This is a genomic window from Anaerobacillus sp. ABR4_321 (assembly GCF_056158505.1).
Genome location: NZ_JBSWTK010000001.1, coordinates 2,821,043 through 2,878,713, shown reverse-complemented (window position 1 = coordinate 2,878,713; position 57,671 = coordinate 2,821,043). Strand labels below are relative to the sequence as shown.

Here is a 57,671-nt window from a genome sequence, read left to right as displayed (position 1 = left end):
AGGTACCCTGCAGAAAATTCGCGGCAAAGGGAAAGTTACTGAAGCAGACGTCAAAGAGATGATGCGTGAAGTAAGGTTAGCTCTACTTGAAGCGGATGTTAACTTTAAAGTCGTGAAGCAGTTCATTAATAAAGTTAAGGAGCGGGCTGTAGGGCAGGAAGTAATGAAGAGCCTGACGCCGGGTCAGCAAGTCATTAAAGTAGTTAATGAAGAGCTGACTGCACTTATGGGCGGAGAGCAAAGCAAGATCGCAGTATCAAACCGTCCGCCAACTGTTATTATGATGGCTGGTCTACAGGGTGCGGGTAAAACGACAACTGTCGGGAAGCTTGCGAACCATTTACGAAAGAAGCACAATCGAAAACCTTTACTCGTTGCGGCAGATATCTATCGTCCAGCAGCGATCAATCAGCTAGAAACCCTAGGTAAACAGCTCAGCATGCCAGTTTTCTCGATGGGAGATCAGGTAAGCCCTGTCGAAATCGCCACGAAAGCGATCGAAAAAGCTAAAGAAGAGCATTTAGATTACGTACTGATCGATACGGCCGGTCGTCTTCATATCGATGAAGACCTTATGCAAGAACTGAAGGACGTAAAAGAAGCAGTAACACCTGATGAAATCTTCTTAGTAGTAGACGCAATGACTGGACAAGACGCTGTGAACGTAGCCGAAAACTTTAACGATGCACTAGATATTACTGGTGTTGTTCTAACAAAGCTTGATGGTGATACTCGCGGAGGGGCTGCACTTTCGATCAAGTCAGTCACTGACAAACCGATCAAGTTTGCTGGTATGGGTGAAAAGCTTGATGCGCTCGAACCATTTCATCCAGAAAGGATGGCGTCCCGTATATTAGGGATGGGAGATGTGCTCTCTCTAATTGAAAAAGCACAAACTTCAGTGGATGAAGACAAAGCAAAAGAGCTCGAGAAGAAAATGAGAACGATGAGCTTTACGTTCGATGATTTTCTTGATCAACTTGGACAGGTTCGCAGCATGGGCCCTCTTGATGAATTGATGGATATGATTCCTGGGATGAACAAGAAGGCGATGAAAAACGTCAGCGTTGATGAAAAACAAATCGGTCGAGTTGAAGCGATCATTCAATCGATGACCACTCTTGAAAAAGAGCAGCCTGATGTGATCAATGCGAGCCGCAAGAAAAGGATTGCTACAGGCAGTGGAACATCTGTACAAGACGTCAATCGTCTCTTAAAACAATTTGATGAGATGAAGAAAATGATGAAACAGATGACCAACATGTCTAAAGGTGGCAAGAAAAAAGGCAAGGGCATGAACTTCCCATTCATGCAATAAAAACGAAATAAATTTCCTCTTTACAAGAGTGACAATTTATGATATTATATTTATTTATGTGAGTATTTTTTGGAGGTGAAACACATGGCAGTTAAAATTCGTCTAAAACGTATGGGTGCTAAAAGAAACCCTTATTACCGCGTAGTTGTTGCAGATTCTCGTGCTCCTCGTGACGGACGTTTCATCGAGGAAATCGGAACTTATAATCCGGTTGCTAATCCTGTTGACGTTAAAATTAACGAGGAAAAAGCTCTTGATTGGATGCTAAAAGGCGCTAAGCCTTCCGATACAGTCCGTAACCTTTTCTCTAAAGAAGGTCTTATGGAAAAGCTACACAACGCAAAAAACCAAAAGTAACATGACACCGTGGGGGAGGCTTTATCGTAAAGCCTCCTTTGGTGTATTTTTTTCCATCATCTAAAAAGGTGGGGTAATAAATGAAGGAACTCGTTGAAACGATCGTAAAAGCCCTTGTCGATTATCCTGATGAGGTAATGGTTGAAGAACTACCTGGAAGCAAGGAAGTCACTTATAAACTCTATGTTCATACGAACGATACTGGCAAAGTGATTGGAAAGAATGGTAAGGTAGCTAAATCCATCCGAACAGTAATGAATGCAGCAGCAGTGCAATCAGGCACGCGTGTACAGTTAGAAATCGTATAAGGGGAGTCGTACTCCTCTTTTTTGTTGTTTTAAGGGACGTGAATGTTTACATAGTTAACTTATATTGAGTTGCTACCAAATCCCTCTATACCATGGAGGTAAACCGAAATGAATATCATAAAGAAGTATGAAGTGAAGCAGCTGTTGACAGAATCTAGTCGAGCTTTTTATATAGATAAGTGGGATCAAGAGATTGCGATCCTCGATCAAGAACGAGAACAACTTCAATTTGAAAAGAAACGGTTGCAGAAGAAACGGCCCTCTGATAAAGAGTGGATCAGTGAGCAATTCGAGAAGGAATTGCATTCTCGAAATGAGCAAATATCGATTCTTGAATATAAGATTGAACAAATCGAGCAGCTTCCACCAGAAAGCGAACTTCATGAAGGGAAAGTGGATGCCATCCAAAGTATTGAAGTGGGGGATGAGTGGAAAGCTGCTGAACAAAAAGGTAAAATCATTATTAAAGATGGGATTGTGCAAAGCATAACCCCATAGTTCAAACGAAAGGAATTACATCATGACACAATGGTTAAACGTTGGGAAAATAGTGAATACACATGGTGTTCGAGGTGAGGTAAGAGTCATTTCTAGGACTGACTTCCCTGAAGAACGCTACGCTGAAGGGAATAAACTCTTTTTGTTTAAAGAAAACAAAGAGCCGATTCAGTTGGTTGTTCGTTCTCATCGAAAACATAAGCAGTTCGATCTGCTTACGTTTGAAGGGTTACATTCCTTAAATGAGGTCGAGCATATGAAAGAGGGAATTCTTAAAATTAAAGAGGAACAGCTTGGTACGTTAGAAGCAGACGAATTTTATTATCGTGACATCATTGGTCTTGAAGTTCACTCAGACGAAGGAGAATACCTTGGTAAGGTGAAAGAGATTCTTTCTCCAGGTGCGAACGATGTCTGGGTTGTACAACAAGCTAGCGGAGGAAAGGATTTGCTGCTTCCTTACATCAGTCAGGTAGTCAAAAGCGTAGACTTATCGAAGGGTGAAGTGATCGTTCATTTAATGGAAGGACTTCGTGATTAGCATGAAGATCGATGTACTATCGTTGTTCCCTGAGATGTTTACAGGTGTGTTAAATCACTCGATCTTAAAGCGTGCGCAGGAAAGTGGTGCGGTTTCTTATCAAGTGACGAATTTCAGAGAGTACAGTACCAATAAGCATAAGAACGTAGACGATTACCCTTATGGTGGTGGTGCTGGTATGGTCTTAACGCCACAGCCCGTGTTCGATGCTGTCTCATCACTCGCGGATCCTTCAAAAAAACCTCGTGTTATATTGATGTGTCCACAGGGAGAAAGGTTTACACAGTCAAAAGCTGAAGAATTGGCAGCTGAAGACCACCTTATCTTCGTGTGTGGTCATTATGAGGGTTATGACGAAAGGATTCGAGAGCACCTCATTACAGATGAAATCTCGATCGGAGATTTTGTTTTGACCGGCGGAGAACTTGCGAGCATGGTCGTCATCGACAGTGTGACGAGGTTGCTGCCTGGGGTGTTAGGTAATAAGAGCTCAGCACCAATGGACTCATTCAGTAGCGGGCTTCTTGAGCATCCTCATTATACACGACCATCATCGTACGAAGGGCATGCTGTGCCTGACGTGCTTCTGTCGGGAAACCACGCTGCGATCGAAAAGTGGCGTTTAAAGGAATCACTCAGACGAACCTGGACAAGAAGACCAGACTTATTAGAGTCTAAGGAGCTTTCGAAAGAAGAGCAGAAAATCCTTAACGAAATAAAAGAAGAATCTGATTGATTCTCCCTTGTAATCTAATACCTGCTATGCTATGATATTTTTTGTGGCATTAGTCATGAATTACGATGTTCCGCTGTAATGCACCATTATTTATAAGAGCATCTGTGTGGAAGGAGGGTTACTTGATGCACAAGTTAATCCAGGAAATCACAAAAGAACAGCTTAAGTCGGATCTTCCGAATTTCCGACCAGGGGATACTGTGAAAGTTCACGTTAAAGTTGTCGAAGGCACTCGTGAGCGTATTCAGGTATTCGAAGGTGTTGTGATTAAACGACGTGGTGGCGGAATTAGCGAAACGTTTACAGTACGTAAGATTTCTTACGGAACTGGAGTTGAGCGTACATTCCCTGTACATTCACCAAAAGTTGCTAAGCTTGAGGTAGTTCGTCGCGGTAAAGTTCGCCGTGCTAAGCTATACTACTTGCGTGCACTTCGTGGTAAAGCCGCTCGTATTAAAGAAATTCGATAATAATGGTATCTATGAAAAAGGAGCTTGCGCTGTCAGGCTCCTTTTTTCTATTCTATTGGATATCGGTGTCCTATTTGCTATGGTAAAATGAACTGTGCATAGGTTTGTGAGAGGGTATTAAAGGGAATTAATGATTCCGGAACTATCCATCATAGGAGGAGAACGAACATGAGCAGTGAAAAAACAGGAGAGAAAAAAGATTCTTGGGATTGGATAAAAGCATTAGTGATCGCTTTTATACTTGCTGGAGCTGTTCGTTATTTCATATTTGCACCTATCGTCGTAGATGGTGAAAGCATGATGCCGACACTTCATGATCGTGATCGAATGATTGTAAATAAGATAAGCTATAATATTGGTGAGCCAGAGCGCTTCGATATCGTTGTTTTCGAGGCTGTAGAAGGAAGAGATTACATTAAGCGCATCATCGGATTACCAGGTGATAAAATTGAATATAAAGATGATAACCTGTATGTGAACGGTCAACTTGTGGAGGAACCGTATCTAGATACAGCAAAGAACGATTTACTCTCGGGTAATTTAACGTATGATTTTGACCTCGAAGGATTAACGGATGAAACGACTGTACCTGAGGGGCACCTGTTCGTTATGGGGGATAATCGACAACATAGTAAAGATAGCCGTTCGATCGGCTTTGTTTCTAAAGATAAAGTGATTGGAGAGGCGAACATCGTGTTTTGGCCTCTAACAGATATTCAAGTAATGGAATAGGTGGAGATTGCATGACGATTCAATGGTTCCCTGGTCACATGGCCAAAGCCCGTCGGGAGATAACTGAAAAACTAAAAATGATCGATGTTGTAATTGAACTTGTGGATGCTAGAATTCCACTTTCTTCTCGAAATCCAATGATCGACGAGATCGTTTCTTCTAAACCGAGGCTAATCCTGTTAAATAAATCTGATATGGCTGACGATCAGAAAACAGCAGAATGGAAGGAGTATTTCCAGCGTCAGGGGCATAAAGCTCTGCCGATCGACTCTCACACGGGTAAGGGCGTGAAATCGATTCCTGCTGCAGCGAGAGAGCTTGTTAGCGAAAAGCTCGATCGTATGGTAGAGAAGGGGATGAAGCCGCGTGCTGTTCGGGCGCTCATTCTTGGTATTCCTAACGTAGGGAAATCTACTCTGATCAATAAGCTCGCGGGAAAGAAGATTGCGAAAACGGGCGATCGTCCAGGCATCACTAAGAAACAGCAATGGATCAAAGTAGGAAAAGAAATGGATCTTCTCGATACGCCAGGTATTCTATGGCCGAAGTTTGAAGATCAAAAAACCGGTTATAAGCTTGCTGCAACCGGTGCAATCAAAGACGAAATTTTGGATTTTCAAGATGTCGCAGTCTTCACTCTAAAATTTCTTGGCGAACATTATCCCAACAGACTGATGGATCGTTATAAGTTAGATGATATTCCAGAAGATATCGTTGAATTATTTGATGAAATCGGTAAAAAACGTGGGTTCTTATTAGGCGGTGGTTGGATCGATTACGATAAAACTGCTGAAACAGTACTTAGAGAACTTAGAAGTGGTAAGCTTGGCGATCTGACTCTTGAGACGCCAGAGGAGGAAAGGTAAGGCATTGCCTTGCCTTTTTTATTATTTTTCAAATAAAGAAAGAGGGAAATGTGTGGGCAATTCCAAAAAAACAATCAGCGAAATCAAAAAGATGATTTTAGAAAAGAAGTACTCAGAGGAAGACTGGGCTGAATTTCAATCTGATGACAGAAAAGGTGTGAAAGAACTTTTTGCGAAAGAACAGAGAAAAAAGGAGCAAATCGAAAAAGTTAAAGAATTACATAAAGAGATGAGCGTGTTTGAAGAGCGATACAGCGCATCTGGGTTTACGACCATAGCAGGAGTCGATGAAGTAGGAAGAGGGCCATTAGCGGGGCCTGTAGTGGCTTCTGCGGTCATATTAGATGGTGAGAAGCCAATCTATGGCCTTCAGGACTCGAAGAAGCTTTCTACAGCAAAGCTTGAAGAACTATACGAAGCGATACTTGAAAACTCTGTCTCTGTTGGGATAGGAGTCATGACCCCTGAGGAAATAGACGAACTCAACATCTACCACGCAACAAAAAAAGCAATGCAGAAAGCAGTCCATGCGCTATCGGTTTCCCCTGACTTCTTACTAGTGGACGCGATGGAGCTTCCGCTATCAATCCAACAAGAATCGTTAATCAAAGGAGATGCTAGAAGTATAAGCATCGCTGCTGCTTCGATCGTTGCAAAAGTTACGCGAGACCGCATGATGGAGAAGCTGGCGGTACGGTATCCTCAGTATGGCTTCGAAAGACACGTTGGTTATGGAACGAAAGAGCATCTGACTGCATTAGACCGTTATGGCGTCACAAATGAACATCGTAAGACGTTTGCTCCTGTGAGAGAACGTTTAGGTATGCTTTGATGCATGAATCACTGTAAATTGATGATACTATGGTTATTCTACTTAGAAGGAGAAGAGCCAAGTGAACGATCGATTGCATCCAGAAAAAAATGACCCTTATTATGAAGAAGCTGGTGAGGAGTTTGGTGTCTATACTCCTGCTGCAGCAAGGGATCTATCTGTAACGGATCATCAAAAGCGGGAGCAGGAGAAAAAATCTCCAGGTGAAAAAGAACAAGAAGATCGAAGATAAAAATAGTTACTGCTGAGGACGCCTCGGCAGTTTTTGTTTGGTTTTTTCTAAAAGACGGTTGCCTTTGTAAGATTTTGCAATAGATACCCACACTTAGTTGATTGGAGGGGTGCTCGACTCCTACAGGACTTGCGGAACAGGTGAGACCCCGCTAGAGCGCAAGTTAACCACTCCTCTTATAGCAACAAAGTTTAAGAAAGGAGCCTTTTGTTTTGAACGCACTAAACTGCTAAAGAAAGGCTATGAGAAAGGCTTAAGGAAGACCACCCATCCAACTTAAGTAATGTAAAGAAAAGGTACTTTTAGTAAAAGGGTAGACAAGCGGTGGGAATTTTCTATACAATGAAAACGTCGTCAATGACTTGATTGAGTAGGATAGGAGGACAAGAGAATGAATATCCATGAGTATCAGGGAAAAGAAGTCCTAAGAAGTTATGGGGTCTCAGTCCCAAATGGACAAGTTGCTTACTCCGCAAAAGAAGCGGTGGACGTTGCTAAACAACTAGAGAGCGACGTTTATGTAGTGAAAGCTCAAATCCATGCTGGTGGTCGAGGCAAAGCCGGTGGGGTTAAGATTGCAAAGAACCTCGACGAAGTACGTACATATGCTGAGGAGATCCTCGGTAAAACACTCGTTACTCATCAAACGGGTCCTGAAGGTAAGGAAGTAAAGCGCTTACTTATCGAAGAAGGTTGCGACATTAAAAACGAATACTATGTAGGTCTAGTAGTCGATCGTGCGACATCTCGCGTCGTAATGATGGCTTCTGAAGAAGGCGGTACTGAAATTGAAGAAGTGGCTGAAAAAACGCCAGAGAAAATCTTCAAAGAAGTAATCGATCCTGCAGTTGGTCTTCAAGGCTATCAAGCTAGAAGACTAGCGTTTAACATTAATATCCCTAAAGAAATGGTAAATAAGACAGTGAAGTTTATGCTTGGTCTTTACAAAGCCTTTATTGAAAAAGATGCTTCCATCGCTGAGATCAATCCACTAGTAACTACTGGTGATGGTAACGTGATGGCGCTAGATGCGAAGCTTAACTTTGATCCAAATGCGCTTTATCGTCATAAGGATATCCTTGAGCTACGTGATCTTGATGAAGAAGATACGAAGGAAATTGAGGCTTCAAAATACGAGCTCAGCTATATTGCATTAGAAGGAAATATCGGTTGTATGGTCAATGGCGCAGGTCTTGCTATGTCTACGATGGATATTATCAAGCACTATGGCGGCGACCCTGCTAACTTCCTTGACGTTGGGGGCGGTGCTACAGCTGAGAAAGTTACTGAGGCGTTCAAGATCATCCTTTCAGATCAAAATGTTAAAGGTATCTATGTAAACATCTTTGGTGGAATCATGAAGTGTGACGTAATCGCTGAAGGTGTAGTCGAAGCAACAAAACAAGTAGGTCTTGAAATTCCACTTGTGGTTCGACTTGAAGGTACAAACGTAGATCTAGGAAAGCAAATCCTTAAAGACTCAGGATTAAATATTACAGCTGCAGAATCAATGGCTGACGGCGCAGAAAAAATTGTTTCATTAGTTAAGTAGAAAGGCGGGACTAGGAATGAGCGTTTACATTAATAAAGATACAAAAGTTATCGTTCAAGGTATCACCGGTTCAGTTGGATTATTTCATACACAGCAAATGCTAGAGTATGGTACTAAGATTGTCGGCGGAGTGACACCTGGAAAAGGCGGAACAGAAATCGAAGGCGTTCCGGTTTTCAACACGGTTGAGCAAGCTGTTAAATCAACAGGTGCTACAGCGTCAGTAATCTATGTTCCACCTGCATTTGCAGCTGATGCGATCATGGAAGCTGTCGACGCTGAACTCGATATTGCGATCTGTATTACTGAAGGTATTCCTGTAATCGATATGGTAAAAGTTAGCCGTTATATGGAAGGGAAGAAAACCCGTCTTGTAGGACCAAACTGTCCAGGGGTCATCACTCCTGACGAGTGCAAGATCGGTATCATGCCTGGATACATCCACAAAAAAGGTCACGTCGGTGTTGTCTCCCGCTCTGGTACGTTGACGTATGAAGCTGTACATCAACTATCTGAACAAGGTATCGGACAATCTACTGCAGTAGGTATCGGTGGTGACCCGGTTAACGGTACGAACTTTATCGATGTATTGAAAGCATTCAATGAAGATGAAGATACGTATGCAGTTATCATGATCGGTGAAATCGGTGGTACAGCTGAAGAAGAAGCAGCAGAGTGGGTCAAAGCAAACATGACGAAGCCTGTTGTTGGCTTTATCGGTGGTCAAACGGCACCTCCAGGGAAGCGCATGGGCCATGCTGGTGCGATCATTTCTGGCGGTAAGGGTACTGCTGAAGAGAAGATCAAAACGATGGAATCAGCGGGCATTAAAGTTGCTCCTACCCCTGCCGTAATGGGTGATACACTGATTTCCGTTTTGAAGGAAAAAGACTTACTAGAGAAATGCACAACACATAAAGCGTAAAGGCAATAGCTCCCGGTCGGGAGCTATTTCTCTTATACATAAAAAAATGAAAGATTCCTTGATTGGAGAGAATTGTAGTGAGGACATTGAGAAGCCGATTGATCCAACTACATCACTGTGAAGGCGCAAATTGGAACGTTATTCGATCACTGTTAACATTTGACCCCACGCTTCAAAGCATATATGATATGTCTGCTGTTGACTTAATGAACTTTAACCTTGATTTTCAGTCCGCATCACGGTTTCACCAGGACCTGCATGTAACGAAACCCTGGAAAACGAATGGGATTAGAGAAATGAAAGTGATCACACGGTTCGATGAAGCATACCCAGAAAGTCTAAAGCATATTTATGATGCACCATGGGTTGTTTACTGTATGGGGAAGGTTCAACTTTTGAATACTCCTAGCTTAAGTGTAGTGGGGACGAGACACCCTTCACCACATGCTAAAGATACGATGAAGATCGTCTTAAAACCGATCATTCAACATAATGTGACAGTGGTGAGTGGACTAGCACGGGGGATCGATACACTCGCCCATCGTCTTGCACTCCAGTCAGGAACGATAGCAGTACTAGGTTCTGGTTTCAAACATATTTATCCTAAAGAAAACATAGAGCTTGCTGCAACGATTGCGAAGGAAGGATTGCTTTTATCCGAGTATTCTCCTCACCGTTTTCCAGAACGAAAACAGTTCCCGGAGAGAAACCGCATCATCAGCGGCTTATCAAAAGGTACTCTCGTTGTCGAAGCGAAAAAGAAAAGTGGCTCTCTTATAACAGCAGACCAGGCCATCGACCAGGGACGCGACGTCTTCTGTTTGCCTGGAAGATTGACAGACGTGCATTCTGAAGGTACGAATCGATTGATTCAGCAGGGAGCAAAACTTATATTAAAAGGTGAAGATATACTGGCTGAATACAGTGAATTTCAAGAAAAAGTAGCTAGCACTATTTGACAAAAGAGTTTTGAATATTTAATAATGGTGAAGATTTTAAAATTACCTCAATGGGGGGAGGAAACTTACTGTGGCAGATTATCTAGTTATTGTTGAATCTCCCGCTAAAGCAAAAACAATTGAAAAATATTTAGGAAAGAAGTATAAGGTGAAAGCATCGATGGGTCACGTGATCGACTTACCCAGAAGTCAGATGGGCGTTGATGTAGAAAACAACTATGCTCCTAAATATATAACAATACGCGGGAAAGGGCCTGTGCTTAAAGAAATTAAAGATGCTGCGAAAAAGGCGAAGAAAGTTTATCTAGCGGCCGACCCCGATCGCGAAGGGGAAGCGATTGCATGGCATTTAGCACATAGCTTGAAAATTCATGAAGACAAAGAATGTAGAGTAGTATTTAATGAAATTACGAAAGATGCAGTAAAAGATGCGTTTAAACGACCTCGAGCAATCAACATGGACTTAGTAGATGCTCAACAAGCGCGAAGAGTATTGGACAGACTCGTTGGTTACAATATCAGTCCTTTACTTTGGAAGAAAGTGAAAAAAGGATTGAGCGCAGGAAGAGTTCAAACGGTAGCGGTTCGGTTGATCGTGGAAAGAGAAAAAGAAATACAAAACTTCCAGGCTGAAGAATATTGGAAGATTAAAGCTGCTTTTGAGAAAGACGGCGAACAGTTTGAAGCTGGATTCTACGGTATAGAAGGAAAGAAAACAGACCTTTCATCCCGTGAAGATGTTGATAACATATTGAATCGAATCGAAGGGGATCAGTTCCGTATACAGTCCGTTCAAAAGAAGGAACGGAAGCGAAACCCTGCACAACCGTTCACGACGTCATCCCTTCAACAGGAAGCTGCGAGAAAGCTTAACTTTAGAGCAAAGAAGACGATGATGCTCGCTCAGCAGTTATACGAAGGAATCGAGTTAGGGAAACAGGGTACCGTTGGTTTAATCACGTATATGAGAACGGATTCTACGAGAATTTCTGAAACTGCTAAAGCAGAAGCGAGTGAATACATCGAAGGTAAGTATGGTCAAGAGTACTTATCGACTAAAAAACCTTCCAAGAAACAATCTGGTAAATCTCAAGATGCACACGAAGCTGTAAGACCTACTTCTGTGATGAGAAATCCAACTGAAATGAAAGCCTATTTAAAGCGCGACCAACTTCGTTTATACCGATTGATTTGGGAGCGTTTCGTCGCGAGCCAAATGGCTCCTGCGATCATGGACACGATGAGCGTCGATCTCGATAATAATGGCGCTACGTTCCGAGCTACAGGATCGAAAGTAAAGTTCAAAGGCTTTATGAAGGTGTATGTAGAAGGGAACGACGATAACAAAAAAGAAGAAGATAAGATGCTTCCTGATTTAGAAGAGGGAATGGATGTAGCTTCGACGGAAATCGATCCTACTCAGCACTTCACTCAACCACCTCCACGTTATTCCGAGGCACGACTCGTAAAAACGATGGAAGAGCTAGGTATAGGAAGACCTTCAACGTACGCACCAACTCTTGATACGATTCAACGAAGAGGCTACGTTGCGTTAGAGGATCGTAAATTCGTTCCAACTGAGCTAGGTGAAATTGTGCTAGAGCTCATTCTGGAGTTCTTCGAAGACATTATTAACATCGAATTTACAGCTGCTCTTGAAAATGACCTTGACAAAGTTGAGGATGGAGGGGCAGAATGGATTTCTGTAATCGATGAATTTTATCAGAACTTCGATAAGCGATTGAAAGTCGCAGAAGAGGAAATGAAGGAAGTTGAGATAAAAGATGAGCCAGCCGGTGAGGACTGCGAAAAATGCGGATCGCCGATGGTTATCAAAATGGGGCGCTACGGAAAATTCATGGCGTGCTCTAATTTCCCAGATTGCCGAAACACGAAACCAATCTTGAAAGAGATCGGTGTCGACTGTCCGAAATGTAAGGAAGGAAACATCGTAGAACGAAAAAGCAAAAAGAATCGTCTATTCTATGGGTGCGACCGTTTTCCTGAATGCGACTTCCTGTCTTGGGATAAGCCGATCAAGCGTCCATGCCCGAAATGTGGAGACATGCTTGTCGAAAAGAAAACGAAGAAGAAAAAAGAAATCAAGTGTGTGAACTGTGATTTCGTTGAAGAAGAAAACTAGTAAGGGGTTTTTGAAATGAGTAATCACGTTACGGTGATTGGTGCTGGGCTCGCTGGAAGTGAAGCGGCCTGGCAGCTAGCCAAGCGAGGAATCAACGTACATCTTTATGAGATGAGACCAAAGAAGCAAACGCCTGCTCACCATACGGATAAGTTCGCTGAGCTCGTTTGCAGTAACTCACTTCGTGCAAATACATTAACGAATGCCGTTGGTGTCTTGAAAGAAGAAATGCGTGAGATGGATTCTGTCATCATCAAAGCAGCGGATGAGTGTGCAGTACCTGCTGGTGGTGCATTAGCTGTCGACCGACATGAATTTGCAGCGAAAGTAACGGAATATGTGAAAGGACATCCAAACGTAACGGTTTTTTCTGATGAATTCACAACGATTCCAGAAGGTCCTGCAATTATTGCAACTGGACCACTCACTTCAAAAGATCTATCAGATCAGCTTAAAGCACTAACGGGTGAAGAGTACTTGTATTTCTATGATGCAGCAGCTCCGATAATCGAAACGGAGAGCATCGACATGGATAAAGTGTACAAGAAGTCTCGTTATGATAAAGGTGAGGCTGCTTATTTAAACTGTCCGATGACTGAAGAAGAGTTCAACCGTTTCTATGAAGCTCTCATTTCAGCAGAAACGGTACCTTTGAAAGAATTTGAAAAAGAAATCTTTTTCGAAGGGTGTATGCCGATCGAAGTCATGGCACAAAGAGGGAAGAAAACGATGACGTTCGGTCCACTCAAGCCAGTTGGACTTGAAGATCCTAAAACAGGAAAGCGTCCTTACGCGGTAGTGCAGCTGCGACAGGATAATTCCTCAGGGACACTTTATAACATCGTTGGTTTTCAAACTCATCTGAAGTGGGGACCTCAAAAAGAAGTGATCCGAATGATTCCTGGTCTAGAAAATGCTGATATCGTACGCTATGGTGTTATGCACCGAAACACGTTTATCAACTCACCGAATCTACTGAAGCCAACTTATCAGTATAGAGATCGAGATGATTTATTCTTCGCTGGTCAGATGACTGGAGTAGAAGGTTATGTAGAATCTGCAGCTGCAGGACTCATTGCAGGGTTTAACGCTGCGAGGTTGATGGACGGAGAAGAAACAGTGGTGTTCCCTGAGCAAACGGCTCTAGGAAGCTTAGCTAACTATATCACTACTGCGAACCCGGACAACTTCCAACCGATGAACGCTAATTTTGGTCTTTTTCCACCGTTAGAGAACAGGATTAAGAACAAAAAAGAACGCAATGAAGCGATCGCTAATCGCGCATTGGAAACAATTCAGAATTTTAAAAAAATATTGTAAATTTCTATTGCTTAGGCTTCTAAATTGTGATACGATTTAGAAGCCTTTTGAGGTGATAAAGGATGGATAATAATCAAAAGAGGCTTGTTCAGTCTTTCTCAGAGTATTTGCAGATTGAAAAGAACTGTTCACCTCATACGATCTCTAGTTATTTGCAGGATATCGAACATTTTCAGAACTTCATGAAGCAGCAGACTCTCGATGTCTTTGCTGCTGTTTCTTATGCAGATGTTAGGATTTACCTAACTCAATTGCATGAGCAAGGATTTGCAAGAAAAACGGCTGCTAGGAAAATATCAACGTTACGTAGCCTTTATCGTTTTCTTTTAAGAGAGGAAGTTTTAGAGGTTAATCCGTTTACGATGAGTTCACTTCCTAAACAAGAGAAGCGACTTCCGCAGTTTTTGTACACACAGGAGTTAGATAAGCTCTTCGATGCTCCGGATGTAACGACTGCACTTGGTCAGCGAGATAAAGCGTTACTCGAAGTTCTTTATGGCTGTGGCATTCGTGTGAGTGAATGTGTAGCACTTGATATAGAAGATATCGATTTTTCTATCGGAACGATCTTTGTAATTGGAAAAGGTCGTAAAGAGCGGTATGTCCCGATCGGGAGTTTTGCAATCGATGCAATTAAAAATTACATGGACGATGGAAGAAGGCAGCTTATTCCGAAAGACAAAGACTCTACGAGAGCTCTTTTCTTAAACTTTCGAGGTGCAAGGTTAACGGCTCGTGGCGTCAGAACGATTTTAAATCGTATTGTTGAAGAAGCTTCGATGCATGTACATATCAGTCCACATGTCATGAGGCATACCTTTGCAACTCACCTGTTGAATGAAGGGGCTGATCTTCGGTCTGTTCAAGAGCTGTTAGGCCATGCGAACCTTTCAACGACGCAAATCTACACCCATGTGACAGGCGATCGATTGCGAAATATATATATGAACCATCATCCAAGAGCTTGAATGCTCGGGAGGAGGAACTTATGGGAGACTTTCACGCAACCACTATATTTGCAATTCAACATAATGGAGGATGTGCAATGGCTGGCGACGGCCAAGTAACGTTCGGAAATGCAGTTGTTATGAAGCATACTGCAAAAAAAGTAAGAAGACTTTTCCATGGGAAAGTTGTGGCAGGCTTTGCTGGTTCTGTGGCCGATGCGTTTACTCTTTTTGAAAAGTTTGAAGGAAAGCTCGAAGAATTTGGAGGTAACCTCCAGAGAGCAGCGGTCGAACTTGCGAAAGAATGGAGAAGCGACCGTGTGTTACGAAAACTTGAAGCAATGCTAATCGTAATGAACAAGGAACAGTTGCTGCTCATCTCAGGAACGGGTGAAGTGATCGAGCCTGACGATGGCATTCTCTCAATCGGTTCTGGGTCCAATTATGCTCTCTCAGCAGGAAGGGCGCTGAAGCGATATAGTGAAGGGAAAAGCGCTGAAGAAATTGCAAAAGCTTCGATGCAGATTGCTGCAGAAATTTGTGTTTATACAAATGATCAGATAATCGTAGAATCCTTATAAGATAAATTTTGTAACCTTGGAGGCGATCATATGTCTAATCCGTTAACACCTCGCCAAATCGTAGAAAAACTCGACCAATATATTGTAGGTCAAAACGATGCTAAGAAAGCCGTAGCCGTAGCGCTAAGAAATCGATACCGCAGAGGCCTTTTGAGCGATAAGTTAAGAGATGAAGTGAATCCGAAAAACATCTTGATGATCGGACCTACTGGTGTTGGTAAGACCGAGATAGCTAGACGCCTTGCGAAGCTTGTTAATGCGCCATTTATTAAAGTTGAAGCAACGAAGTTTACTGAAGTAGGGTATGTAGGTAGAGATGTAGAATCGATGGTAAGAGATCTCGTTGAAACCTCGATCCGTATCGTGAAGGAAGAGCGGATGGATCAGGTAAAAGATAAAGCAGAGGAAAATGCAAACAAACGAATCGTTGAGCTGCTCGTACCTTCTGCAAAAAAACAATCTCAGTACAAAAACCCACTCGAAATGTTCTTTGGTAATCAAGGGCAAGATGACACGAGTGATCAACAGACTTCTGAAGACCAAACAATTGCTACGAAGAGAAGACAGATCGCGCATCAGCTAGCGCTTGGTGAATTAGAGGACAGAATGATTACGGTTGAAGTAGAAGAGCAGAATCAATCGATGATGGATATGTTCCAAGGTTCCGGCATGGAGCAAATGGGAATGAACATGCAAGATATGCTAGGAAACATCATGCCAAAGAAGAAAAAGAAGCGAAAGCTTTCCGTAGCTGAAGCAAGGAAGGTCTTGACTCAGGATGAAGCTGCTAAGTTAATCGATATGGATGAAGTATCCCAGGATGCTGTTTCGAAGACAGAACAAACGGGTATCATTTTTATTGATGAAATTGATAAGGTAGCTGGTAAGAGTCAACAATCCGCCGATGTTTCACGCGAAGGGGTCCAGCGTGACATCCTACCAATCGTTGAGGGTTCAACGGTAACAACGAAATATGGTCCAGTAAAAACCGATCATATCTTATTCGTTGCGGCTGGTGCTTTCCATATGGCTAAACCATCAGACCTTATACCAGAATTACAGGGAAGGTTCCCAATTCGTGTTGAGTTATCGAGCTTGACAGTCGATGACTTTAAACGAATTTTAACAGAACCTGATAATGCACTTGTGAAGCAATACACAGCATTATTGGAAACTGAAGGTATTAAAGTTGAATTTTCTGACGATGCTATTTATAAAATTGCAACAATTGCAGCAGACGTAAATCAGGACACAGATAATATCGGAGCTAGAAGACTTCACACGATTCTCGAGAAACTATTAGAAGATCTATCTTTCGAAGCGCCCGATATCAATTTGGAAAGTATTACGATCACACCAGAATACGTTGATGAAAAATTAGCGACTATAGCTAAGAATCGTGACTTAAGTCAATATATCTTATAACACATGCAGGAGGACAAAAAGATGAACTTACTTGAGAAAACAAGAAAGATTAATGGTATGCTACAGAAATCAGAAGGACCGGTAAATTTCACAGACATGGCAGAAACGCTTCGTGACGTGATTCTTGCTAACGTATATGTGGTTAGCCGTAGAGGAAAGCTGTTAGGAATCGCGATTAACCAGGAGATCGAAAATGAGCGCATGAAGAAAATGTTCTCTGAAAGACAATTCCCTGAGGAGTACACTCAGAATCTATTTAACATTAATGAAACATCTTCTAACCTTGATATTACGAGTGAGTACACTGCTTTTCCAGTTGAAAACCGTGACCTATTTGAAAAAGGCTTAACTACGATCGTACCAATCGTCGGCGGTGGCGAGCGTCTTGGTACACTGATCCTTTCTCGTCTGAGCGATTCGTTCTCTAACGATGATCTTCTACTTGCAGAATACGGAGCTACTGTAGTAGGTATGGAGATTCTACATGAGAAAGCGGAAGAAATCGAAGAAGAAGCTAGAAACAAAGCGGTCGTTCAAATGGCGATTTCGTCGCTCTCATATAGTGAACTTGAAGCGATCGAGCATATCTTCGAAGAACTAGAAGGTAACGAAGGATTGCTAGTTGCTAGTAAAATTGCTGATAGAGTAGGCATTACACGTTCAGTTATCGTTAACGCACTTAGAAAGCTTGAAAGTGCTGGTGTAATCGAATCTCGTTCTCTAGGTATGAAAGGAACGTATATTAAAGTTCTTAATGATAAATTCCTCGTTGAGTTATCAAAACTTAAGACGCAATAGTATTACGTGAACGTACCGACTGCCGAGATTTCTCGGCAGTCTTTTTTCTTTGTGAAACCCTCGCCATTCGTTTTTCTAGAGCTTATTAGTAAGAACTTACTAGGTCATAAGCGGAATTTTAGATTTCTAACTTGCGGCAGAGAAAACAATATGGTATATTAATCAACGGTGTTAAACACACACGCTTGTTGATTTGGGAAATGGTGCTGCGTTCGCAGTTTTTCCCGAAAGCGATGCAAGCGGAGGCTAAAAAACCATTAGGAGGATTTATCATGGCAGTTATCTCTATGAAACAGCTTCTAGAAGCTGGGGTACACTTCGGACACCAAACTCGTCGTTGGAACCCAAAAATGAAACCTTACATCTTCACTGAAAGAAACGGTATCTACATTATCGATCTTCAAAAAACAGTGAAGAAAGTTGAAGAAGCATTCAACTTTGTACGTGAAATCGCACAAGATGGCGGTAAAGTTCTTTTTGTAGGAACGAAAAAGCAGGCGCAAGAATCTGTTAAAGATGAAGCGATCCGTGCTGGTCAATACTACATCAACCAACGTTGGTTGGGTGGAACGCTTACGAACTTTGAAACAATTCAAAAGCGTATCAACCGTCTTAAGAGTCTTGAAAAGATGCAAGAAGATGGCACGTTCGATGTACTTCCTAAGAAAGAAGTTATTCTTCTTAAGAAGGAAATGGACCGTCTAGAAAGATTCCTTGGTGGTATCAAGGATATGAACGGTATTCCGGACGCATTGTTTGTTATCGACCCTCGTAAAGAGCGTATTGCAATTGCGGAAGCACGTAAGCTTAACATTCCGATCGTTGCAATCGTTGATACTAACTGTGATCCTGATGAAGTAGATTATGTGATCCCTGGTAACGACGACGCGATCCGCGCTGTTAAACTTCTTACTGCTAAAATGGCTGACGCTGTTATCGAAGTTAGCAAAGTAGAAGAAGAAGAGGCAGAAGCTGAAGCAGTTGAAACTGAAGAAACATCTGTATAAGAACACAAAGGGGTGATAAAGGGGAACTCTACCCCTTTATCACCTTTTTTTAACCAACAGAGTATGTTTACATATCATAATCCAAGGAGGAATTTCTAATGGCAGTAACAGCTAAAATGGTAAAAGAATTGCGCGACCAAACTGGCGCAGGTATGATGGATTGCAAAAAGGCACTAACTGAAAACGACGGTGACATGGACAAGGCAATCGACTGGCTACGTGAGAAAGGTATCTCTAAAGCAGCTAAGAAAGCTGATCGCGTGGCAGCAGAAGGTCTTGCAGCTATCGCAGTTGAAGGTAACAAAGCAGTAATCGCTGAAATCAACTCTGAAACTGACTTCGTTGCGAAGAACGATAACTTCAAAGTGTTGATCAACGACATCGCTACTCACCTTCTTAAGACGAACCCTGAGTCTGTAGAAGCAGCTCTTGAAAGCAAGATGGAAAACGGACAAACTGTTACAGAATTCTTGAACAATGCAATCGCTAAGATTGGTGAAAAGATTTCTCTACGTCGCTTCCAAATCGTTGAGAAAACAGATGCTGACGCATTCGGTTCTTACCTACACATGGGTGGACGCATCGGCGTATTGACTCTTCTAGAAGGAACAACTGACGAAGAAGTTGCAAAAGACGTTGCTATGCACGCTGCAGCTGTTAACCCTCGTTTCGTTTCTCGTGATGAGATCCCAGCTGAAGAAGTTGAGCGTGAGCGTGAAGTACTAAAACAACAAGCTCTTAACGAAGGAAAGCCTGAAAAGATCGTTGAGAAGATGGTAGAAGGCCGTCTTGGCAAGTTCTTCGAAGAAATTTCTCTAGTTGACCAAGCATTCGTTAAAGATACTGACCAAAAGGTTGGCAAGTATGTTGAATCTAAAGGTGGTTCTGTAAAAGGATTCATCCGCTATGAAGTTGGAGAAGGCATGGAAAAACGCGAAGATAACTTCGCTGAAGAAGTTATGTCTCAAGTGAAGAAGTAATACAGGTAGGGAACACGATGTGTTCCCTATTTTTCAAGAAAAAGGATAGAATAAACATGCTGGAGGGTTAATATGAGCGGAGCCAAGTATGAACGCGTTGTGTTAAAATTAAGCGGTGAAGCATTATCAGGTGGAGAAGGACTTGGTATATCACCTTCCATCGTTCAGTCGATTGCATCCCAAATCAAAGAGATCCATGAGATGGGTGTAGAAGTTGCAGTCGTCGTTGGCGGTGGCAATATCTGGCGTGGTAAAGTTGGTAGCGAGATGGGCATGGACCGCGCTACTGCAGATTATATGGGAATGCTTGCAACAGTGATGAATTCTCTAGCGATGCAAGATAGCCTTGAGACGTTGGGCGTTGAAACGAGAGTCCAAACGTCGATCGAGATGAAAGAGGTAGCAGAACCTTATATTCGTCGTAAAGCAATTCGCCATCTTGAGAAAAAACGCGTTGTGATCTTTGCAGCAGGTACAGGGAACCCTTACTTCTCTACAGATACAACTGCGGCACTACGAGCAGCTGAAATTGAGGCTGACGTGATTTTAATGGCGAAAAACAATGTAGATGGTGTGTACTCAGCAGATCCAACTGTTGACGCAACAGCGAAAAAGTATGAAACTCTATCATATCTCGATGTACTTAAAGAAGGTCTTGCAGTAATGGATTCTACTGCTTCTTCACTTTGTATGGATAATGATATTCCACTTGTCGTCTTCTCCATTATGGAAGAAGGTAACATCAAGCGCGCCGTTTGTGGCGAAGAAATCGGAACAGTCGTAAAGGGGAGAAATTAAGATGCCAGAAGAAATCTTGAAAAACGCTGAAGAACGTATGAAGAACGGAATTTCTAGCTTAAGAAAAGAGCTAGCTACTCTAAGAGCAGGAAGAGCTAACGCTTCTTTACTCGACAAGATCCAAGTTGACTACTATGGCGCTCCGACTCCAGTAAACCAACTTGCAGGGATCTCTGTTCCTGAAGCTCGTATGCTTCTTATCCAGCCTTATGATAAGTCAGCGATCGGTGATATCGAGAAAGCGATCTTGAAATCCGATCTTGGTCTTACTCCTTCTAACGATGGAAACGTCATTCGTATTACGATCCCAGCTCTTACTGAAGAGCGTCGTAAAGAGCTAGTAAAATTCGTTAAGAAGTATGCTGAAGATGGTAAGGTCGTTATCCGAAACATCCGTCGTGATGCGAACGATGAGTTAAAGAAGAAGGAAAAAGATGGCGACATCACAGAAGATGAGCTTCGCCGCAAAACCGACGAAGTACAAAAGCTTACTGATAAGTTCGTTGCTGAAGCAGATAGCATTGCATCAGACAAAGAAAAAGAAATCATGGAAGTCTAATTCAATAACAGGTAAAATAAGATAATAAAAGGACCCTCTTTTCCCACAGGGGGTTTTTTTGTTAAGTAAGTGACACAATGGAGGATTTGCAATGCTTGGGAAGTTCTCAAACTGGATGAGAAAGAATGAAGATGAAGAACATTTAGACATTAACACATCTGCTAATATTCCAAGGCATATTGCGATCATAATGGATGGCAATGGACGCTGGGCGAAGAAGCGTGGCCTGCCACGAGTGGCTGGGCATCGTGAAGGAGTTAAAGTAGTTAAGAAAATCGTCAGGAAAGCAAATGACATCGGTGTTAACTATTTAACGCTATACGCCTTCTCAACCGAGAATTGGAAGCGGCCAAAAGAAGAAGTAGACTTCTTGATGAAGCTCCCTGAACAGTTTTTACTAAGTCATCTGCCAGAATTAATCGAGCAGAATGTACAAGTTCGAATAATGGGGGATCGTGAACAACTGCCTTCTCATACATTTAAAGCAATTTCGAAGGCAGTCGAAGATACGAAAGACAATACCGGACTTATTTTGAATTTCGCATTGAACTATGGAAGTCGTCATGAAATGAAGACTGCGATGCAACGGTTATTAAGCGACGTACAAAAGGGGATACTGTCTGAAGATGAGATATCTGAGGAAAAGATTTCCTCCTATCTTCTAAGTAGCCAATACCCAGATCCTGACCTGTTGATTCGGACAAGCGGGGAAATTCGTCTCAGCAATTTTATGCTATGGCAACTGGCTTATACTGAACTCTGGTTTACAGAGGTGCTATGGCCCGACTTTACAGAGCATCATTTTGTTGAGGCTGTACAAGAGTATCAGCGACGTGGTCGCCGCTATGGCGGGGTTTAATTGTAGGAGGACATTAGCGTTATGAAGCAACGTATTATTACTGGTGTGATTTTTGGCGTATTACTATTAGGTATGATCATTGTAGGAGACTGGCCTTTTATTATTTTAATGACGCTGGTAGCTACTGTTGGAATGGTCGAGCTATTGTTGATGAAAAAGATCTCGCTCGTTTCATTACCTGGTTTGCTGGCTCTTATCGGGACTTGGATTCTAGTCATGCCTGAAGATTGGATCGCTGCGCTCACATCCTCTGTTTTTACAAAGATAGATTTATTATTTTTTGGCTTGCTCATTCTTTTAGCAATGACGGTCCTTACAAAGAATAAATATAGTTTTGATGAAAGTTCTTTTATTTTGATGGCATCACTATATGTCGGATTAGGCTTTTATTATTTTACAGCAACGCGTTATTTAGGAGACACAAGCTTAGAAGGCATGATCCAGCTCTTCTTTATCATCTTTTTGATATGGGCTTCGGACTCTGGAGCGTACTTTGTTGGTCGAGCAATAGGAAAGAAAAAGCTATGGCCGCATATATCTCCTAATAAAACGGTAGAAGGTGCGCTCGGAGGAGTAGGGATGGCTCTGATTGTAGGAATTGTTTTTCAAATGATCTATCCGGTCTATGAATCAATTTCTATCGTGATTATCGTCTCAGTATTAACCTCAGTTTTTGGACAGATTGGTGATCTGGTAGAGTCAGCGTTTAAACGTCATTATGGCGTAAAAGACTCTGGAAGCATTTTACCAGGACACGGAGGGATATTAGACCGGTTTGATAGCCTGATCTTTGTACTCCCAATTCTACATTTGCTACACCTGGTATAAATGTGCAACTGGATCAACAGAATGGATTGGAGGAACAGATCGTTTGAAAAAAATCAGCTTACTGGGAGCTTCTGGGTCCATTGGTACCCAGACTCTTGATATCATAAGAATGCACCCTGAGTTGTTTTCCCTCGTTGCGGTTTCAGTAGGTAGAAACATTGAAAAAGCTGCTGAGATCGTAGATGAATTCCAACCTAAGTTGCTATCGGTTCAATTAAGGGAAGACGCAGAAAGCTTGAGAAGAAGTATTTCGAGACAAACGAAGATCGTTTATGGGGAAGAAGGATTGCTTGAAGTAGCGTGTCATCCGGAATCAACCGTCCTCGTAAATGCGGTTCTTGGAAGCATTGGTCTTACTCCAACGTTGTCTGCAATCGAACAGGGTAAGACGATTGCGATTGCAAACAAAGAAACACTCGTCACTGCAGGACATCTCGTGACGGAAGCAGCCAAAAAGTACGGATCAGCTCTGTTGCCTGTAGACAGCGAACATTCTGCGCTATTTCAGTGTTTGAATGGAGAGAAGATCGATCAGATGGACCGATTGATCCTTACTGCTTCAGGAGGAAGCTTTCGAGATAAAACAAGAAAAGAGTTACAAGGTGTCAGCGTAGAAGATGCGCTAAATCATCCAAACTGGTCAATGGGAGCAAAAATTACGATCGATTCTGCGACTATGATGAACAAAGGTCTAGAAGTAATCGAAGCTCATTGGTTATTTGGAACTCCTTATGATCAGATCGACGTTCTGCTTCATAAAGAGAGTATCATCCACTCGATGGTCGAGTACATAGACGGAAGCGTAATGGCTCATCTAGGTACTCCGGATATGAGAATTCCTATTCAATATGCACTTAGCTATCCTGATCGGCTTGAAATGAGAAATGCAAAAAAGTTAAACTTATGGGAAGTTGGTAAGCTTCACTTTGAAAAGGTAGATTTCGAGCGTTTCCGTAGTTTGAAACTCGCTTATGATGCTGGTCGAATTGGCGGCTCAATGACAGCGGTGTTGAATGCTGCGAACGAAACGGCAGTTGCTGCATTTCTACAGAGCAAGATCGATTTCTTGACGATTGAAGAGCTCGTTGAAAAAGCGCTAGAACAACACGATTCGATTCAGAACGCATCGCTAGAAGAAATTCTTGAGATCGATTCTGAAACGCGATCGAGAGTTCAGTCATTAATTAAATAAAGGTGGTTAAGTGGATATGAATACTGTGATTTCGATCATTATCATATTCGGAGCACTGGTCTTTTTCCATGAACTGGGTCACTTGCTCCTTGCAAAACGTGCAGGAATCCTCTGCCGTGAATTCGCGATCGGATTTGGGCCGAAGCTTTTCACGATTAAAAAAGGTGAAACGGTATATACGATAAGACTATTGCCACTTGGTGGGTTTGTTCGAATGGCCGGAGAAGATCCGGAAATGATCGAATTAAAACCCGGTCAACGCGTAGGCTTGCTATTCAATAACAAAAACAAGATAGAAAAAATCGTTATTAATCAGAAATCTGCTTACACGAACTTAAAAGAAATCACTGTTGAAGAAGCCGATTTAGAACACAAACTTTTTATAAAAGGGTACGAGGGTGAAGATGAACCAGCGGTCGTTTATCCGCTTGATGAGCAGTCACACTACGTGATGGACGGATCTGAATTTCAGATTGCTCCTTATGACCGTCAATTCGGATCAAAGTCTCTCTGGGATCGCTTCCTAGCTATTTTCGCAGGTCCCGTCATGAACTTTTTGCTTGCGATCGTGATTTTCTTCCTACTTGGTTTGCTTCAAGGAACACCTACGAATCAAGTCAATGAAGTTGTTGAAGGAAGCCCCGCTGAGCAAGCAGGTATGATGAATGGAGATGTGATCACTGAGATCAATGGAACTGAAATAACGAGCTGGGACAAAATGACCTCGATCATTCAAGATAATGCAGAAAACCAGCTAAGTTTCACCGTGGATCGTGAAGGAGAAGCAGTATCACTCTCGATAACTCCAGAAAAACAAGAGTTGACTGAGAATCAGTCGGTGGGTCGAATCGGAGTTGCACCGGCATATCAGGTGAACTTCCTCGATTCAGTTGCTTTTGGTTTTACATCTACGTATGAATTCTCTAAAGCGATCTTTGTAGGTCTAGGTCAGCTTGTAACAGGCCAGCTTTCGATCGATGCTTTTTCTGGACCAGTAGGGATCTATAGCTATACAGAAGAAGCGGCATCAAAAGGTGTGTACGTATTGATGAGATGGGCTGCTTTTCTAAGCATCAACCTAGGAATCTTTAATCTCCTGCCATTACCTGCTCTAGATGGAGGAAGATTATTGTTTATTGGGGTAGAAGCATTAAGAGGCAAGCCGATCGACCCTCAAAAAGAAAGTCTTGTACACTTTATTGGATTCTCTTTCCTCATGTTACTTATGCTCGTTGTAACATGGAATGATATTCAACGTTTCTTTTTGTAAGAAAGTAGGGGCAGATGTCCTTTTAAATGAAATGAGGTGCAGGTCATGAAACAATCGAGTTATTTTAATCCTACCCTCAGAGACAATCCAGCTGATGCCGAGATAAAAAGTCATCAGCTGCTTGTCCGAGCGGGTTTTATACGACAGAACGCAGCAGGCATTTATTCTTACCTTCCTTTAGGAAAAAAAGTATTGATGAAGATTGAAGAAGTCGTTCGAGAGGAATTGAACGAGGCTGGTGCACAGGAGCTTCTTATGCCTGCTATTCAACCAGCTGAACTATGGCAAGAAACAGGTCGATGGGATGTTTATGGACCAGAGCTTATGAGGCTTAAAGATCGTCATGACAGACCGTTCGCTCTAGGTGCAACGCATGAAGAATTGATTACGAGCCTTGTCAGAGATGAGCTAAGCTCTTATAAGCAAATGCCGGTTATTCTTTATCAAGTTCAGACGAAGTACCGAGATGAGCGTCGTCCTCGCTTTGGACTTTTAAGAGGTAGAGAGTTCATCATGAAAGATGCTTATTCTTTCCATTCATCTGAAGAGCAATTAGATGAAGCATATGATCTTATGCACAAAACCTATAGCAAAATCTTTACTAGACTCGGACTTAATTTCCGTCCTGTAGTGGCAGATTCAGGCGCAATGGGTGGAAAAGATACAGAAGAATTTATGGCTCTCTCAAGCGTTGGAGAAGACACGATCGCGTATAGCGATGAATCCGATTATGCAGCGAACATCGAGATGGCAGAAGTGAAAGTCGAATACGTTAAGCCTAGTGAAGCGGAAGAGGCTTTAGCTAAAGGTGAAAAAGAAACATCTACTGATCGTGAACTGAAAGCAACACTTTTGAATGTAAACGATGAAGAGCTACTCGTTCTTGTCAGAGGCGACCATGACCTCAATGAAATAAAAGTGAAGAACTTATTCGGTACAGACCTTGTAGAAAAAATAAATAAAGAGATCGATGTAAGAGAATTCGAAGGCACGGTCATTGCTGACAATGCGGTCAAATCGATCGTTAACGGAAGCGTTAATGGTAGTAACCCTTATCATAATGTGAACCCTGAACGTGACCTTAACATCGAACGCTATGAAGATTTAAGATTTATCCAAGAAGGCGACCCTTCTCCAGACGGAAAAGGCAGAGTGGTCTTTGCTGAAGGAATCGAAATTGGACAAGTCTTTAAATTAGGTACAAAATATAGCGAAGCGATGGGAGCGAATTATCTTAACGAGGGCGGAAAAGCTGAGCCGATCATCATGGGTTGTTATGGAATCGGGATCTCTCGTACGTTAGCAGCGATCGCAGAGCAAAGTGCGGACGAAAACGGACTCAACTGGCCGATGGGTGTCACTCCGTTCCATGTTCATCTTATTGCAGTCAATGTAAAAAATGATGATCAAAAAGAATTGTCGGACAGACTTTATGAATCGCTGCGTAAAGAGCGCTACGATGTTCTTTACGACGACCGTAAAGAGCGAGCAGGAGTGAAGTTCAAGGATGCCGATTTAATCGGAATACCACTTCGCGTTGTTGTTGGTAAAAAGGCAGCAGACGGCATCGTTGAAGTAAAACGAAGAGATACAGGTGAATCATTCGAAGTGGCTGTAGATGAATTGAATTCAGAACTACAAAAGCTCTTTGAACAATTGGGTTAAATAGTGGACAGGTGCCCTTTATTGGGTCCTGCCACCTTTTTTTTCGTTTACCCAAAGGATGTTAATAAAGGGGGTTATGACATGGATCAGGAGTTAACGGTAAGGAAGGAACGACTTCAGCTACTCCTTCAGCAAATATCGTTTCCGGATAAGTTTGAAGAATTCTTTAAAGAAGGATATATCTCGAAACTAACAGTATACAAGGAAACGAGGAAGTGGCATTTCCACTTTCATTTACCTACAATCCTACCATTTCATATATATGAACTATTTCGAAGTCGATTGGTCGATGGGTTAAAGCATATCGCTACAGTTGACTTTTCGATTACGACAGATGGTGAAGCAACTGAAGAGCTAGCTTCTAGCTACTGGGAAAACGTAGTGGAACTCATGCAGGACCACTCCGCTTCCTTAACGGCACTATTGAAGAGTCAAACACCGAGAATCAATGGAAACAAGCTGCTCGTTCACGTTCGAAACGAGACGGAAGCAGCCATCGCAAAGAAGAAGCTAACAGGCCCATTAGCAGAGTGCTATGAAGCAGCTGGCTTTCCTAAATACATGCTAGAAATCGAAGTAAAAGAATCAAAGCAAGATTACGATAAGTTTATGGAGCAGAAGCAGCAAGAAGACCACTCCAAGATGATGGAAGCATTGATTGAAAAGCAAAAAGCTGATACAGCTGAAAGCAAAGGTCAGACGCCTGATACGCTCGTTATCGGCTATAAGATCAAGGAAGATCCTGTGCCGATCGAAACCATTCAAGATGAAGAGCGGAGAATCGCTGTTCAAGGTTATGTGTTCGATGCAGAAACGAAGGAGCTTCGAAGTGGTCGTACACTCTTAACATTCAAAATTACAGATTACACGGATTCAATCTTAGTGAAGATGTTCTCTCGCGACAAAGAAGATGTGCCGATTCTTGAAGCGGTTCGAAAAGGAATTTGGGTAAAAGTGAGAGGCGGTATTCAAAACGATACGTTCGTTCGAGATCTCGTCATGATTGGAAACGACCTCACTCAAGTGACGCCGGAGCTTCGTAAAGATGAAGCACCTGAAGATGAGAAGCGTGTAGAACTGCATGCACATACACAGATGAGTCAAATGGATGCAGTGAGTTCTGTCGGTGATCTGATCAGTCAGGCTGCTAACTGGGGTCACCCTGCTATTGCGATTACGGACCATAACAACGTACAGTCGTTTCCTGATGCATACGCAGCGGGGAAGAAAAATGGCATCAAAATCCTTTACGGATTAGAAGCTGATCTTGTTGATGACGGTGTTCCTATCGCATATAACGAAGCAGATCGAGATCTTGAGTCAAGTACGTATATCGTATTTGACGTCGAGACGACAGGGTTATCTGCAGTTTATAATAAGATTATCGAGCTTGCAGCCGTTAAAGTGAAGGACGGAGAGATCGTCGATAAGTTTGAGCGATTCGCAAATCCTCATCATCCGCTATCGTCGACTACGATCGAACTTACTGGCATAACAGATGACATGGTGGAGAATGCACCTGAAATAGAGGACGTTTTAAAAGATTTTCATGAGTTTATCGGCGACGATATCCTGGTTGCTCATAACGCTAGTTTCGATATGGGATTCCTGAACGTTGGGTTCCGTAACATCGGATTAGGTGAAGCGAAAAATCCAGTTATCGATACGCTAGAGCTTGCGCGATTCCTGTTTCCAGAAATGAGAAACCACCGACTCAATACGCTTTGTAAGAAGTTTGATATCAACCTTACGCAGCACCATAGGGCGATCTATGACGCGGAAGCGACAGGCTATCTGATGTGGAAGCTTTTGAAAGATGCGCTGGAAAGAGAAATAACAAACCATAACCAGCTTAATGAGAATATGGGACAGACAGGATTCCAGCGAACAAGACCATCTCATACGATCATTCTAGCTAAAAACGATGTAGGACTAAAAAATCTTTTTAAACTTGTATCGCTTTCCCATCTCGACTACTTTTATCGGACAGCACGTATTCCAAGGTCAAAGCTTGAGAAGTATCGAGAAGGTCTATTGATCGGATCAGGGTGCGATAAAGGTGAAGTATTTGAAGGCATGATGCAAAAATCTCCTGAGGAGGTTGAGGAGATTGCAAAGTTTTACGATTATCTAGAAGTTCAGCCTCCTCAGAACTACATGCATCTTATAGAAAAAGAGCTTGTACAAGATGAAATGGCGTTAAGAGACATTATCGGAAATATCGTAAAGCTAGGAGAGAAATTAGATAAACCTGTCGTTGCGACAGGGAATGTGCATTATTTAGACCCTCAAGATCACATCTATCGTAAGGTTCTGATTAAAGCACAAGCTGGTAATCCATTGAACAGACAGACGTTGCCTCAAGTTCATTTTAGAACCACGAACGAAATGCTCGACTGCTTCCATTTCCTTGGTTCAGAGAAAGCAAAAGAAATCGTGGTTGAAAAACCGCAGCATGTCGCGAGTCTTATCGATGACATCAAGCCGATCAAGGATGATCTTTTCACGCCTAAGATCGAAGGTGCAGATGAAGAGATGAGAAAGATGAGCTATGATCGCGCTAGAAGTATTTATGGTGATGAACTACCGACGATCGTTGAGGAAAGACTAGAAAAAGAGCTAAAAAGTATTATAGGTCACGGATTTGCGGTAATCTATTTGATCTCTCAAAAGCTAGTTAAAAAATCACTGGATGACGGATATCTCGTAGGCTCACGTGGGTCAGTCGGGTCATCATTCGTAGCAACGATGACGGAAATTACAGAAGTTAACCCATTGCCGCCTCATTACGTATGTCCGACGTGTAAAGAGTCCAAATTCTTCGATGACGGTTCCGTAGGCTCAGGGTTTGACCTTCCTGATAAAGAGTGTGATACGTGCGGCGTTCCGCTCATTAAGGATGGACATGATATTCCGTTTGAAACGTTCCTAGGATTTAAAGGGGATAAAGTACCCGATATCGACTTGAACTTCTCAGGTGAATATCAGCCGAGAGCACACAATTATACGAAAGAACTCTTTGGGGAAGACAACGTCTATCGAGCGGGAACCATCGGCACTGTCGCAGAAAAAACGGCATATGGATATGTGAAAGGGTACATGGGTGATAACGACCTCCATTTCAGAGGTGCTGAAATCGACCGACTCGTAGCAGGCTGTACAGGCGTCAAACGTACATCAGGTCAGCACCCTGGCGGAATCATCGTAGTACCAGATTACATGGACATCTACGACTTTTCACCGATACAATTTCCAGCTGACGATAAAACTTCCGCTTGGAAAACAACTCATTTTGACTTCCACTCGATCCACGACAATCTCTTGAAGCTCGATATTCTAGGACACGATGATCCTACCGTGATCAGAATGCTTCAAGATTTAAGTGGAATCGACCCGAAGACGATTCCGACCGATGACGCTGAAGTGATGAAGCTATTCAGTGGCACAGAATCGCTCGGTGTTACGCAAGATCAAATCATGTGTAAAACTGGAACGTACGGCATTCCTGAATTCGGTACGCGCTTCGTTCGACAAATGCTTGAAGACACGAAACCTAGTACGTTCTCAGAACTCGTACAGATCTCTGGTCTATCACACGGCACGGATGTATGGCTTGGGAATGCACAGGAGCTCATTCAGGCCGGTACATGTTCACTTAGTGAAGTGATCGGGTGTCGTGACGATATCATGGTGTACTTGATCTATAAAGGGCTCGAACCATCCCTTGCATTTAAGATCATGGAGTTCGTTCGTAAAGGGAAAGGTCTGCAAGAGGAATGGGTCAACGAAATGAAGAAGCACGATGTGCCTGATTGGTATATCGATTCTTGCTTGAAGATCAAATACATGTTCCCAAAAGCCCATGCGGCAGCATATGTCCTTATGGCGGTGAGGATCGCTTACTTCAAAGTGCATCATCCTATTCTTTTCTATGCTGCTTACTTCACAGTAAGAGCAGATGACTTTGATATCGATACGATGGTAAAGGGATCGAACGCAATCCGAGCTAGAATTGAAGAGATCAACGAAAAGGGTCTCGATGCTTCTCCGAAAGAGAAGAACCTACTCACTGTCCTTGAGATCGCGCTTGAAATGTCAGAGAGAGGTCTTCGTATGCAGAAAGTTGACCTCTACAGATCGAAGGCAACAGAGTTTATCGTAGATGGCGATTCTCTTATTCCTCCGTTCAACTCACTACCTGGAGTGGGAACAAACGCTGCACTGAATATCGAAGCTTCAAAAGAGGATGGAGAATTCCTCTCGAAAGAAGATCTTCAACAGCGAAGTAAGATTTCAAAAACGGTCCTTGAGTATCTAGATGACCATGGCTGTCTTGAAGGGCTGCCAGATGCTAATCAGCTCAGTCTTTTCTAAAGGAAGCCGCGTTCTCTTCTTTGTTGAATTGGCTAAATGAGTATGGTATAGTAATTGTGGAAATACTAGTGAATACACACGCAGCGAAAGAGTGGGGCTAACCCACTCTTTCGTTTTCGATTGGGACCCTGCTTGACAGGATCAGAAAGGAGGACAACCAATGACTGAACATGTGATCACGGTTACAGAAGAACTAGTAAAACCAATAGCAGATGAAATGAACCTGGAACTTGTAGATGTAGAATTCACACAGGAGGGAAAGAACTGGTTTCTCCGTGTCTATATCGATTCTCCGCGGGGCGTTGATATCGAGGAATGCGGTGTTGTGAGCGAGAAATTAAGTGAGCAACTTGATAAGCAAGATCCGATCGAGCAACCATACTTCCTAGAAGTATCTTCGCCAGGTGCCGAGCGTCCACTTAAGAAACCATCCGATTTCGAGAAAGTGGTAGGTAAGCAAGTATACATTACAACCTATGAACCCATCGACGGCGAAAAGAGCTTTGAAGGTAAGCTTGTAAACTTTGATGGTGAGACGGTTGTCGTCGAGCAGAAGGTTAAAACAAGAACAATAACGGTAGAAGTACCTTATGACAAAGTGGCAAGCGCTAGGCTTGCAGTTGTTTTTTAATTAAAGGGGAGAATGAAAATGAATAGTAGTGATCTATTGGATGCACTGACCGTTCTTGAAAAGGAGAAGGGCATCAGTAAGGATATTATCGTGGAGGCAATCGAAGCAGCGTTGATCTCCGCTTATAAGCGTAATTTCCACCAGGCGCAAAATGTTAGAGTAGACTTCAATCAAGATACAGGGTCGATTCGTGTATTCGCACGTAAAGATGTTGTGGAAGAAGTTGAAGACTCCCGCTTAGAGATCTCTCTTGCAGATGCGAAGGATATGGATCCACAGTATGAAGTTGAAGATGTTGTTGAGATTGAAGTAACGCCTCGTAACTTCGGTAGAATTGCCGCTCAGACAGCGAAGCAGGTTGTCACTCAGCGAGTTCGTGAAGCTGAACGCGGCATTATTTTTAGTGAGTTTATCGAGCGTGAAGACGATATCATGACAGGTATCGTACAGCGTCAAGATCACCGCTTCATCTATGTTGACCTCGGTAGGATCGAAGCCCTTCTTCCAACTGGCGAACAGATGCCGAACGAAACATACAAATCGCATGATAGAATAAAAGTGTATGTTACAAAAGTTGAAAAAACGACAAAAGGACCACAGGTGATGGTTTCACGTACACACCCTGGTCTTTTGAAGCGTCTCTTCGAGCTTGAAGTACCAGAAATCTACGATGGTACTGTAGAAGTGAAGTCGATCTCCCGCGAAGCAGGCGATCGTTCAAAGATCTCTGTTCATGCAGAAGATCCTGAAATCGATCCGGTTGGCTCTTGTGTAGGCCAGCGTGGACAGCGAGTACAGGCGATCGTGAACGAATTGAAAGGCGAGAAAATCGATATCGTCCGCTGGTCAGAAGATATCGTTGAATACGTAGCAAACGCTCTAAGTCCTTCAAAAGTACTTAAAGTGAATGTTGATGAAGAGAATAAGATGACTCAGGTGATCGTACCTGATTATCAACTATCTCTAGCGATTGGAAAACGTGGTCAGAATGCACGTCTTGCTGCGAAACTAACAGGCTGGAAAATTGATATTAAGAGTCAGTCAGAAGCGGAAGAAGAAGGCATTTATACTGAAGATGACACTCCGCTCTTCGAAGAGGAAGAAACTGACTACGATAACGAATAGTAGGATCAGGAGAGGTGTCCATCGTGAAAAACCGTAAGATTCCGATGCGTAAGTGTGTAGCCTGTCAGGAAATGAAGCCAAAGAAAGAACTAGTACGCGTTGTCAGGTCTAAAGAAGGAGAAATAGCGATTGACCCGACTGGAAAGATGAACGGCCGTGGGGCATACCTCTGCAATAGTGAAGAGTGTTTTAAACTAGCTAGAAAAAAGAACGCACTCTCTGCACATCTTAAAGCAGAAGTTACAGATGACGTTTATCTCCATCTTGAAGAGTTACGTTCATGAGAGGAAATTGGGAATCACTTCTGGGACTTGCTCAACGTGCAGGCAAACTCGTATCGGGTGAAGAATTAGTAGTTAAGGAAATCCGACGAAAACATGCGAGACTCGTACTGTTAGCGGATGACGCATCCGACAATACAAAGAAGAAAATTACAGATAAAGCAACTACTTATGGAATCCCAGTATGTATTGTAGCAGGACGCTATGAACTCGGGCATGCGATCGGTAAAGCACAGCGAGTGACGATAGCCGTCACTGATGAAGGATTTGCAAAGAAACTTTTTGCTATTCTTGATCAATAACTCGGGGGTGAACGTATGAGTAAGATGCGAATTTATGAATATGCAAAGGAACACAATACAACAAGTAAGGATGTTATCGAAAAGTTAAAAAGCATGAATATAAAAGTCACGAATCACATGTCTGTGATCGACGATTCAACAGTGGAGAAGCTTAATAGCAATTCGAAACAATCCAAAAAGGGAAGCGACAAAAACAGTATGGAAAATAAAAACAACAGAAATAACCCAAAAGCAAACTCAAACCAAAAGAGCAACACAAATAAACCAAACAATGCACGTCGTGGTGGCAGACGCCCAAATCGTCGTGGCAAAGGACAACCACCTAAGAACACTGCAGCTCCAAGAAGATTGCCTGAAAAGGTAACGTTCATCGGTTCATTGACGGTTGGACAGCTTGCAGAGAAGCTTGGTAAAGATGCTTCTGAGATCATCAAGAAGCTTATGGGTCTTGGTGTAATGGCAACGATCAACCAGGAGCTCGATAAAGATACAATGGAACTTATTTGTGACGATTATGGCGTAAAAGTAGAAGAAGAAGAAATCTTTGAAATTACAGACCTTGATAATTATACAAAAGAAGATGATAGCGAGAAGCTTGTGGAGCGTCCTGCTGTCGTAACAATCATGGGTCACGTTGACCACGGTAAAACAACTCTACTAGATAGCATCCGTAACACGAAGGTAACGCAAGGTGAAGCTGGCGGAATCACACAGCACATCGGTGCTTACCAAATCGATAACAAAGACAAAAAGATCACTTTCTTAGATACACCTGGTCACGCAGCATTTACAACAATGCGTGCACGTGGTGCGAAAGTTACAGATATCGCAATCATCGTAGTAGCGGCAGATGACGGTATTATGCCTCAGACTGTCGAAGCGATTAACCATGCGAAAGCTGCAGAGGTGCCAATTATCGTTGCAGTTAATAAGATGGATAAAGAAGGTGCAAATCCTGACCGTGTCCTTCAGGAACTTACTGAGTATGAGCTAGTTCCAGAAGCATGGGGTGGAGACACGATCACTGTTAATCTTTCTGCGATCAAAGGGGAAGGAATCGATGAGCTCCTTGAAATGATCGTTCTAGTTTCTGAAGTAGAAGAATTCAAAGCGAACCCTGATAAGTTAGCTTCTGGATCTGTTATTGAAGCTCAGCTAGACAAAGGTCGTGGTGCAGTTGCAACACTTCTCGTACAAGAAGGTACGTTAAAAGTTGGAGATCCTGTCGTTGTCGGTAATACGTTCGGACGTGTGCGTGCAATGGTCAACGACCTTGGTAAGCGCGTGAAAACAGCTGAACCATCTACACCGGTTGAAATAACTGGACTTAGTGATGTTCCTCAAGCTGGAGACCGCTTCGTGGCATTTGAAGATGAAAAGCAGGCTCGCCAAGTAGGTGAAGCGCGTGCACAGCAACAAATTGAAGCACAGCGTAAAGAGTCTTCTAAGATGAATCTTGACGATCTATTTGAGAAGATCCAACAAGGTGATGTGAAAGACATCAACATCATCATTAAAGCAGATGTGCAAGGTTCCGTCGAAGCACTTGCAGGTTCTCTCAAGAAGATCGAAGTTGAAGGTGTTAAGATCAACATCATTCATACAGGTGTAGGTGCGATCACTGAATCTGACATCATCCTTGCTTCTGCTTCGAATGCGATCATTATCGGCTTCAGTGTACGTCCTGATAACAATGCGAAGAAAGTTGCAGATGCAGAGCAAGTTGATATTCGTCTTCACCGCGTAATTTATACAGCGATCGAAGAAATTGAATCAGCGATGAAAGGGATGCTTGATCCTGTCTATGAAGAAAAGGTCATCGGTCAAGCTGAAGTTCGTGAAACGTTCAAAGTTTCTAAAGTTGGTACGATCGCAGGTTCTTACGTGATTGAAGGTAAGATCACTAGAAACTCTGGCGTACGAGTAATCCGTGACGGCATCGTCGTTTTCGAAGGTGAAGTCGATACCTTGAAGCGTTTCAAAGATGATGCAAAAGAAGTTGCGAAAGGCTATGAGTGTGGTATTACACTTGCGAAGTTCAACGATGTGAAGGAAGGCGACATCATTGAAGCATTCGTAATGGAGGAAGTAAAACCTAAGTGATCGGCTACATTGAGTGCGAATGCATAATCTATGATGCGCAGTCACTTAAACAGAAAAGATCAGTGCTACAGTCGGTGATAAGCCGGCTGAAGCACTATAATTTAGCAGTTTCTGAGCTTGATAATCAGGATTTGTGGCAACGAACTGTGATAGGAATCGTAACGACTGCTTCTAGCAAGACAGCCTGTGAGCGGGAATTACAGAGAGCTATCGCATTGATCGATTCAAATCCTGACATTGAGCTTACCCGAACAACTTATGAATGGCTTTAGGAAGAAATGAGGTGTAACGATGAGCAATGTTCGCGCGCACCGCGTAGGTGAACAGATGAAGAAAGAACTTGGGGATATCATCAGCAGAAAGATAAAAGATCCTCGTGTAGGTTTCGTTACAGTAACAGCTGTTGAGGTTACAAACGACCTTCAACAAGCAACAGTATTCATTACTGTTTTAGGTGATGAAGAGAAGAAAGATGCTACTCTTAACGGTCTTGCAAAAGCGACAGGTTTTATTCGCTCAGAAATCGGAAAGAGAATTCGTCTTCGCAAAACACCTGAAATTTATTTCGAATTCGATGAATCCATCGATTACGGTAATAAAATAGAGAGACTTCTTGCGGATTTAAATCAATCTGATGAATAGAGAACGTTAGGATAGGCAGGAATGTCTATCCTTTCTCTATGTTTAGAAAGGAGGAAAAGTGATGGAAGGGATCTTACCATTAAAAAAACCTGCTGGGATGACGTCACATGACTGCGTTGCGAAAGTACGCAAAATTCTTATGACTAAGAAGGTAGGGCATACAGGAACGCTCGATCCTGCAGTTACGGGAGTGTTGCCGCTCTGTATTGGAAGAGCAACAAAGGTTGCACAGTATATGACGGATTTCTCTAAAACTTATGAAGCTGTTATTACTCTTGGCTATTCGACTTCTACTGAAGACGCAACTGGAGAGAAGATTGAAGAAAAAAGCATAACGACGAATTTCGAACCTAAGGAAATCACGTCTACTCTAGAAGCCTTCAAAGGAGAAATTGAACAAGTTCCACCGATGTATTCAGCGGTTAAAGTGAACGGAAAGCGACTGTACGAATATGCATTTGAAGGAAAAGTAGTCGAACGACCTTCACGTCATGTCACGATTCATGAAATCGAACGAACCGGAGAAATCGTCTATAAGGACGGTACAGTGGATATCCCTGTTCGAGTCGTATGTAGTAAAGGAACGTATATCAGAACGCTTGCTGTCGATATCGGAGCTTCCTTAGGATATCCGGCTCATATGTCATCATTAGTCAGGACTGCTTCTGGCCCATTTAAGCTCGAAGAATGTTTGACATTTGATGAGATTACACAGATGATAGAAGAAGAAACGTTAAGACTTTTTCCCCTGGAATATGCCCTTTCTTCTATGCCTTCTCTTACGGTAGACAAAGAGATGGAAGCGAAGCTACAAAATGGTTCGGTACTGCCTGAAGTTGAAGAGATGACAGATGAGCGACTCGTTATGTATAGTGAAGAAGGTAAAGCCATCGCCATTTATCAGAAACACCCAGAAAAGCCAGGGCTTATGAAACCTGAAAAAGTGTTCTCGAGATGAAGTTAGAAGGTGAAAGCTATGAAAACAATTTATTTATCTCATCCGCATTTTATTGAATCGAATAAACCATCTGTCATGGCGCTCGGGTATTTTGATGGGATTCACCGAGGTCATCAAAAGGTGATATCTACAGCGAAGAAAATCGCAGAGGAAAAAGGCGTTGCTTCCTCAGTCATGACGTTTTACCCTCATCCATCAGTCGTTCTTGGCAAGTCATCACCTCAAGTTGAAGCGATCACGCCGCTTGATGAGAAGATCGACCTGATCGACGAGATGGGAATCGACGTACTATATATTGTAAAGTTCGATACAACCATCGCAGGATTGACGCCACAGCAATTCGTTGATGACTATATCATCAATCTATCAGTGGTTCATGTCGTAGCTGGATTCGATTTTACATATGGCAGTAAAGGCAGAGGAACGATGGAGTCGATGCCATTCCATGCGCGTAATAAATTCGACCAGACGGTTATTGAAAAAGTGTCAAAGGATGATGAAAAAGTGAGCTCTACTCTAATCCGCTCTTATATTCGAGAAGGCGCAGTAGAAAACATCGAAGAAGTCTTAGGTCGTAGGTACGTGATTTCTGGGAATGTAATCAAAGGTGATCAGCGAGGCAGGACGATCGGATTTCCTACAGCAAACATTCAGCTTGATAACGAATACCTTGTTCCTGCAACTGGTGTATATGCTGTAAGGCTGAAACACGATGGCCAGTGGAGAAATGGCGTTTGCAACATAGGCTATAAACCTACTTTTTATGATGATGCACCAGACAAACCTTCTATAGAAGTTCATGTTTTTGATTTCGAAGAAGATTTGTATGGAAAAGAAGTTTCAGTCGAGTTTTACAAGAAGATACGTGGTGAAGTGAAATTTCCATCCGTTGACGCATTGATCGAACAGATTGGGAAAGATGCAGATCTCGCAAGAAAAATCCTAGAATAGATTCCTCTTGCATTTTACTACAAAAACATGTAGTCTAATATCTGTACGATATGTACACAACCTTTACTGGGCAATCGACTCTCCGACGTTTGCGCGGTAACAGGGGATTAAGAATTGAAGGAGGTGAAAAGGATGGCAATCACACAAGAGCGTAAGCAAGAGCTTATCACTAAGTTCAAAACTCACGAGAATGATACTGGTTCTCCAGAAGTTCAAATCGCTGTCCTAACTGAGGAAATTAACAATTTGAACGGTCATCTTCGTTTCCACAAGAAAGACCACCACTCTCGTCGCGGTCTTCTAAAGATGGTTGGTAAACGTCGTAACCTACTAACGTACCTTCGTAACAAGGACGTTACTCGTTACCGTGAACTAATCAAAGAACTTGGTCTACGTAGATAATGAGTTAAAAAGCGGGATTCTTTCCCGCTTTTTTATTAGGTTTAAAATACATAGATTTCGTCCTTTCTTTTTAGAAGATAAAAGGTTAGGGTATAATGTATACTAAAAGAAATGATTTTATAGGATGAGAGGAGTTCTCACAGTAATGGCACAAGATAAGCAAGTGTTTTCGATCGAGTGGGCTGGCCGCCAGCTGACTGTAGAAATCGGTCAATTGGCTAAACAGGCGAGCGGTGCAGCCATGATTCGTTATGGCGATACAGCTGTACTATCAACAGTAACAGGTTCGAAGGAACCAAAGGACCTTCCATTCTTCCCACTTACAGTTAACTATGAAGAAAGACTATATGCAGTCGGTAAGATTCCAGGAGGTTTCATTAAACGTGAAGGCCGTCCTAGTGAAAAGGCAATCTTAGCAAGCAGATTGATCGACCGCCCAATTCGTCCATTGTTCCCAGATGGTTTCCGTAATGAGGTACAGGTCGTAAGTACTGTAATGAGCGTTGATCAAGACTGCTCTTCTGAAATGGCAGCGATGTTCGGCTCATCTCTTTCTTTAGGTATCAGTGATCTACCATTCGATGGACCAATCGCTGGAGTTGTAATCGGACGCATCAACGGAGAGTTTGTCGTAAACCCTGGAGTTGAGCAGCTTGAAGAAAGTGATATCAACTTAACGGTTGCAGGAACAAAAGAAGCGATCAACATGGTAGAAGCAGGTGCAGATGAAGTTCCTGAAGAAACGATGCTTGAAGCGATCTTATTCGGACATCAGGAAATCAAACGCCTGATTACGTTCCAAGAAGAAATTATTGAAGCTTGCGGAAAAGAAAAGCGTGAAGTCGTTCTGAAAAAAGCTGATGAAACGCTTGAAGCTGAACTTAGCGAAAAGTTTCTAGCTGACGTTAAAGAGGCAGTAAAAGTAGTTGAAAAGCATGCACGTCAAGAAGCGATCGATGAAGTAATGAATCGTGCTGTCGAAGCTTACGAAGACAATGAAGAAGTTCCTGAAGGTGAAGTAAGTTCGATCATGAATAGCTTCGTAAAACAGGAAGTTCGTCGCTTGATTCTTAAGGATAAAGTGAGACCTGATGGACGTGGTGTGGATGAAATTCGTCCACTAAACTCAGAAGTTGGCATTCTTCCAAGAACACACGGATCTGGATTGTTCACTAGAGGACAAACGCAAGCACTAAGTATTTGTACGCTAGGAGCACTCGGTGATGTTCAAATCTTAGATGGTCTAGGAACAGAAGAATCCAAACGTTTCATGCATCATTATAACTTCCCTAAGTTCAGTGTTGGTGAAACTGGACCTATGAGAGGACCTGGTCGTCGTGAAATTGGACACGGTGCGCTAGGTGAGCGTGCGCTTGAACCTGCTATCCCAACTGAAAAAGACTTCCCATACACAATCCGTCTTGTTTCAGAAGTTCTTGAATCAAACGGATCTACATCTCAAGCAAGTATCTGCGCAAGTACACTTGCTATGATGGATGCGGGTGTACCGATTAAAGCACCTGTCGCTGGAATTGCAATGGGATTAGTAAGTGACGGAGAAGACGTAACCGTTCTGACTGATATTCAAGGCATGGAAGACGCACTAGGCGATATGGACTTTAAAGTTGCCGGAACGAAGCAAGGTGTAACGGCACTTCAAATGGATATCAAGATTTCAGGTATCAACGAAGATATCCTTCGTCAAGCACTTGAACAAGCTAGAAAAGGGCGTTTAGATATCCTTGAGAACATGATGAGTGCGATCAGCGAGCCACGTACTGAGCTATCTGCATATGCTCCGAAGATCTTAACGATGTCCATCAAGCCAGATAAGATTCGTGACGTGATCGGGCCAAGCGGGAAGATCATCAACAAGATTATCGAGGAAACAAACGTCAAGATCGATATCGAACAAGATGGTTCGATCTTCATCTCATCAACTGATCAAGAAATGAACGCAAAAGCGAAGAAGATCATCGAAGATCTTGTAAGAGAAGTAGAAGTAGGCGCAACTTACCTTGGTAAAGTTAAGCGTGTTGAGAAATTCGGCGCGTTTGTTGAACTTTTCCAAGGAAAAGAAGGTCTCGTTCATATTTCTGAGCTCGCTGAAGAGCGTACGAACAAGGTTGAAGACGTTGTATCGATCGGCGATGAAGTAATGGTTAAAGTAAAAGAGATCGACAAGCAGGGACGCGTTAACCTTTCTCGCAAAGCATTATTGAAAGAAGCGCGTGAAAGAGAAGAACAAAGTCAACAAAGCTAAGAATTCGGCTCAGCCGAATTCTTTTTTTATTTCAATTTAGTTTCTTTTCACACTAGTTCTAGGGCTTGCCTTTTTCACATAACCTTTGTACAAAAGGGGGTCATGTTGATGAAGAAAACCTGGATACACATTGTTGTATTTGTGATCATTCTGGCAATGACAGCAGAAACCATTCAAAACCCCTACACAACGATGTACTTAACTTCTCTAAAAGAGGAAGCAATCATGGTGAGTGGCAGTAACTCACTACATAATGAGATTTTAGAAGCGAAAGAAAAATACGATATAAAGCCGGTAAATGCCGTCGTCGATCGGGTATGGAAAGGCATTCCTGGGTACAATGGAGTAGAGGTAGAAGTAAAAGCATCTCTTGAAAAAATGCAAGGGAAGAAGTTTGACGAAGCGATGTTAGTTAAAAAAGAAATCGAGCCTGAAATCCAGCTAGAAGACCTAAAACCAGCACCTGTCTATAAAGGGAACCCAAACAAACCGATGGTGGCCTTGATGATCAACGTCGCATGGGGAGAAGAATTTTTACCAGACATGTTGAAGCATCTAAAGAAACATAATGTGCATGCTACATTTTTTCTGGATGGTTCCTGGGCTAAGAAAAATTCGGATCTTGTTCGAATGATTCATGAAGAAGGGCATGAAATAGGGAATCACGCTTATTCACATCCAGATTTGAAGCAAATGAATGATGCTGCTATTCGTAAGGAGCTCGAAGATACTAATAAAGTGATCGAAGCAGCAATCGATCAAAAGCCTGTCGTGTTCGCACCACCTAGTGGAAGCTACGCTTACAATAGCGTAGAAATCGCACATAAGCTCGGTATGCAAACGGTACTGTGGAGTGTTGACACGGTGGACTGGAAAAAACCATCACCTCATGTGATTACACAGAGAGTTCTTCAAAAGGTTCATGCAGGTGCTTTAGTTCTAATGCACCCTACAGAGCCAACAGAAAAAAGCTTGGAAGCAATGGTTAGGGGAATTAAAGATCGAGGCTATCACTTAGGTACGGTATCTCAAGTTTTGGATTCAAAACGAGTTTCGAAGATTCCATAAAATTGTTTCCAATCTGTTTTAATGATATAGTGTTTTTGGAACAGAATGACTAGGTTACATTACAGGAGGAACAAGCTTGATTAACAAAGTAACTTGTAAAAATGGAGTAAGAGTAGTATTAGAAAATATTCCGACCGTTCGATCAGTAGCTATAGGAATCTGGATCGGTACTGGATCTCGTTTTGAACCTAAAGAACTTAATGGAGTTTCTCACTTTCTTGAGCATATGTTTTTTAAAGGCACTGACAAGCGAAACGCAAAGGAAATTGCTGAATCATTCGATAGCATCGGTGGACAGGTGAACGCGTTCACTTCAAAAGAATACACGTGCTATTATGCGAAGGTTCTCGATGATCATTCTGAATATGCGTTAGATGTGCTAAGCGATATGTTTTTCAATTCACAGTTTGAAGCATCTGAGCTCGCGAAAGAGAAAAACGTTGTTTATGAGGAAATTAAGATGTATGAAGACACTCCTGATGACATCGTACACGATATTCTTAGTCAGGCGAGTTATGGGGACCACGAACTTGCGATGCCTATTCTAGGAACAGAAGAAACGTTAAAAGGATTCTCAGGCGACACGCTTCGAGAGTATATGCAAACTCATTACACACCTGACAACATCGTGATCTCGATCGCTGGTAATGTGGACAAATCGTTCATGGAAAAAGTGGAGAGAGCGTTCGAGAACTGGGAGACACCTGCAGGAAAACCAGAAGTTCAAGCACCGACGTTTGAACCTGGTCATATCGCTAGAAAGAAAGAAACAGAGCAGGCACATCTTTGTCTAGGGTATAAAGGGCTTCCGTTCGGAACAGACGACATCTATAGCTTGATCGTCATGAACAATGTGTTAGGCGGTAGCATGAGTAGTCGACTTTTCCAAGAAGTACGTGAAGAACAGGGTCTAGCTTACTCTGTGTTCTCCTATCACTCTGCATACCAAGATAGCGGGTTGCTAACGATTTATGCAGGTACAGCTCAAAATCAGCTAGATCGTCTTTACGAAACGATTCAGAACACGCTTTCTCAGTTCAAACAAGAAGGCATCACGACGAAAGAGCTTCAGAACTGTAAAGAACAGTTAAAAGGTAACTTGATGCTCAGCTTAGAAAGTACAAATAGTAGAATGAGCCGTAACGGTAAGAATGAACTTCTGCTAAATCAACATCGCACGCTTGATGATATCATTAAAAACATTGAAAACGTTGACCACGAAAAAGTGAACAACATGGTTCAGGCAACGTTTACAGATGATTTCTCTTCTTCTTTAATCAGTCCGAACGGATTGTTTCCAAAAGGCATGGAGAAGTGATTAGAAGCTGTCGAGTTTAACTCGGCAGCTTTTTTTCTGTCATCTGAAATCGACTCGTTTATCACGTCTTCTACATTCGCCTCAAACATAGACTATGGTAAGGATATCGTTCAGGGAGGGCTTCGAATGAGACTTAGTCAGTTGAGTGGAAAAGAGCTTGTGGACGTTGAAAAGGGGAAAAGGCTCGGCGTACTCGGGCAAACAGATTTACTATTCGATGAAACAAACGGATCTTTGAAGGCGCTGATCATCCCAAAAACATCATGGGGAGGACTAAAACGGACGGAAAACGCGATATCGATCCCTTGGGAAAATATTCAAACAATCGGTCGAGATATGATCATTGTTCAAAATAAAAATGAAGGTAAAATTGAGCAAGATCGATAATTCACCAAGCGGGCATCAACCACATAGAATGTTGAGAAATTACAATAAATCCCCGTAGGTAGACGTGGAAAAAGAAAGGGGAGGAACGATGCTAACGAATCAACATATCGCAGTAATCGGCGGTGATGCCCGCCAGCTTGAAATCATTCGAAAGTTAACAGAGATGAACGCTGATTTATTTTTGATCGGCTTTGACCAGTTAGATCATGGATTCACTGGAGCAACAAAGTGCTCGGTCGATGAAGTAGACCTTACGAAGCTCGATGCCATTGTCCTTCCAGTTGCCGGAACCAATATGGAAGGTGAAGTCGATAGTATTTTTTCTAATGAAAAAGTCGTATTGACTGCAGAGCACTTCAGTAAAACTCCTTCACACTGCGTTGTTTATAGTGGTATTAGTAATAGCCACCTCGAAGGGATGGCTATGAAAGCGTCAAGAAAACTCGTAAAATTATTCGAACGAGATGATATTGCAATATACAATTCGATTCCTACTGTAGAAGGAACGATCATGATGGTCATTCAGCATACTGATATTACGATCCACCAATCGAACATCGCTGTACTTGGACTTGGAAGGGTCGGGATGTCAGTAGCGCGATCATTCGATGCTCTCGGTGCAAACGTAAGCGTTGGAGCAAGAAAACCCGAACACCTTGCGAGAATAACGGAAATGGGGTTAAAACCGTTTCATTTATCATCGCTCGCTACTGAAGTTGCGAACATCGATGTGTGCATCAATACCGTTCCAGCTCAAATCGTTACGTCAGAGGTCATTTCCAAAATGCCGTCTCATACTCTGATTATCGATCTAGCATCCAAACCAGGCGGAACAGATTTTCGATTCGCAGAAAAACGGGGGATCAAAGCGCTATTAGCTCCAGGACTACCGGGAATTGTCGCTCCAAAAACAGCTGGGAAAATCATAGCCGGAGTATTGACGCAGCTGCTTATTGAACAGCTTAAAGAAGGGGAGGAAAAGAATCCATGAGTTTGAAAGGAAAACACATTGGATTTGGTTTGACAGGATCTCATTGTACGTACGACGCTGTTGTTCCACAGATAGAAGAACTCGTGCAGTTAGGGGCGAAGGTAACGCCCTTTGTTTCTCATACCGTCACATCGACAAATACACGTTTTGGAGATGGAGAAGACTGGGTTTCTAAAATTGTAGAAATTACCGGTAATGAAGCGGTGGATTCGATTGTGAAAGCTGAGCCATTCGGTCCTAGGACTCCGTTAGATTGTATGGTAATTGCTCCGATTACGGGCAATTCCATCAGTAAATTTGCGAATGCTATGACAGACTCTCCTGTATTGATGGGAGCAAAAGCAACGTTAAGGAATGAGAAGCCAGTTGTTCTTGGAATTTCAACCAATGATGGACTCGGCTTGAATGGAACAAACATCCTTAGATTGATGTCGACTAAAAATATTTATTTCATTCCTTTTGGTCAAGATGATCCTGTTAAGAAACCAAATTCCCTTGTCGCAAGAATGACCTCACTGACTGAGACGATTGAGAATGCCATGAATGGAAAACAGTATCAGCCTGTCTTAGTCGAACGTTATTTAGATTAAAGAACAGTTTTTCTTTCTTTAAAACAGGTTTATGATAGAATAGAGAATAAAATCACCAGATCTTGAGGAGAAACGTAGGTTTCTCCTTCTGTTGTGCTGGGTATTGAATGATTGGAATATGGAAGGAGAATTATTAACATGAGCGTTAAACAATTTCACGTAGCAGTAGTTGGAGCAACAGGTGCAGTCGGACAACAAATGATTAAAACACTAGAAGAACGAGATTTTCCGATCTCGACCTTAACGCTCCTTTCATCATCACGTTCAGCTGGAACGAAAGTGTCATTTAAGGGCCAAGAAGTGACAGTTCAAGAAGCAAAACCTGAATCATTCATTGGCGTCGATCTGGCTTTATTTAGTGCAGGAGGCGGAATTTCAAAACAATTAGCACCTGCTGCAGTGAGGCATGGTGCGATTGTTGTTGATAACACGAGTGCATTCAGAATGAACGAAGATGTACCTCTCGTCGTACCAGAAGTGAATGAAAGAGATTTAAACGATCATAAAGGAATCATTGCCAACCCTAATTGCTCGACGATCCAGATGGTCGCAGCACTCGAGCCCTTGAAGCAAGCATACGGCCTAAACAAGATTATCGTATCCACGTACCAAGCTGTAAGCGGTGCAGGAGCGAATGCGGTTACGGAAATGAAAGAACAGTCGAAAGCCGTATTAGAAGGTCAGGATCATACTCCTGAGTACCTACCAGTAAAAGGTGATAAGAAACATTATCCAATTGCGTTTAACGCAATTCCTCAAATAGATATGTTTGAAGAAAATGGATTTACTTTCGAAGAAATGAAAATGATAAACGAGACGAAGAAGATTATGCATGATGCTGAGCTTGAAGTAGCAGCGACATGTGTACGCCTACCGATTGAAACAGGTCACGCTGAATCCGTATACGTCGAGATTGAGAGCGATGATGTTTCAGTAGAGCAGATCAGAGAGCTATTGAGCAATGCGCCTGGTGTTACGCTTCAAGATGATCCAACGAATCAAGTATATCCGATGCCTGTCGATGCGGTTGGTAAACCAGATGTGTTCGTTGGACGCATAAGACAAGATCTTGACCGAAAAAATGGCTTTCATATGTGGATTGTCTCTGATAATCTACTGAAGGGGGCAGCGTGGAACTCGGTGCAAATCGCTGAAAGTCTTGCAGCCCTAAATATATTGAAATAGACTGAAGAAGGTGTGCGAAATGAAAGTCATCGTCCAGAAGTTTGGTGGCACTTCATTAAAAAGTGAAGACGGAAGAAATCGAGCAGTAAATCATATAAAAGATGCAGTTAGAGATGGATACAAAGTCGTCGTCGTTGTATCAGCTATGGGCCGATTCGGCGACCCGTATGCGACGGACACGCTACTTGGACTGATAGGTGATCGTAATCGAAAAGTAACGTCAAGAGAATATGATCTACTCGTATCGTGCGGTGAAAGTATTTCATCTGTCGTGTTCTCTAACATGCTTCTTGAAGAAGGACTGAAAGCTACTGCTTATACAGGAGGGCAGGCTGGATTCATCACGACGGGTGAACATAGTAAAGCCCGGATTCTAGAGATGAGAACAGAGCGTTTATCTGAAGAGTTAAATACGATGGACGTTGTTGTCGTTACAGGCTTCCAAGGAATAACAGAAAAAGGAGATGTGACGACCCTTGGTAGAGGAGGAAGCGATACGTCAGCTGCAGCTTTAGGAGCGGCTCTTTCAGCTGAATGGGTAGATATCTTTACAGACGTAGAAGGAATCATGACAGCTGACCCTCGCCTAGTAGAGAAGGCACGTCCTCTTTCGATCGTCACATACAACGAAGTGTGCAACATGGCATATCAAGGGGCAAAGGTCATCCATCCTCGAGCAGTTGAAATTGCGATGCAATCCAAGGTTCCGATGAGGATTCGTTCAACTTACTCGTCTTCCACAGGAACGCTTGTAACTTCTATGAAGGGTAATCCTGCAGGAGAACAAGTTGTTGATCGGCTCATTACAGGAATCGCCCATGTGAATGGAGTTTCACAAATAAAAGTATTTGCCAAAGAAGGGCAATACGATTTACAGTCGAAAGTGTTTAAAGCAATGGCGATTGAAGGGATCAGTGTTGATTTCATCAACATAAGTCCAACAGGAGTCGTCTACACTGTCATGGAAGAAATGACGGAAAAAGCAGTGAAAACGTTAAACGATATGGGTTACGATCCTGTCGTCATCGAAAACTGTGCTAAAGTATCTGCAGTAGGAGCAGGAATGAGCGGAGTCCCAGGGGTTACCTCAAAAATCGTCGAGGCGTTAGCGGGGCAGAACATCGACATTCTACAATCTGCAGATTCACATACCACCATATGGGTTCTAGTAAAACAAAACGACCTTTCTGCAGCTGTGAACGCACTGCATGAAACGTTTTATCTACACTTAGAGCCAGGTACAGAAGAAGTAGAACAGATGATGGATCAGCGGTAACCCAGAAGCAAGGAGTGGGTAGAAAATGAATTTTGGAAAAGTACTTACAGCAATGGTGACGCCATTCGATCGTAAAGGATACGTGGATTTCACCAAAACAGAGCAGTTGATCAATTACCTGATTAAGAACGGCTCAGACGGTCTCGTGATAGCAGGTACTACTGGAGAATCACCAACGCTTTCTTCAGAAGAAAAGGTCGCGTTGTTCAAGCATTCAGTGAAAGCTTCTAACGGAAGAATTCCAATTATCGCAGGAACAGGAAGCAACAATACACATGCCACCATCGAACTTACGAAAAAGGCTGAAGATACGGGTGTCGATGCTGTTATGATCGTTTCTCCTTACTACAGCAAACCAGGTCAAAGAGGCCTATATGAGCATTTTAAAGCTGTAGCAGAGTCAACGAAGCTTCCAGTTATGATCTACAATATCCCAGGAAGATCAGTGGTCAACATGACGGCTGATACGATTGTAGAGCTATCAAAAATTGAGAACATCGTTTCAGTGAAAGAGGCTAGCGGTGATCTCGACCAAATCACAGATATCATTAGCCGTACAGATGATTCATTTTCTGTATATAGTGGTGACGACGGTCTTACACTTCCGATCGTATCAGTAGGCGGTGATGGTGTTGTTTCTGTCGCATCCCACATATTAGGTAATGAGATGCAAGAAATGATTAAAGCGTACCATGCAGGAGAAGTAAAGGAAGCAGCCGCAATTCATAGAAAGATCCTTCCAACTATGAATGAACTGTTCAAAGCTCCAAGCCCTTCTCCAGTTAAAACTGCACTACAGCTAAAAGGTTTAGATGTAGGAAGCGTTCGTCTACCGATGCTGCCTCTAACAGCAGAAGAACGTTCTTCACTAGCAGCAGTATTAAACAAATAAAGTTTGAAAGCAGACGCCCACGCGTCTGCTTTTCTTTTTGAATTGAAAAACAAGTCGACGTTCATACTACTAATACCAGAGTGAGGAAGGAGAACCCAGTATGAACTTCGAACAGAATGAAACACCGAATCCATCAACTCAGCCTGATCCGAAGAAAGATGATCAGTCGAAATCTACGCTTGTCGATAAAATCCAGCAATTAGGACAAACGAATGTCCCAAGCATGGAACATTCAAACATCCATTGTTTAACGATCGTGGGCCAGATTGAGGGACATGTTCAGCTCCCACCCCAAAACAAAACAACGAAATACGAACACCTTATTCCACAAATCGTAGCGATCGAGCAAAATCCTAAAATTGAAGGTGTCTTAATCTTATTGAATACGGTAGGTGGAGATGTAGAAGCAGGTCTTGCAATATCAGAAATGATCGCTTCTTTATCTAAACCATGTGTATCGATCGTTTTAGGAGGAGGGCATTCGATCGGCGTTCCAATTGCAGTCGCTGCAAACTATTCGTTTATTGCTGAAACGGCAACGATGACCATTCACCCAGTCCGATTAACAGGTCTCGTGATCGGTGTACCTCAAACGTTTGAATACTTAGATAAAATGCAAGAGCGTGTCGTGAGTTTTGTCACAAGACACTCCAACATTTCAGAAGATAAATTCAAAGAGCTTATGTTTTCTAGGGGTAATCTGACGAGGGATATTGGCACAAATGTAGTCGGTCAAGATGCGGTGAATTATGGATTGATCGATGAAGTTGGAGCAGTAGGACAGGCGATGAAAAAGCTGAACGGATTGATTGAGGATTATAAAGGAACACAGGAAGGAGAAGTTGTACAGTGATCCTTTATACGATTTTACCGAATGAAGCCGTATTTCCAACTGAACAAAGTGCTTATGAGCAGCAACAGGTGATCGACTGGAATGGCGTACAGCTCGTTGTTGAACGTACTTCACACAGTGAATGTCGAGTCGTTCAAGTACTGAGTACAGATCCTCAAGATTTTTTAAATGAATCGACACAGCCTGGGCAGATGTTGACGTTAACGCCGCCTCAAAAATAGAGCCTATAGCACCACGGTAACATGTGGTATACTAGGAATAGATTGGTGAGAAAAAAAGCAGCCGGAAACGGCTGCTTTTTCGCACCAGCTACGGCTTGTAATGAGGTGAGAATATGGCAAAAAGACGAAAAAGAAAAAAGACGACAACAAAGAAAAAACAGGCCTGGCAATCACAAGTAAAAATGGAATTTATCGGTCTGACTATTCTTGCATTCACGATTCTAGGTGTATTGAAGATGGGGATCGTTGGTCGAGCGTTCTATCATATGTTCCGATTTTTCGCAGGGGAATGGTACGGCTTAATCGTAGCTGGATTTGTTCTATTCGCTTGTTACTTAATCGTTAAGAGAAAAATGCCGAGCTTTTGGACAAGAAGACTCTCGGGATTTTATTTATTGAGCGTATCATTATTATTGTTAAGCCATGTGGGTCTATTTGAAACATTGTCCCGAAATGGAGAGTGGGAAAATGCATCTGTGATTCTCAATACATACGAACTCTTCCAAATGGGGGTAACAGACCCAGCTAACCCAGGTCCACTTGGTGGAGGCATGATCGGTGCTCTGCTATTCGCATTCTGTTATAGGCTTTTCGATGCTGCAGGTACACAAGTGATTGCATTTCTGCTCATCCTACTTTCTTTCGTTCTAATTACAGGAAAGTCTTTCAGCGACGTATTTGGAAAAGCGATCGAATGGGTGAAAGCCTTTGTCCTTAATACGTATGATGAAGCAAAAACACTGATGGCAGATAGTAAAAAGTCTCGAAAAGATAAGAAAGAACGTCAGCAAGCACTTAAGAAAGAAGAAGAAGCAATACCTGAAGAACAAAAAACGTACGATCTCTCATCTGATGAAGAAGGGGATTTTGAGCCTGAGATACGTACATTTACTGAAAGTGCATATGCAAATCAAGAGCCACAACAAGAGGCTACCGAATCAAAGCCTGAACAAGTAAAAACAGAACCGAAAGAACCTCAAGAAGATAAGCCTCTTCAAACACTCACAGTTGGAGAACTTGAGAACAAAGATTATAAATTACCATCCCTTTCACTACTTCAACCGCCGAAGAAAATCACGCAAGAGAATGAGCGTCAACAAATCTCAGCAAACGCTAGAAAACTAGAGAAGACGTTTGAAAGCTTCGGTGTAAAAGCGAAGGTAATGAAAGTACACCTTGGACCAGCTGTTACGAAGTATGAAGTGTACCCAGACACTGGTGTAAAGGTTAGTAAAATTGTAAACCTTACTGACGATCTTGCATTAGCTTTAGCTGCAAGAGATCTACGTATAGAGGCTCCTATTCCAGGGAAGTCTGCCATTGGAATTGAAGTACCAAACTCAGAAGTGGCGATGGTAACGCTCCGTGAAGTGTTAGAGTCAAAAGAGTATCAGTCTCACGATTCCAAAGTTGCGATTGGGTTTGGAAGAGATATTTCTGGCGAAGCGGTCATCTCAGACCTTTCCCGTATGCCGCACCTTCTCGTCGCAGGTGCGACAGGGAGTGGAAAAAGTGTTTGTATTAACGGAATCATTGCAAGCATCATGCTAAAGGCGAAACCTCATGAAGTGAAGATGATGATGATCGACCCAAAAATGGTCGAACTAAATGTTTACAATGGGATTCCGCACTTGCTCGCTCCTGTTGTTACTGATCCTAAGAAAGCTTCACAAGCGTTGAAAAAAGTAGTGAGTGAAATGGAGCGGCGTTATGAGCTCTTTTCACATAGTGGAACGAGAAACATCGAAGGGTACAACAATTACATCAAGCGCCATAACGAAACTGCTGAATCAAAGCAACCAACGTTGCCTTATATCGTCGTTATCGTGGATGAGTTAGCTGATTTGATGATGGTTGCTTCGAGTGATGTGGAAGATGCGATTACAAGGCTCGCACAAATGGCCCGTGCTGCTGGTATCCACTTAATCATCGCTACACAACGACCATCTGTTGATGTGATCACTGGCGTAATCAAAGCAAACATCCCATCTCGTATTGCGTTTAGCGTGTCATCCCAAACAGATTCTAGAACGATCCTAGATATGGGTGGCGCCGAAAAGCTACTCGGAAAAGGGGATATGCTTTTCCTACCAGTAGGCGCGAACAAACCTAAACGAGTTCAAGGTGCATTCTTATCAGATGAAGAAGTTGAGGAGCTTGTCGATTTTGTCATTGCGCAGCAAAAAGCTCAGTATCAAGAAGAAATGATTCCAACTGATAAGCCTGAACAAGACCAACCTGAAGTGGAAGATGACTTGTACGATGATGCCGTTCAGCTCATCACAGAGATGCAAACAGCATCTGTATCGATGCTGCAACGTCGATTTAGAATCGGATATACAAGAGCAGCGAGGTTGATCGATGCGATGGAAGCAAGAGGAGTCGTTGGACCTTATGAAGGCAGTAAACCAAGAGAAGTTCTTGTAAGTAAAGAAGAAGAAGCACAGTCAAGTTAAGTACTTTGCATTACAGGCTGTTGAAAAGTCTTAAGACGATTGACGAGCTGAAAAGTGGTTAGCATAATTGCTCGGAAAGTTTTACTCGATTTGAATGTTTTCCAGTAGGAGTGAATACCTCTTGACTCCCGTGGTCCAACGGGCGTTCGAGACTCAGGTTGGACGGTTTTTGTCCAATTTGAGGCTCGGGCGTTCGTCCACAGGAAAGCAAGAGGTATTCAAACTCCTACGTCATAGGGACCACAATATTCTAAGTTTACCAACAAGCTAAGAAGCACTGTCCAGTTAAGGACTATGCTTCTTTTTTTTGCTAAAAGCCGGCAAAGAGAGAGAATTCACCTCCGATTTTAAATATTAGTAATCGAGCTTTTTTTCAAAAAACTATTTATTTATCTTATTAATAATGGTATAGTTATGTCGAAAAATGACTTATTTTTCAAATCGTTTTCATAGAAGGATATTTTATCCAAAAATATTTTGATCACTATGAAAACGGATACAAACTTGTTCCTAGATTGCTAGGCTTAAGTTAATTACCATTGGGGGGATTAGGAAGATGAGAAAGAAGTATGGTTTTATGATGTCAGCTGTTTTAGCTGCAGGTACGCTGTTATCAGCGTGTGGTTCGAACGACACGAGTGGTGAGAACGCTGGCGGCGGTAGCGGAGAAGGAGACAAAAATAACTTCAAAGTTGCTATGGTTACAGATACTGGCGGTGTAGATGATAAGTCCTTTAACCAATCAGCTTGGGAAGGACTACAAGAGTTTGGTGGAGAGAATGGACTAGAAGAAGATAAAGGGTACAAGTACGTACAATCCACTGCAGCAAGTGATTATCAACCAAACCTATCAGGTCTTGTGCGTGATAACTATGACTTGATCTTCGGAATTGGATTTTTAATGCAGCAAGATATTCAAGCGATTGCTCAGCAAAAGCCTGAAGCTCAGCTTGCTTTAGTAGATAGTGTAGCAGTAAACGAGAGTGGCGAGCCTCTAGAGAACGTAGCAAGTATTACATTTAAAGAACATCAAGGTTCATTCCTAGTTGGAGTTATCGCTGGAATGCAAACAAAAACAAATAAAGTAGGCTTTATCGGTGGAGTAGATTCCGAGCTTATCAAGAAATTTGAGAGCGGATTTAAAGCAGGTGTTAAATCTGTAAATCCTGACGCTGAGATCTTCGAACAGTATGCTGGTGACTTTAACGCAGCTGAGAAGGGACAAGCAATTGCTGGAACACTTTACGATAAAGGTGCAGATATCATTTACCATGCTGCAGGTGGAACAGGAAACGGCGTGTTCACTGAAGCGAAGAACCGTGCGAAAAACGGAGAAGAAGTTTGGGTTATCGGTGTAGACCGTGACCAGCATGAAGAAGGTATGCCTGAGAACGTAACGCTTACTTCTATGGTTAAGCGTGTTGATACTGCAGTTATGGAAGTGTCAAAACAAACGATGGAAGATAACTTCCCAGGTGGAAAAGTTACAGAGTTTGGTCTTGAAGAAGACGGTGTAGGTATCGCTGAAACACAAGAAAACGTTTCTGAAGAAGCACTGAAAAAAGTAGAAGAGTATAAAGAGAAAATCCAGAATGGCGAATTAGAAGTTCCTAAAACTGACGAAGAATACGAAGCGTTCGAAAGCTCTCTATAAGGAGTATCGAAGCAGGGGCTTCGTCGGTCCTGGAGAAAGTCTCATCTTGAAAATAGCATGTCGAAGGCTAGTACTTTCATAGGCTAGCCTTTGTTTTATGTTAGCGCATAAGGGAGTGAAATCTGTATGGAGTATGTTATTGAAATGAGAAACATTCGTAAGGAGTTCCCTGGAATTGTTGCGAATGATAATATCACCCTTCAGCTACAAAAAGGCGAAATACACGCTCTTCTTGGTGAAAACGGTGCTGGAAAATCAACTTTGATGAACGTTTTATTTGGACTTTATCAGCCCGAAAAAGGTGATATCTATGTTCGGGGAAATAAAGTTCAGATCACAGATCCGAACATTGCAAATGAGCTTGGGATCGGAATGGTACACCAACACTTTATGCTTGTAGAAAAGTTTACGGTTACTGAAAATATTATTCTAGGAAACGAACCAACAAAGCAAGGGCAGGTTAACTTGAAAGAAGCTGAAAAAGAAGTAGAAGCTATTTCAAAACAATATGGTCTTGCAGTCGATCCTACAGCAAAAATAGAAGACATATCAGTTGGTATGCAGCAGCGAGTTGAAATCCTCAAAACACTTTATCGAGGTGCGGATATCCTGATTTTTGATGAGCCCACTGCAGTTCTAACACCACAGGAAATCAAAGAATTGATCGAGATCATGAAGAAATTGATTTCAGAAGGAAAATCGATCATCTTGATTACTCATAAGTTAAAAGAAATTATGGAAGTATGCGATCGGTGTACTGTAATAAGACGTGGTGTAGGAATTGGAACGGTCGACGTTTCTGAAACGAATCCGGACGATTTAGCTTCGATGATGGTAGGTAGAGAAGTAAATTTCTCAGTTGAAAAACAACCTTCACAACCAAAAGAAAGCGTTTTAGAAGTACAAAACCTCGTCGTAGAAGATGCCAGGAACGTGCCAGCTGTGAACGGACTAAACATTTCGATTAAAGCTGGAGAAATCGTCGGTATCGCTGGGGTAGATGGAAATGGACAATCAGAACTGATCGAGGCGATCACAGGCCTCAGAAAAACAAAATCCGGCAACGTTATGCTAAAGGGAAAAGACATCACGAACTGGAAACCACGTCGTGTAACTGAAAGTGGTCTTGGTCATATCCCTCAAGATAGACATAAGCATGGCCTTGTATTGGATTTTTCAATTGGCGAAAACATGGTCCTTCAGACCTACTATAAAAGACCTTTTTCGAAAAATGGAATCCTTAACTTTTCTACGATTGTAAATAAAGCGAAGTCGTTGATCAGTGAGTTTGATGTTCGTACTCCTAGTGAATCAACACCAGCGAGAGCGTTGTCAGGGGGTAATCAGCAAAAAGCGATTATCGCAAGGGAGATCGATCGTAGTCCAAATCTCCTAATTGCAGCACAGCCGACTCGTGGGCTAGACGTGGGCGCGATCGAATTTATTCACTCTAAGTTAATAGAGGAACGAGACAAAGGAAAAGCAGTACTACTCATCTCATTCGAACTTGATGAAATCATGAACGTAAGTGACCGTATCGCCGTCATCTACGAAGGAAAAATCGTTGCGATTGTAAAGCCGGAAGAAACGACCGAACAAGAACTTGGGTTACTTATGGCCGGTGGAAAGCGGAAAAAGGCTGGTGAGACATCTTGAAAATACTTAATGGGAAATGGTCAGCAATAACAGTCCCGCTTCTATCGGTAATGCTCGGTTTATTCGTCGGCGGAATCATTATGCTAGTGAGCGGTTACAACCCTTTCGTAGCATATGCTGCCCTTTTTAACGGAATCTTTTCAAATACGTATGTTCTTGGGGAAACGATTCGTCAAATGACGCCCCTTATCCTTTCAGGTATTGCAGTTGCGTTTGCTTTTCGTACCGGACTTTTCAACATCGGTGTTGAAGGGCAGCTTTTAGTAGGATGGTTAGCATCCGTGTACGTTGGCCTTCAATTTGAAGGGTTAAGTCCATTCGTTCACATTCCGCTAGCGATTTTGGCAGCTGGAGTGGCTGGTGCAATCTGGGCATTTGTGCCTGGTTTATTAAAAGCAAAATATCACGTTCATGAAGTAATCACAACGATTATGATGAACTATGTTGCGCTTCACGTAGTCAATGCCATCATTCGTACTTATCTTCTAGCACCTGGCGAAAGAACAGAAGAAATTCATCAATCTGCGTCACTTCAATCAGCATTTCTTGAAAGTGTCACGGACTTCTCACGACTACATTATGGCATTATTGTCGCGATTATTGGTGCGATCATCATGTGGTTCTTACTATGGAAAACCTCTACAGGCTACGAGCTTAGAGCTGTAGGATTCAATAAGTATGCATCAGAATATGCCGGTATTAACGTGCGTCGTAACATCATCCTTTCCATGGTCGTTTCAGGTGCATTTGCAGGAGCTGCAGGTGCGATGGAGGGACTTGGAACATATGGTTATATGACGATCATGCCAGCCTTTACTGGAGTAGGTTTCGATGGGATCGCAGTTTCATTGCTCGGTGCCAATAGTGCACTAGGTGTAGTGTTAGCTGCTGCTTTGTTCGGAGGATTGAAAATCGGTGCTTTGAACATGCAGTCTGTGGCACAAGTGCCAACTCAGCTCGTTGAAATTGTTATAGCCATGATTATTTTCTTTGTTGCATCAAGCTATCTCATTCACTGGATCAGCAATAGGGTGAACAAAAGGGGGAAAATTTAAATGGATATGATGCAGATTCTACAAATCGTCATCCCTGCAGCTATCTTTTCAGCCGCTCCCCTGATCTTCACCGCATTAGGTGGTGTATTCAGTGAACGGTCAGGTGTTGTTAACATCGGTCTGGAAGGCTTAATGCTAATGGGGGCATTTACAGGAGCATTATTCACATACTTAGGGGAACAGTGGGGAATGGGTGCAGCTTCACCTTGGTTCTCACTAATCGTCGCAATCATTATCGGAGCGCTGTTCTCACTAATCCATGCGGTTGCAAGTATTTCGTTACGAGCGGACCAAGTCGTAAGTGGTGTAGCACTAAACTTTCTAGCAGCAGGACTTGCGATCTTTTTAGTGAAGAAGATCTTTGATGCAGGTCAGACGCCAATTATTCAAGAACGTATCTATAAAACGAATGTACCATTCTTAAGTGATATTCCTTTTATCGGACCACTATTTTTCTCAAATGCTTACTATACTTCTTACATCGCGATTGCTCTTGCAGTTCTCGTTTGGTGGGTGATCTATAAGACGCCGTTCGGTTTACGCTTACGTTCGGTTGGGGAACATCCGATGGCTGCAGACACGATGGGAATCAACGTAACAAAAATGCGCTATGTTGCCGTAATGCTAAGTGGTGGGTTTGCGGGGCTAGGTGGAGCTGTTTATGCAACATCCATCGCAGGTAATTTCAGTCACGCAACGATTTCTGGCCAAGGGTTCATGGCACTTGCAGCGATGATATTCGGTAAGTGGCATCCCCTTGGTGCAATGGGAGCAGCTTTATTCTTCGGACTAGCTCAGTCACTGAGTATTACAGGACAACAAATTCCTGGGCTAAAAGAAATTCCTGAAGTTTACCTCCTCATCTCACCGTATGTCTTAACAATCCTCGCACTAGCAGGACTCGTTGGACGAGCAGATGCACCAAAAGCAATCGGTCAACCTTATGAAAAAGGAAAACGTTAGGTGAAAGTAAGAACCCTCTACATTTGTGGAGGGTTCTTTTTGTTTGGCAGCTAGTAAACTGATTAGAAATATTAGTTTAGACAATAAAAAATGATTTTGGCTAATAAAACGCGATTTTGGACAATAAAAATAGATTTTAGATAATAAAAGAAGAATTTGGACAATAACGTGTTCAGTAGGAGTGGATTTGAGCATTTTGAGTACCAAAATGTGCTTCTTTTTAAAGGTTAACAGAGGTTTTCGAATCTAAACGGTCACTTCCGCTTTTAATGTCTAGCTGCGGTGGCAGAAACTGCGATATTTCGCTCTTTCACTTGAACACAAAAAGCGTGTTCTATTTCAAGAGCTCCAATATCTTCGTTTCTAAACGATCGTC

57 protein-coding genes (2 of these 57 running past the window's edge) are annotated in these 57,671 nt (G+C 42.5%); 56 read left to right on the top strand and 1 reads right to left on the bottom strand.

Annotation, left to right across the window (positions count from 1 at the left end; all coding sequences use genetic code 11):
- The 56 genes from ffh to ACXADT_RS14695 form a co-directional block, all read left to right on the top strand.
- Positions 1 to 1,318 carry the 3' portion of a signal recognition particle protein gene (gene ffh, locus ACXADT_RS14970; protein WP_270181844.1) on the top strand. 32 nt of this gene lie to the left of the window's left edge, so the window shows 1,318 of its 1,350 coding nt (coding positions 33–1,350); its start codon lies off the left edge, out of view; it ends in the stop codon at positions 1,316 to 1,318.
- A gap of 84 nt (positions 1,319 to 1,402) precedes the next feature.
- The gene (gene rpsP / locus ACXADT_RS14965) at positions 1,403 to 1,675 is read left to right on the top strand and encodes a 30S ribosomal protein S16 (protein WP_270181845.1); all 273 of its coding nucleotides are present in this window, start codon (positions 1,403 to 1,405) and stop codon (positions 1,673 to 1,675) included.
- 80 nt (positions 1,676 to 1,755) lie between these two features.
- Positions 1,756 to 1,983: a KH domain-containing protein gene (locus ACXADT_RS14960; RefSeq protein ID WP_474831763.1), complete on the top strand. Its 228-nt coding sequence runs from the start codon at positions 1,756 to 1,758 to the stop codon at positions 1,981 to 1,983.
- 108 nt (positions 1,984 to 2,091) lie between these two features.
- Positions 2,092 to 2,481, top strand: a complete 390-nt coding sequence (locus tag ACXADT_RS14955) for a YlqD family protein (protein WP_474831762.1) — start codon at positions 2,092 to 2,094, stop codon at positions 2,479 to 2,481.
- Between the two features lie 19 nt (positions 2,482 to 2,500).
- Positions 2,501 to 3,022: a ribosome maturation factor RimM gene (gene rimM / locus ACXADT_RS14950; RefSeq protein WP_270182064.1), complete on the top strand. Its 522-nt coding sequence runs from the start codon at positions 2,501 to 2,503 to the stop codon at positions 3,020 to 3,022.
- Position 3,023: 1 nt separating this feature from the next.
- On the top strand, positions 3,024 to 3,758 hold the full coding sequence (gene trmD, locus ACXADT_RS14945; RefSeq protein ID WP_474834553.1) for a tRNA (guanosine(37)-N1)-methyltransferase TrmD: 735 nt from the start codon (positions 3,024 to 3,026) through the stop codon (positions 3,756 to 3,758).
- A 125-nt stretch (positions 3,759 to 3,883) separates the two neighbouring features.
- On the top strand, positions 3,884 to 4,228 hold the full coding sequence (gene rplS, locus ACXADT_RS14940) for a 50S ribosomal protein L19 (RefSeq protein ID WP_224882090.1): 345 nt from the start codon (positions 3,884 to 3,886) through the stop codon (positions 4,226 to 4,228).
- A gap of 168 nt (positions 4,229 to 4,396) precedes the next feature.
- Entirely contained in the window at positions 4,397 to 4,960 is a 564-nt protein-coding gene (lepB, locus tag ACXADT_RS14935) for a signal peptidase I (protein ID WP_474831760.1), read from the top strand.
- 11 nt (positions 4,961 to 4,971) lie between these two features.
- Positions 4,972 to 5,826 (top strand): ribosome biogenesis GTPase YlqF, encoded by an 855-nt coding sequence (ylqF, locus tag ACXADT_RS14930; protein ID WP_270181849.1) that lies wholly within the window; start codon positions 4,972 to 4,974, stop codon positions 5,824 to 5,826.
- A 52-nt stretch (positions 5,827 to 5,878) separates the two neighbouring features.
- Entirely contained in the window at positions 5,879 to 6,658 is a 780-nt protein-coding gene (locus tag ACXADT_RS14925; RefSeq protein WP_474831759.1) for a ribonuclease HII, read from the top strand.
- A 61-nt stretch (positions 6,659 to 6,719) separates the two neighbouring features.
- Positions 6,720 to 6,890, top strand: coding sequence for a hypothetical protein (locus tag ACXADT_RS14920; protein ID WP_270181851.1), 171 nt, complete (start codon positions 6,720 to 6,722; stop codon positions 6,888 to 6,890).
- Positions 6,891 to 7,281: 391 nt separating this feature from the next.
- Complete coding sequence (sucC, locus tag ACXADT_RS14915) at positions 7,282 to 8,442, top strand: ADP-forming succinate--CoA ligase subunit beta (RefSeq protein ID WP_270181852.1); 1,161 nt, start codon at positions 7,282 to 7,284, stop codon at positions 8,440 to 8,442.
- A 16-nt stretch (positions 8,443 to 8,458) separates the two neighbouring features.
- A complete protein-coding gene (gene sucD, locus ACXADT_RS14910) occupies positions 8,459 to 9,367 on the top strand; it encodes a succinate--CoA ligase subunit alpha (protein ID WP_270181853.1) in 909 nt (302 codons plus the stop codon).
- 77 nt (positions 9,368 to 9,444) lie between these two features.
- Positions 9,445 to 10,326 carry a DNA-processing protein DprA gene (gene dprA, locus ACXADT_RS14905; protein ID WP_474831757.1) on the top strand — a complete coding sequence of 294 codons (882 nt, stop codon included), beginning with the start codon at positions 9,445 to 9,447 and terminating at the stop codon, positions 10,324 to 10,326.
- A 70-nt stretch (positions 10,327 to 10,396) separates the two neighbouring features.
- The gene (topA, locus tag ACXADT_RS14900) at positions 10,397 to 12,469 is read left to right on the top strand and encodes a type I DNA topoisomerase (protein WP_474831756.1); all 2,073 of its coding nucleotides are present in this window, start codon (positions 10,397 to 10,399) and stop codon (positions 12,467 to 12,469) included.
- A 15-nt stretch (positions 12,470 to 12,484) separates the two neighbouring features.
- Positions 12,485 to 13,789: an FADH(2)-oxidizing methylenetetrahydrofolate--tRNA-(uracil(54)-C(5))-methyltransferase TrmFO gene (gene trmFO, locus ACXADT_RS14895; protein WP_270181856.1), complete on the top strand. Its 1,305-nt coding sequence runs from the start codon at positions 12,485 to 12,487 to the stop codon at positions 13,787 to 13,789.
- A gap of 62 nt (positions 13,790 to 13,851) precedes the next feature.
- A complete protein-coding gene (gene xerC, locus ACXADT_RS14890) occupies positions 13,852 to 14,757 on the top strand; it encodes a tyrosine recombinase XerC (protein WP_474812094.1) in 906 nt (301 codons plus the stop codon).
- A gap of 20 nt (positions 14,758 to 14,777) precedes the next feature.
- Positions 14,778 to 15,317 carry an ATP-dependent protease subunit HslV gene (hslV, locus tag ACXADT_RS14885; RefSeq protein ID WP_270181858.1) on the top strand — a complete coding sequence of 180 codons (540 nt, stop codon included), beginning with the start codon at positions 14,778 to 14,780 and terminating at the stop codon, positions 15,315 to 15,317.
- Positions 15,318 to 15,347: 30 nt separating this feature from the next.
- Positions 15,348 to 16,742 (top strand): HslU--HslV peptidase ATPase subunit, encoded by a 1,395-nt coding sequence (gene hslU / locus ACXADT_RS14880; protein WP_270181859.1) that lies wholly within the window; start codon positions 15,348 to 15,350, stop codon positions 16,740 to 16,742.
- Between the two features lie 21 nt (positions 16,743 to 16,763).
- A complete protein-coding gene (gene codY, locus ACXADT_RS14875) occupies positions 16,764 to 17,540 on the top strand; it encodes a GTP-sensing pleiotropic transcriptional regulator CodY (protein WP_224882127.1) in 777 nt (258 codons plus the stop codon).
- Between the two features lie 272 nt (positions 17,541 to 17,812).
- A complete protein-coding gene (gene rpsB, locus ACXADT_RS14870; RefSeq protein ID WP_224882129.1) occupies positions 17,813 to 18,547 on the top strand; it encodes a 30S ribosomal protein S2 in 735 nt (244 codons plus the stop codon).
- Between the two features lie 98 nt (positions 18,548 to 18,645).
- Positions 18,646 to 19,527, top strand: coding sequence for a translation elongation factor Ts (gene tsf / locus ACXADT_RS14865; protein ID WP_474812090.1), 882 nt, complete (start codon positions 18,646 to 18,648; stop codon positions 19,525 to 19,527).
- A 72-nt stretch (positions 19,528 to 19,599) separates the two neighbouring features.
- Entirely contained in the window at positions 19,600 to 20,325 is a 726-nt protein-coding gene (pyrH, locus tag ACXADT_RS14860) for a UMP kinase (protein WP_270181861.1), read from the top strand.
- 37 nt (positions 20,326 to 20,362) lie between these two features.
- Positions 20,363 to 20,884 carry a ribosome recycling factor gene (gene frr, locus ACXADT_RS14855; protein WP_442865188.1) on the top strand — a complete coding sequence of 174 codons (522 nt, stop codon included), beginning with the start codon at positions 20,363 to 20,365 and terminating at the stop codon, positions 20,882 to 20,884.
- Positions 20,885 to 20,975: 91 nt separating this feature from the next.
- Positions 20,976 to 21,743, top strand: coding sequence for an isoprenyl transferase (locus ACXADT_RS14850; RefSeq protein ID WP_442865170.1), 768 nt, complete (start codon positions 20,976 to 20,978; stop codon positions 21,741 to 21,743).
- A 21-nt stretch (positions 21,744 to 21,764) separates the two neighbouring features.
- Positions 21,765 to 22,571: a phosphatidate cytidylyltransferase gene (locus tag ACXADT_RS14845; RefSeq protein ID WP_270181863.1), complete on the top strand. Its 807-nt coding sequence runs from the start codon at positions 21,765 to 21,767 to the stop codon at positions 22,569 to 22,571.
- A gap of 43 nt (positions 22,572 to 22,614) precedes the next feature.
- The gene (locus ACXADT_RS14840; RefSeq protein ID WP_270181864.1) at positions 22,615 to 23,763 is read left to right on the top strand and encodes a 1-deoxy-D-xylulose-5-phosphate reductoisomerase; all 1,149 of its coding nucleotides are present in this window, start codon (positions 22,615 to 22,617) and stop codon (positions 23,761 to 23,763) included.
- A gap of 16 nt (positions 23,764 to 23,779) precedes the next feature.
- Positions 23,780 to 25,033 carry an RIP metalloprotease RseP gene (rseP, locus tag ACXADT_RS14835; RefSeq protein ID WP_270181865.1) on the top strand — a complete coding sequence of 418 codons (1,254 nt, stop codon included), beginning with the start codon at positions 23,780 to 23,782 and terminating at the stop codon, positions 25,031 to 25,033.
- A 45-nt stretch (positions 25,034 to 25,078) separates the two neighbouring features.
- Positions 25,079 to 26,698: a proline--tRNA ligase gene (locus ACXADT_RS14830; protein WP_474831754.1), complete on the top strand. Its 1,620-nt coding sequence runs from the start codon at positions 25,079 to 25,081 to the stop codon at positions 26,696 to 26,698.
- An 81-nt stretch (positions 26,699 to 26,779) separates the two neighbouring features.
- A complete protein-coding gene (locus ACXADT_RS14825) occupies positions 26,780 to 31,072 on the top strand; it encodes a PolC-type DNA polymerase III (RefSeq protein WP_270181867.1) in 4,293 nt (1,430 codons plus the stop codon).
- Between the two features lie 160 nt (positions 31,073 to 31,232).
- Positions 31,233 to 31,703, top strand: a complete 471-nt coding sequence (gene rimP / locus ACXADT_RS14820; protein WP_270181868.1) for a ribosome maturation factor RimP — start codon at positions 31,233 to 31,235, stop codon at positions 31,701 to 31,703.
- Between the two features lie 18 nt (positions 31,704 to 31,721).
- Positions 31,722 to 32,828, top strand: a complete 1,107-nt coding sequence (nusA, locus tag ACXADT_RS14815) for a transcription termination factor NusA (protein ID WP_270181869.1) — start codon at positions 31,722 to 31,724, stop codon at positions 32,826 to 32,828.
- Positions 32,829 to 32,851: 23 nt separating this feature from the next.
- Positions 32,852 to 33,112 (top strand): RNase P modulator RnpM, encoded by a 261-nt coding sequence (gene rnpM / locus ACXADT_RS14810; RefSeq protein ID WP_270181870.1) that lies wholly within the window; start codon positions 32,852 to 32,854, stop codon positions 33,110 to 33,112.
- Complete coding sequence (locus ACXADT_RS14805) at positions 33,109 to 33,411, top strand: YlxQ family RNA-binding protein (RefSeq protein ID WP_270181871.1); 303 nt, start codon at positions 33,109 to 33,111, stop codon at positions 33,409 to 33,411. The genes rnpM and ACXADT_RS14805 overlap by 4 nt, the downstream gene beginning before the upstream one ends.
- Positions 33,412 to 33,426: 15 nt before the next feature.
- Positions 33,427 to 35,514: a translation initiation factor IF-2 gene (gene infB / locus ACXADT_RS14800; protein ID WP_270181872.1), complete on the top strand. Its 2,088-nt coding sequence runs from the start codon at positions 33,427 to 33,429 to the stop codon at positions 35,512 to 35,514.
- Positions 35,511 to 35,786: a DUF503 domain-containing protein gene (locus tag ACXADT_RS14795; RefSeq protein WP_270181873.1), complete on the top strand. Its 276-nt coding sequence runs from the start codon at positions 35,511 to 35,513 to the stop codon at positions 35,784 to 35,786. Before infB ends, ACXADT_RS14795 begins: the two co-directional genes overlap by 4 nt.
- 19 nt (positions 35,787 to 35,805) lie before the next feature.
- Positions 35,806 to 36,156, top strand: coding sequence for a 30S ribosome-binding factor RbfA (gene rbfA, locus ACXADT_RS14790; protein ID WP_270181874.1), 351 nt, complete (start codon positions 35,806 to 35,808; stop codon positions 36,154 to 36,156).
- A 58-nt stretch (positions 36,157 to 36,214) separates the two neighbouring features.
- A complete protein-coding gene (truB, locus tag ACXADT_RS14785; RefSeq protein WP_474812083.1) occupies positions 36,215 to 37,114 on the top strand; it encodes a tRNA pseudouridine(55) synthase TruB in 900 nt (299 codons plus the stop codon).
- An 18-nt stretch (positions 37,115 to 37,132) separates the two neighbouring features.
- A complete protein-coding gene (gene ribF / locus ACXADT_RS14780; protein WP_474812081.1) occupies positions 37,133 to 38,065 on the top strand; it encodes a bifunctional riboflavin kinase/FAD synthetase in 933 nt (310 codons plus the stop codon).
- 132 nt (positions 38,066 to 38,197) lie between these two features.
- Positions 38,198 to 38,467 carry a 30S ribosomal protein S15 gene (gene rpsO, locus ACXADT_RS14775; RefSeq protein ID WP_270181877.1) on the top strand — a complete coding sequence of 90 codons (270 nt, stop codon included), beginning with the start codon at positions 38,198 to 38,200 and terminating at the stop codon, positions 38,465 to 38,467.
- A 145-nt stretch (positions 38,468 to 38,612) separates the two neighbouring features.
- Positions 38,613 to 40,730 (top strand): polyribonucleotide nucleotidyltransferase, encoded by a 2,118-nt coding sequence (locus tag ACXADT_RS14770; RefSeq protein ID WP_474831753.1) that lies wholly within the window; start codon positions 38,613 to 38,615, stop codon positions 40,728 to 40,730.
- Positions 40,731 to 40,838: 108 nt separating this feature from the next.
- Positions 40,839 to 41,798: a polysaccharide deacetylase family protein gene (locus ACXADT_RS14765; protein WP_474831752.1), complete on the top strand. Its 960-nt coding sequence runs from the start codon at positions 40,839 to 40,841 to the stop codon at positions 41,796 to 41,798.
- A 76-nt stretch (positions 41,799 to 41,874) separates the two neighbouring features.
- Positions 41,875 to 43,116 carry a M16 family metallopeptidase gene (locus ACXADT_RS14760; RefSeq protein ID WP_270181880.1) on the top strand — a complete coding sequence of 414 codons (1,242 nt, stop codon included), beginning with the start codon at positions 41,875 to 41,877 and terminating at the stop codon, positions 43,114 to 43,116.
- A gap of 126 nt (positions 43,117 to 43,242) precedes the next feature.
- Positions 43,243 to 43,503 carry a YlmC/YmxH family sporulation protein gene (locus ACXADT_RS14755; RefSeq protein WP_270181881.1) on the top strand — a complete coding sequence of 87 codons (261 nt, stop codon included), beginning with the start codon at positions 43,243 to 43,245 and terminating at the stop codon, positions 43,501 to 43,503.
- A gap of 88 nt (positions 43,504 to 43,591) precedes the next feature.
- Positions 43,592 to 44,494, top strand: coding sequence for a dipicolinic acid synthetase subunit A (gene dpaA / locus ACXADT_RS14750; RefSeq protein WP_270181882.1), 903 nt, complete (start codon positions 43,592 to 43,594; stop codon positions 44,492 to 44,494).
- Complete coding sequence (locus ACXADT_RS14745) at positions 44,491 to 45,084, top strand: dipicolinate synthase subunit B (RefSeq protein WP_270181883.1); 594 nt, start codon at positions 44,491 to 44,493, stop codon at positions 45,082 to 45,084. Before dpaA ends, ACXADT_RS14745 begins: the two co-directional genes overlap by 4 nt.
- Before the next feature lie 138 nt (positions 45,085 to 45,222).
- A complete protein-coding gene (gene asd, locus ACXADT_RS14740; RefSeq protein WP_270181884.1) occupies positions 45,223 to 46,269 on the top strand; it encodes an aspartate-semialdehyde dehydrogenase in 1,047 nt (348 codons plus the stop codon).
- Positions 46,270 to 46,288: 19 nt separating this feature from the next.
- Positions 46,289 to 47,545, top strand: coding sequence for an aspartate kinase (dapG, locus tag ACXADT_RS14735; protein WP_474831751.1), 1,257 nt, complete (start codon positions 46,289 to 46,291; stop codon positions 47,543 to 47,545).
- Positions 47,546 to 47,570: 25 nt separating this feature from the next.
- Positions 47,571 to 48,437: a 4-hydroxy-tetrahydrodipicolinate synthase gene (gene dapA, locus ACXADT_RS14730; protein ID WP_270181886.1), complete on the top strand. Its 867-nt coding sequence runs from the start codon at positions 47,571 to 47,573 to the stop codon at positions 48,435 to 48,437.
- A gap of 100 nt (positions 48,438 to 48,537) precedes the next feature.
- Entirely contained in the window at positions 48,538 to 49,290 is a 753-nt protein-coding gene (locus ACXADT_RS14725) for a ClpP family protease (RefSeq protein WP_270181887.1), read from the top strand.
- The gene (locus ACXADT_RS14720) at positions 49,287 to 49,511 is read left to right on the top strand and encodes a YlzJ-like family protein (RefSeq protein ID WP_270181888.1); all 225 of its coding nucleotides are present in this window, start codon (positions 49,287 to 49,289) and stop codon (positions 49,509 to 49,511) included. Before ACXADT_RS14725 ends, ACXADT_RS14720 begins: the two co-directional genes overlap by 4 nt.
- 113 nt (positions 49,512 to 49,624) lie before the next feature.
- The gene (locus ACXADT_RS14715; RefSeq protein WP_474831749.1) at positions 49,625 to 51,967 is read left to right on the top strand and encodes an FtsK/SpoIIIE family DNA translocase; all 2,343 of its coding nucleotides are present in this window, start codon (positions 49,625 to 49,627) and stop codon (positions 51,965 to 51,967) included.
- A 556-nt stretch (positions 51,968 to 52,523) separates the two neighbouring features.
- Positions 52,524 to 53,621 carry a BMP family lipoprotein gene (locus ACXADT_RS14710; RefSeq protein ID WP_270181890.1) on the top strand — a complete coding sequence of 366 codons (1,098 nt, stop codon included), beginning with the start codon at positions 52,524 to 52,526 and terminating at the stop codon, positions 53,619 to 53,621.
- A 126-nt stretch (positions 53,622 to 53,747) separates the two neighbouring features.
- Positions 53,748 to 55,277, top strand: a complete 1,530-nt coding sequence (locus ACXADT_RS14705) for an ABC transporter ATP-binding protein (RefSeq protein WP_270181891.1) — start codon at positions 53,748 to 53,750, stop codon at positions 55,275 to 55,277.
- Between the two features lie 2 nt (positions 55,278 to 55,279).
- Complete coding sequence (locus tag ACXADT_RS14700; protein ID WP_270182067.1) at positions 55,280 to 56,332, top strand: ABC transporter permease; 1,053 nt, start codon at positions 55,280 to 55,282, stop codon at positions 56,330 to 56,332.
- Positions 56,333 to 57,295 carry an ABC transporter permease gene (locus tag ACXADT_RS14695; RefSeq protein ID WP_270181892.1) on the top strand — a complete coding sequence of 321 codons (963 nt, stop codon included), beginning with the start codon at positions 56,333 to 56,335 and terminating at the stop codon, positions 57,293 to 57,295. It begins immediately after the preceding gene.
- A 334-nt stretch (positions 57,296 to 57,629) separates the two neighbouring features.
- On the opposite strand, the gene ACXADT_RS14690 is transcribed toward ACXADT_RS14695, so the two are convergent.
- Positions 57,630 to 57,671 carry the 3' end of a hypothetical protein gene (locus tag ACXADT_RS14690; RefSeq protein ID WP_474831748.1) on the bottom strand. It continues 81 nt past the right edge of the window, so only the last 42 of its 123 coding nucleotides appear in the window; its start codon lies beyond the right edge, outside the window — the gene reads right to left on this strand; the stop codon is at positions 57,630 to 57,632.

Coding starts and splice junctions, on each gene's coding strand:
- rpsP (WP_270181845.1), top strand. CDS start 1,403: ATGGCAGTTAAAATTCGTCTAAAACGTATGGGTGCTAAAAGAAACCCT.
- ACXADT_RS14960 (WP_474831763.1), top strand. CDS start 1,756: ATGAAGGAACTCGTTGAAACGATCGTAAAAGCCCTTGTCGATTATCCT.
- ACXADT_RS14955 (WP_474831762.1), top strand. CDS start 2,092: ATGAATATCATAAAGAAGTATGAAGTGAAGCAGCTGTTGACAGAATCT.
- trmD (WP_474834553.1), top strand. CDS start 3,024: ATGAAGATCGATGTACTATCGTTGTTCCCTGAGATGTTTACAGGTGTG.
- rplS (WP_224882090.1), top strand. CDS start 3,884: ATGCACAAGTTAATCCAGGAAATCACAAAAGAACAGCTTAAGTCGGAT.
- lepB (WP_474831760.1), top strand. CDS start 4,397: ATGAGCAGTGAAAAAACAGGAGAGAAAAAAGATTCTTGGGATTGGATA.
- ylqF (WP_270181849.1), top strand. CDS start 4,972: ATGACGATTCAATGGTTCCCTGGTCACATGGCCAAAGCCCGTCGGGAG.
- sucC (WP_270181852.1), top strand. CDS start 7,282: ATGAATATCCATGAGTATCAGGGAAAAGAAGTCCTAAGAAGTTATGGG.
- sucD (WP_270181853.1), top strand. CDS start 8,459: ATGAGCGTTTACATTAATAAAGATACAAAAGTTATCGTTCAAGGTATC.
- trmFO (WP_270181856.1), top strand. CDS start 12,485: ATGAGTAATCACGTTACGGTGATTGGTGCTGGGCTCGCTGGAAGTGAA.
- xerC (WP_474812094.1), top strand. CDS start 13,852: ATGGATAATAATCAAAAGAGGCTTGTTCAGTCTTTCTCAGAGTATTTG.
- hslV (WP_270181858.1), top strand. CDS start 14,778: ATGGGAGACTTTCACGCAACCACTATATTTGCAATTCAACATAATGGA.
- hslU (WP_270181859.1), top strand. CDS start 15,348: ATGTCTAATCCGTTAACACCTCGCCAAATCGTAGAAAAACTCGACCAA.
- codY (WP_224882127.1), top strand. CDS start 16,764: ATGAACTTACTTGAGAAAACAAGAAAGATTAATGGTATGCTACAGAAA.
- rpsB (WP_224882129.1), top strand. CDS start 17,813: ATGGCAGTTATCTCTATGAAACAGCTTCTAGAAGCTGGGGTACACTTC.
- tsf (WP_474812090.1), top strand. CDS start 18,646: ATGGCAGTAACAGCTAAAATGGTAAAAGAATTGCGCGACCAAACTGGC.
- pyrH (WP_270181861.1), top strand. CDS start 19,600: ATGAGCGGAGCCAAGTATGAACGCGTTGTGTTAAAATTAAGCGGTGAA.
- frr (WP_442865188.1), top strand. CDS start 20,363: ATGAAGAACGGAATTTCTAGCTTAAGAAAAGAGCTAGCTACTCTAAGA.
- ACXADT_RS14850 (WP_442865170.1), top strand. CDS start 20,976: ATGCTTGGGAAGTTCTCAAACTGGATGAGAAAGAATGAAGATGAAGAA.
- ACXADT_RS14845 (WP_270181863.1), top strand. CDS start 21,765: ATGAAGCAACGTATTATTACTGGTGTGATTTTTGGCGTATTACTATTA.
- rseP (WP_270181865.1), top strand. CDS start 23,780: ATGAATACTGTGATTTCGATCATTATCATATTCGGAGCACTGGTCTTT.
- ACXADT_RS14830 (WP_474831754.1), top strand. CDS start 25,079: ATGAAACAATCGAGTTATTTTAATCCTACCCTCAGAGACAATCCAGCT.
- ACXADT_RS14825 (WP_270181867.1), top strand. CDS start 26,780: ATGGATCAGGAGTTAACGGTAAGGAAGGAACGACTTCAGCTACTCCTT.
- rimP (WP_270181868.1), top strand. CDS start 31,233: ATGACTGAACATGTGATCACGGTTACAGAAGAACTAGTAAAACCAATA.
- nusA (WP_270181869.1), top strand. CDS start 31,722: ATGAATAGTAGTGATCTATTGGATGCACTGACCGTTCTTGAAAAGGAG.
- ACXADT_RS14805 (WP_270181871.1), top strand. CDS start 33,109: ATGAGAGGAAATTGGGAATCACTTCTGGGACTTGCTCAACGTGCAGGC.
- infB (WP_270181872.1), top strand. CDS start 33,427: ATGAGTAAGATGCGAATTTATGAATATGCAAAGGAACACAATACAACA.
- rbfA (WP_270181874.1), top strand. CDS start 35,806: ATGAGCAATGTTCGCGCGCACCGCGTAGGTGAACAGATGAAGAAAGAA.
- ribF (WP_474812081.1), top strand. CDS start 37,133: ATGAAAACAATTTATTTATCTCATCCGCATTTTATTGAATCGAATAAA.
- rpsO (WP_270181877.1), top strand. CDS start 38,198: ATGGCAATCACACAAGAGCGTAAGCAAGAGCTTATCACTAAGTTCAAA.
- ACXADT_RS14770 (WP_474831753.1), top strand. CDS start 38,613: ATGGCACAAGATAAGCAAGTGTTTTCGATCGAGTGGGCTGGCCGCCAG.
- ACXADT_RS14765 (WP_474831752.1), top strand. CDS start 40,839: ATGAAGAAAACCTGGATACACATTGTTGTATTTGTGATCATTCTGGCA.
- ACXADT_RS14755 (WP_270181881.1), top strand. CDS start 43,243: ATGAGACTTAGTCAGTTGAGTGGAAAAGAGCTTGTGGACGTTGAAAAG.
- dpaA (WP_270181882.1), top strand. CDS start 43,592: ATGCTAACGAATCAACATATCGCAGTAATCGGCGGTGATGCCCGCCAG.
- ACXADT_RS14745 (WP_270181883.1), top strand. CDS start 44,491: ATGAGTTTGAAAGGAAAACACATTGGATTTGGTTTGACAGGATCTCAT.
- asd (WP_270181884.1), top strand. CDS start 45,223: ATGAGCGTTAAACAATTTCACGTAGCAGTAGTTGGAGCAACAGGTGCA.
- dapG (WP_474831751.1), top strand. CDS start 46,289: ATGAAAGTCATCGTCCAGAAGTTTGGTGGCACTTCATTAAAAAGTGAA.
- dapA (WP_270181886.1), top strand. CDS start 47,571: ATGAATTTTGGAAAAGTACTTACAGCAATGGTGACGCCATTCGATCGT.
- ACXADT_RS14725 (WP_270181887.1), top strand. CDS start 48,538: ATGAACTTCGAACAGAATGAAACACCGAATCCATCAACTCAGCCTGAT.
- ACXADT_RS14715 (WP_474831749.1), top strand. CDS start 49,625: ATGGCAAAAAGACGAAAAAGAAAAAAGACGACAACAAAGAAAAAACAG.
- ACXADT_RS14710 (WP_270181890.1), top strand. CDS start 52,524: ATGAGAAAGAAGTATGGTTTTATGATGTCAGCTGTTTTAGCTGCAGGT.
- ACXADT_RS14705 (WP_270181891.1), top strand. CDS start 53,748: ATGGAGTATGTTATTGAAATGAGAAACATTCGTAAGGAGTTCCCTGGA.
- ACXADT_RS14695 (WP_270181892.1), top strand. CDS start 56,333: ATGGATATGATGCAGATTCTACAAATCGTCATCCCTGCAGCTATCTTT.